Genomic DNA, 57,671 nt, shown 5'->3' with positions numbered 1-57,671 from the left:
GGCGCCCGGCACGACGTGTGGGAGGTCAACGTCGACGCCGAGTACCACGAGGAGCGCTCCGGCCCCGGCTCCTCCCGCGGCGGCGGCCCCGCGGGCACCGGCCGTTCCGCCCCCGTCCTGGTGGAGGCGGCGGCCCCGCGCCCGTGAGCCGCCCCGCCCCGTGAACCACCGGACCCCTGCAAACCCCCTTACATCCGACCGGAGTTCGCATCCATGACACAGCGTTCCACGGTTCCCGACGTCAGCGTGGTCGTCATCACCTACGACGACGCGCCCCGGCTGCCGCGAGCCGTACGATCCGTCCTCAGCCAGACCCTCAAGAACCTCGAAGTGATCATCGTGGACGACTGCTCCGGTGATGACACCCCGGCGGTGGCCGCGGCGCTCGCCCGGGAGGATCCGAGGGTCCGGTATGTCCGGCTGCCGGTCAACAGCGGCGGCTGCGGCGCCCCCCGCAACGCGGGCACGGACGCCGCGGCGGCACCGTACGTGATGTTCCTCGACAGCGACGACGAACTGCCCCGCCACGCCTGCAAGAGCCTGCTGCTGGAGGCCGAGGCGACCGGCGCCGACTTCGTCATGGGCACCGTGGAGCGCGTCGACGAGGCGACCGGGAACACCACCCTCTGGTACCCCCAGCTCTTCGCCGAACGCCGGGTCGTGCACGGCGTCCGCGCCGAGCCGGAGCTGCTGTTCAACTGCCTGGCCACCAACAAGCTGTACCGGCGGGCGTTCCTGGAGGCGACCGGCATCCGCTTCCCCACCGGCATCCACCACGAGGACATCGTCTGGTCCACGGAGCTGTTCTGCCACAGCAAGCTGTTCGCCGTCGTCCCCTGGCCGGTCTACCGGTGGCTGCTCGCCGCCGCCCCCGCGACGACGTCGATCTCCTCCCGGCGGCACGAGCTGGAGAACGTGCGGCAGCGGGTCACGGCGGCCGAGCTCACCGACCGGGTGCTGGCCGTCACCGGCTCCCTCGACCTGAAGGAGGACAAGGACTTCCGTTTCCTCTCCCACGACCTGCGCCTCTACCTGGGCGACCTGCCCCGGCGCGACCCGGAGTGGATCGCCGCGTTCGCCGGTATCGTCGTCCCGTACGTGGACACGCTGGAACCGTCGGCCGTACGGCGGGCGAGCCGGGCCGAGCGGGTGTGCGTGCAGCTGCTGCGCGAGGGCCGCCATGAGGAGGCCGCCGTCGCCGCCGTCGAGCTGGGCGGCAGGCAGATCCCGCCCCGGACCGTCACCGGGCACGGCGGCCGCGTCTTCTGGGGGGAGACGGTCCCCGCGACCGAGCGGGGCCGCGAGGAGCTGGACGTCACCGAGTCGCACCTGGGTGAGCAGCCGCTGGCCTCCGCGCTGCTCAGGCACGAGCTCACCGGCCTGGAGGCGTCCGGCGACCGGGTACGGCTCCGCCTGCGGACCTACGACCCGGGCCGGGTGCTCGACGGCCGCGCGCTGACCGCCCGGCTGCGGATCGGCGGCCGGAAACGGACGATCGCCGCGCTCCCCGCCGAACCCGTGCCGGACGCGTCCGTGTCGGCCGATCCCGTGTCGACCGGGTCTGTGCCGGCCGCGTCTGCGCCGACGGCCGCGCCGTCCGGTGAGCCCGTGTCCGCCGTACCCGCCGCGTCCGCCGGACCCGTACCGGGCCGGGTGCGGGAGTGGGAGGTCGTGATCGACCTGTCCGCGCTGGACTGGCCGGAGGAGGCGGTCAAGGCCCAGTCGGTCGAGCTGTCGCTCGGCGAGGGCGGGCGATCCTGCTCCCGGCCCGTGCTGGCCTTCCCCGACCTGTCGTTCACCTCCACCGGCACCCTGTCCGCCGGCCGGCTGGTGCTGGAGGCGTCGGCCGACGTCCCGTTCCGCCTGACCGCGCGCCGGATCGGCCCGGTCCCCCGGCGGGGACGGCTCGCGCGGGCGGCCGAGCTGTGGCGGGACCTCCCGCGGCGGCTGGCCACCCCACGCGACCTGGGCCGCTTCTACCGGCTCGCCGCCGCGCTGACGCCGGTGGACCGGCGGCTGGCGGTGTTCGAGTCGGCGGAGGGCGGCGCGTACACCGGCAACCCCCGCTACGTCTACGAGGAGCTGCGGCGGCGCGGCACCGGGATCAAGGTCGTCTGGTCGCACACCGGCGACACCGCGGGCTTCCCCCGCGACGCCGTCCTGGTCAGGCGCAACACCTTCCGCTACGCGTGGCTCCTGGCCCGCGCCCGCTACTGGGTGGACAGCCACAACCTCCCGTACTGCTACCGCAAGCGGCGGGCCACCCGGTACCTGCAGACCTGGCACGGCCAGGTGTTCAAGAAGATGGGGCTGGACGACCCCCGCCTGCGCGCCCAGCCGGCCATGGCCAGGAGGTACGCCGAGGCGGTGGCGCGCTGGGACGTCCTGCTCACCCCGAGCCCGGACTTCCGCCGCGACTTCGGCGACGCCAGCGGGTTCACCGGCGAGACGCTGCGCGCCGGGTATCCCCGCACCGACGTGCTCGTCCGGCACGACGAGCCCGAGCAGCGCGAGCGGGCGCGGCGGACACGGGAGTTCTTCGAGGTCCCCGAGGACAGGCGGGTGATCCTCTACGCGCCCACCTACCGCGACGAACGGCGCTTCAGCGGGGAGTCGATCCGGCTGGATCCGCAGGTCCTGGCCGCCGAGCTGGGCCGCGACTGGGTGATCCTGGTGCGCGCCCACCCCTTCGACCGCTTCACCGTGCCGGACCCGCTCGGGCACCTCGTCCGGGACGCCTCGTCCTATCCCGAGGTCAACGACCTGATGCTGGCCTCCGACGTCCTGGTGACCGACTACTCCTCGATCATGTTCGACTACGCCTGCCTGGGGCGGCCGATCCTCTACTACGCCGACGACTACGAGCACTACGCGACGGACCGTCGGGGCGTCTGCTTCGACCTGGAGCGCCTCGCCCCGGGGCCGCTGCTGCGCAACCCCGGCGAACTCGTCGCCGCGCTGAACCGGCTCGACACGGTCACCGAGCGGTACGGCGAGCGCTACGCGGACTTCCGTGCCCGCTGGTGCGCCCTGGACGACGGGCGGGCCGCCCGCGCGGTCGTGGACGCGTTCTTCCCCGAGAGCACCCGATCCCCGGAGGCCGCCCGATGAGCCGCGCCTCCTCCGCAGGCCGCGCGCCTTCCGCGGGCCGCCCGACGAGCACCGCGCACTCCCCGGAGGCAGACCGATGAGCACGACGAGCACCGCACGACCGCGCCGCGTCTTCTTCGTCAGCACCGACGGGGACTCCATGGGCGGCTCCCAGCGGGTCCTGCACACCCTGGCCCAGGGACTCGCCGAGCGCGGGCACGCGGTGACGCTGGTCAGCGTCAACCCCTCCCGGCAGCCGCAGTCCTACGTCGCCGACCCCGCCTACCGGCACGTCACGCTGTACGGCACGCCCGCCCCGGAGGCGCCCGCCCGCCGGCTGCCGTTCCCCCGGCGCGGCGGGGCCAGGCCCCGGCGCTCCCCGGACGAGGTGGCCGCCGCGAAGGCGAAGCTGGCCGGACTGGCCGAGGAGGTCACCGGCGGCTACATGGTCGTCGCCTCGCCGTGGGCCGCCCACTGGATCTCCGACGTGCCCATGCCGCACCTCGCCATGATCGGCCAGTACCACCAGACCTACGAGGACGCGGCCGGCACCCCGCACCTCCGGCTGATCAGGAAGCACTACGCCCACTACGACAAGTCCCTCTTCCTGTGCGAGGAGTACGCCGCGGCGTTCACCCGCCACCGGCTCGCCAACTGCGGGGTCATGCCCAACCCTGTCGGCGTCTTCCCCCGCGAGCCGGCTCCGCTGGACGCTCCGAGGATCGTCTCGGCGGGACGGCTGGTCAGGCCGAAGCGGATCGACCTGCTGATCGACGCCTTCGCCGCCGCGGCCCCGTCCGCCGCCGAGCCGTGGGAGCTGCGGATCGTCGGCGACGGGCCGGTGCGGGCCGCCCTGGAGGAGCAGGCCCGCGCCACCGGCCTCGGCGACCGGATCGTCTTCCGCGGCCAGGTGGCGGACGTCGAGGCCGAGTATCTCGACGCGTCCGTCGTCACGCTGACCAGCGACGCCGAGAGCTGGGGTCTGGTGCTGGCGGAGGGCGCCGCCTGCGGCCTGCCCGCCGTGGCCTGCGACGTCTCGGCCGGGGTGCGCGCGCTCGTGGCCGACGGGGACAACGGTCTCCTGACCGGGCCCGGTGACGTGCGGGGCTTCGCCGCCGCGCTGGAACGCCTGATGTCGGACGGGGAGCTGCGCCGGAAGATGGGCGCCCGGGGCCGGCAGCGGATGCGGGAGTATCTCCTGCCGCGCGTCCTGGACCGGTGGGAGGCGCTGTTCGACGAGATCGACCGCTGACGGAGGAGGCGGACCGGGCGGACGCCGAAGACACGACCCGCCCCGGCGACGGGGGAACCGAGCCTCGCGAATGCCATTCCCCAACCGCGGATCATGCCGATATTACGATGCTGGACGGGTATTCAGCTTGGCATGTGCGGAAGGTATGGTGAGGGCTTGTGACGACGTTCCGGATCAGCGAGGCCGCGGCACTGCTCGGGGTCAGCTCCGACACCGTCCGCCGGTGGGTGGACGCGGGCCGGCTGCGGGCCGAGCGGGACGAGCACGGCCACCGGCAGGTGAACGGCACCGATCTGGCCGCCTTCGCCCGCGATCAGGTCGAGGCGGTCGAGGGCGGCCGTTCGTCGGCGCGCAACCGCTTCCGCGGGATCGTCACCGAGGTGATCCGCGACGCGGTGATGGCGCAGGTGGAGATCGCCGCCGGGCCGTTCCGGGTGGTGTCGCTGATGAGCCGCCAGGCCGCGGACGACCTGGGCCTGGAGGCGGGGGTGGTGGCGGTCGCCGTGATCAAATCCACCAACGTCGTCGTGGAGATCCCCGGTCACGAGCGCGTGGCCGGTCACCTGTGAGGAGCCCCCCTTTGGTGTTCAGGCCGGTGTTCAGGCGTCTTCCCCGATGGGCGATCGCCCTGCCCGTCGCACTCGCGCTGGCGGGTCTGTCCGGTTGCGGCTCCGGCCGGCCGGCCGCGTCCACCGCACCGGCTTCGCCGGCTCCGGCCGCCGGTGACGGGGCCGGGGAGGTGACGGTGTTCGCGGCGGCCTCGCTGACCGGGACGTTCACCGAGCTCGGCAGGACCTTCGAGGCCGCGCACCCGGGTACGACGGTGAGGTTCAACTTCGGCTCCAGCGCCACGCTGGCGCAGCAGATCGTCCAGGGGGCGCCGGCGGACGTGTTCGCCGCGGCGAGCCCGGCCACGATGAAGACGGTCACCGACGCGTCGCTGGCCGGCTCGCCGACCACGTTCGTGCGCAACAGGCTGCAGATCGCCGTGCCGAAGGACAACCCGGCCGAGGTGGACGACCTCGCGGACCTCGCCGACGCGAAGGTGAAGGTCGCGCTCTGCGCCGAGCAGGTGCCCTGCGGCGCCGCGGCGGTCAAGGCGCTGGACGCCGCCGGGCTCAAGGTCACCCCCGTCACCCTGGAACAGGACGTCAAGGCCACCCTCACCAAGGTCGGACTGGGTGAGGTGGACGCGGCGCTGGTCTACCGGACCGACGTGATCGCCTCGGCGGGCAAGGTGACCGGGATCGACTTCCCGGAGGCGGACAAGGCGATCAACGACTATCCGATCGCGACGCTCACCAGAGCGCCGGCCGGTGGTCCGGCCAAGGAGTTCGTTGACCTGGTGCTGTCGCAGCAGGGCAGGGACGTCCTGACCAGGGCCGGTTTCGAGGCGCCCTGATTCGCATGGCCGCCACCGAGCACCTCGGGCCGGTGGAGCCGCACCGCGGCTCCACCGGCCGCCCGGCGACGTCGTCCCGCCGGATCTCCGGCCGCCCGCCGTGGATGCTCCTCCTGCCCGCGCTGCTCGGGCTGGCGTTCCTGGTGCTGCCGCTGGCCGGACTGCTGGTCCGCGCCCCGTGGTCCACGCTGGGCCGGCGCCTGGCCGAGCCGCACGTGCTGGAGGCGCTGCGGCTGTCGCTGGTGTGCGCCACCGTCGCCACCGTCTTCTGCCTGCTGCTCGGGGTGCCACTGGCCTGGTTGCTCGCCCGGGTGGACTTCCCCGGCCGGCGTCTGGTCCGGGCCCTGGTCACCGTGCCGCTGGTGCTGCCCCCGGTGGTGGGCGGCGTGGCGCTGCTGCTGGTGCTGGGCCGCCGTGGGCCGGCCGGGCAGTGGCTGGAGAGCGCCTTCGGGATCACGCTGCCCTTCACCACCGCCGGGGTGATCGTGGCCGAGGCGTTCGTGGCGATGCCGTTCCTGGTCATCAGCGTCGAGGGGGCGCTGCGCGGCGCCGACCGGCGCTTCGAGGAGGCCGCCGCGACGCTGGGGGCCTCACGCTGGACCGTGTTCCGGCGGGTGACGCTGCCGATGGTCATGCCGGGCGTGGTGGCGGGGGCGGTGCTGTGCTGGGCGCGGGCACTCGGGGAGTTCGGCGCGACGATCACGTTCGCGGGCAACTTCCCCGGCACCACCCGCACCATGCCGCTGGCCGTCTATCTCGCCCTGGAGACCGAGCCGGAGGCGGCGATCGTGCTCAGCCTGGTCCTGCTGGCCGTCTCCGTCGTCATCCTGGCCAGTCTGCGCGACCGGTGGGTGAGCGCGTCATGAGCCTGCGAGCCCGCCTGGTCGTCACCCGGCCCGCCTTCACCCTGGACCTGACGCTGGAGGTCGCGCCGGGCGAGGTGGTCGCGCTGCTCGGCCCGAACGGCGCGGGCAAGACCACCGCGTTGCGCGCCCTCGCCGGGCTCACCGGGCTGTCGCGGGGCGAGATCGTCCTCGACGGCCGGGCGCTGCACACCCTGCCCGCCGAGAGCCGCCCGGTGGGCGTGGTCTTCCAGGACTACCTGCTCTTCCCGCACCTGACGGCGCTGGACAACGTCGCCTTCGGGCCCCGCTGCCAGGGCGTGCCCAAAGCCGAGGCCCGCCGCGCCGCCACGGCCCTGCTGGAACGGGTCGGCCTCGCCGATCACGCCGCCGCCAGGCCCCGGCAGCTGTCGGGCGGGCAGGCCCAGCGCGTCGCACTGGCCCGCGCGCTGGCCGTACGGCCGCGCCTGCTGCTGCTGGACGAGCCGCTGGCCGCCCTCGACGCCCACACGCGGCTGGAGATCCGCTCCCGGCTGCGCCGCCACCTGGCCGACTTCGACGGCGCCACCGTCCTGGTCACCCACGACCCCCTCGACGCGATGGTGCTGGCCGACCGCCTGATCGTCATCGAGAACGGCGTGCTCGTCCAGCAGGGCGCCCCGGCCGAGGTCGCCCGCCGCCCGCGCACCGACTACGTCGCCCGCCTGGTCGGGCTCAACCTGTACCGGGGCGTGGCCGAAGCGGGCCGGGTCAGGGTCGGCGAGTTGCCGTTGCACACCTCGGAGCAGCTGGACGGGCCGGCGTTCGTCGCCTTCCCGCCCACCGCCGTCGCCCTGTACCGGAGCCGCCCCGACGGGAGCCCGCGCAACCTGTGGCAGGCCGTGGTCGGCGGCATCGAACGGCACGGCGACAACGTCCGCGTCCACCTCGACGGCCCCGTCACGGCCTTCGCCGACATCACCCCCGCCGCCGTCGCCGACCTCGACCTGACCCCCGGCCGGCGGGTCTGGGCCTCGGTCAAGGCCACCGAGACCCACGCCTACCCGGCATGAGCACCCGATCGGGCGACGGCCCACGACCGCGACGCCGTCCGCTCCGGCGGCGCCGCGGGCTCACCGGGGTGACAGCAGGGCCCGTACCTCCCGCAGGAGCGTGGGGAGCAGCAGCACCCCGGCGATGATCGGCGTCACCATGAACCGGAAGTCCTGGGCGGTGTTGGTGAGGAGCACGCAGAGCTGCTGGGCGCAGATCACCGCCGCCACGGCGGCCACCGTCCGGTTCCCGGTGCGCCGACGGGCCAGCGCGGCCGCCGCGTAGCAGAGGTGGCACCAGAGGGCCCCCCGCCACAGCAGCCATTCCAGCCGGTGGGCCCCGGCCGCGTCCAGGGCGGTCAGCGCGGCGGTCCGCAGCCCCTCGGAGAGCGGCCGGGCGCGCATGACCGCGGCGACCGGCGTGCCCTCCCACGCGGGTGGGAGCACCGGGTCGCGCAGCGAGAACCGGTAGAGCTCCCCGCCGGGGTCGCCGGCGGTCGAGCCGATCCGCCAGGCGAGCGCGGCGCGGCAGAGCCGGGCGTCCAGGATGACGCCCGGCGCGCGGACCAGCAGGTCGCGCCAGAGGTCCATGACCTCCGAGACGTGCCGCTCGGCCTCCCGGCCGTCGAAGTCCGGGTCGAAGTAGACGCGTGTCACGGTGTGGCAGGTCGCCCCGCGCAGCCAGGTCTCGATCGGGGCGATCCTGGTCAGCAGTTCCCGCTGCCCGCGGTCGAACAGCCCCGGACGCTCTGCGTAGGCCACGGCGAGGTCGCCGAAGACCGTCTGGTACGCGAAGACACGCGGCGGCGGGGCGATGCCGAGGGCCGGGTAGCCGGTGACCGTCAGCAGCGGTGGCACCGCCACCGCGACGGCCGCGACCGCCGCGGTCCACCGGCGCGCGACCGGCAGCAGCGGGACCAGCAGGGCGGCGGCGATCAGCGTCACGACGAAGCCGTTGTTGCGGAACAGGCCCGCCCCGAGGAGCTCCGCGCCCAGGGCTGCCAGGCGGGGGTCCCAGGCCCGGCCGCGCGGGCGCCGGCCGTCGGGGGCCGTGCCGCCGTCGGGGGCCGCGCCGCCGTCCGGGACCGTGCCACCGTCCGGGGCCATGCCGCTTTCCGGGACCGTGCCGCCGTTCGGGGCTCCGTCTCCCTTTCGGGACGCCCCGCGCGGGCGGGCCGCGATCCTGGCGGCGGTCCCGGCGGCGAGCAGGACGCAGATCGTGAACGGCACGTCCTTCCACATGGTCACGGTGAAGGCCCCGAGCGGCGGGAGCAGCGCCGCGCAGCCGACCGCCGCGACCAGCCACCGGCGGCGCGGGCCGTACGGCCGGAGGGCGCCGGCGAGGTGGGTCAGCGCGGCGGACATGGCGGTCGTCTGCAGGAGGGTCACCGGAGAAAGATCACCGGCGACCCGCAGGGACAGCCGGAGCAGGGCGTCGTAGGCGACCGAGTGGGTGGCGATCCAGGGCCCGGTGGTGACGTGCCGGACGTAGGAGACGGTGTCGGGGCTCATCAGCCCGGGATGGAGGGCGAGCCACCAGCCGAGCAGCACGAGCTGGCCGGTCGCGTAGCAGGCGAGCGGGAACCACAGGTCCCGGGCCGGCGCGCCGCCCCCGCCGGCCCCGCGGCCGTCCGGCCCGCTCTCCCCGGCCGGACGCGGCCCCGCCGTAGTGATCGTCATCGTCTTCCCAGCGCGTCGGGGCGGGGGGCCGTGCCCATCATCGGGTACGCCGGGGGCGAGTTCGGGCCGTTATACCCGGCCGTGACCGCATGAGTTGTCAAGTTTGCCGTTCGGCGGGGAAGGGCTCGTCCGCCCGTCGCCTCCCGGCATATCCGCCCACCGAATCACCACAAAGCACGTATTCGATGACATAAATCAAGGCTTTTCACAGGACATCGTGACGCATAGACCCCAGAAGCCATCGGGAGCCTCGATAAGATTCCCATTCAACCGACGTCAATTTGACCCGGAGCTCCCCTCATGAAGTCTCCTGCCCGCATGTTGCTGGCCACGTCATGTGCGCTGGCCCTGACCTCCGTTCCGGCCGTCGCCTGGAGCGCGGCACAGAGCGGTTCCACCATCACGATGAGCCCGGCGAGCACGCCGAAGCCCTCGCCGAAGCCGAAGTCGACGGCCAAGCCGAAGCCCGCCCCGGTGGACTGCGCCAAGGTCAAGTGCATCGCGCTGACCTTCGACGACGGCCCCGGAAAGTACGCCGACAAGCTGCTCGACACCCTCAAGAAGTACGACTCCAAGGCGACCTTCATGCTGGAGGGCCAGTACGCGAAGTCCCGTCCGGCGTTCGTCAAGCGGATGGTCGCCGAGGGCCATGACATCGGCAACCACAGCTACACCCACCCGCACCTGCGCGACCTGTCCGAGGACCGGATCCGCGAGGAGCTGAACAAGACCGTCGAGGTCGTCAAGAAGGCCTCCGGCAAGGCGCCGACCATGATCCGCCCGCCGTACGGCGAGCTGGACAACCGGGTGGTCGAGATCGCCAAGGAGATGCAGCTCCCGGTCGTGCTGTGGAACGGCGGCTCCCGCGACTGGGCCACCAAGAACGAGAAGGCCATCTACGACGAGGTGCTCAAGAACGCCAAGCGCGACGGCGTCATCCTGATGCACGACTGGGTCCCGCAGACCGTCACGGTGATGCCCAAGCTGCTCGACGCGCTGAAGAAGCAGGGCTACCACATGGTGGGGGTCTCCTCCATGCGCGGCGTGAAGGACCTGAAGCCCGGTGACATCTACCCGGCCGGCAGCGAGAAGGACGCCGACCTCTCGTCCGACGCGCCGCTCGGCGACAGCGGCGAGTACGCCGAGTCGCCCGCCGACGGCCTCTGAGACCACCTCCGGGCCACCCGCCTGCCCAGCCGCTGCATGGGCACCTCCACGTAGCGGTAGCTGAGCAGGCTCAGCACCACCGCCGCGGCGATCGTCGCCACCGACACCGCCGCCTGCACCGCCGGCTGCATGGCCCGGACGTCCCCGAGGACGGCCGAGACGGCCTTCAGCAGGGGGTGGTGCAGCAGGTAGAGCGAATAGCTGATCAGGCCCAGCTTGACCAGCGAGCGGGGGAGGCGGCGTTCGCGCAGGGCCATCGCGCCCGCGAACGTCGCCCCCGCGAGCGCGATCGTGGTGAACCACACGCCGGGCTGGACCCACCACCAGCCCGCCTGCGGCGACCACACCGGGGCCAGCGCCACCGGTACGGTGGCCGCGGCCACCGGCCAGAGCGGGCCGGTGCCCTGCTCCCAGCGGCGGATCGCGGTCCCGGTGAACATCACGGCCAGGATCGCCGCCCCCAGCCACGGCACGAAGCCGCTGAAGATCGTCAGCAGCACGGCCGTCACACCGAGCACCCAGGCGGCGATCGTCCGGAATCTGCCGCTGATCAGGCAGAACATCCCCACGGCGAACACCGCGCCGGCCGCGTAGGCGGGCCAGGGGCCCTTCAGCAGCGGCCCCGTGAGCACCAGCCCGGCCGCCACCGCCACGACGCCGAACCCTATGGCCAGGGACCCGCTCCGGCGGTGCAGGCCGCCGGTGAACAGCGCGGTGACCAGGAGGTAGAAGACCATCTCGTAGGAGAGCGTCCACATGGTGTCGGCCAGGCCACCCATGTGGAGCACGTCCAGCAGCATCGTGGCGTGCCCGAGCACGCCCGCCAGGTCGCGCGGCACCTCCTCGCGGACCGGCAGCCACACCGCCATGACCAGGACGATGGCCGTGACCAGCAGATAGACCGGGTAGAGCCGGAACCCCCTGCCGATCCAGAACGCCCGGACGTCACCCCGGCCCTCCAGCGACACCGGGATGATGTAGCCGCTGACCAGGAAGAAGACCAGGACGCCGTACATCCCGAGGTTGAACCAGTAAGGTCGCAGGGCGGGCATGAACCACGGCAGCAGGTGCTCCAGCAGAACCGCGACGGCGGCCAGGCCGCGCAGCGCGTCCAGCCATGCGAGCCGGGCGCCCGAGGCGGGTCGCGGGGGCGGGGGAAGGGCGGCGCTCGTAGACACCCATCCCAACTTACCGGCTCACCAGGCGTAGAAGGATAAAACCCGCAATTCCCAGGTATGACCTGCGATGTTCACGAATTCCCGGTGACTTCTTCCCCGCCCGGAGTGGTGACCGTTCCCGGGGTGCCCGGCGGCCGTCCCCGGGCCGGACCTGCCGGGAGCCGGTGATCCGGCGACCGGGCGACGGGCCCGACAGGCAGACGGACACCGACGGACGGGCGGATACCGGCGGCAGACGGATAGCGGGCCCGCCAAGTACCGGTGCGTGACGGATTCCGCGATCCGCCGATCTCCGTAACTTTGTGACCTGCAAGGACAACCGCAGGAAACACGGAGGAGAACGAGATGAACGACATCGCCAAGCTGGTCGAGCGCTACCTGGCCACCTGGAACATGACCGACGCCGCCGAGCGCCGCGCGGAGATCGACACCGTCTGGGCCGAGGAGGCCCGCTACGTCGACCCGCTCGCCGACGTCACCGGCCGCGACGCGATCGACGCCGTCATCACCGCCGTCCAGGGGCAGTTCCCCGGCCTGGTCTTCACCCTCGCCGGCGACGTCGACGCCCACCACGACGTGGCCCGCTTCACCTGGCACCTCGGCCCCGAGGGCGGCGAGGCCATCGTGGTCGGCTTCGACGTCGCGGTCCTGACGGCGGACGGCCGCATCCGGGAGGTCCACGGCTTCCTCGACCGGGTCCCCGCCGTCTGACCCGGCCCGCCGGATCCACCGGTTCGGGGGCACCGCCCAATGGCCGCCGGCACCCCGCCCACGGGCCCGGCACACCCCCGCCGGACCCCCTCACGCCCCCGCCGGACCTCCCCCCCGCGCTCCCGCCGGACCTCCCGGACGCCCCCGCGCTCCCGTCTCCCACGTAGAAAGGCACACCCGCCATGACCACCATCGGCGCCCCCACCACCGCCACCGACACCGCCGGCCTCCTGCGACTGGCGATGCGTCTGGACGCCGTCGTCACCGGCGTCAACGGCCTGGCCTATCTGGCCCTGGCCGGCCCGATCAACGACCTGCTCGGCCTGCCGGTCGGCCTGCAGCGCGGCATCGGGGCCTTCCTCGCCGTCTACGGTGTGGCGGTCTGGCTCGCCGCCGTCCCCGCCCGGATCTCCCGGACCGCCGCCGGAGCCGTCATCGCCGTCAACCTCGTGTGGACCGTCGTGAGCGTCGCGGAACTGGCCATGGGCGGTCTCGGCGTCACCACGCTCGGCGCCGTCTGGGTCCTGATGCAGGCCGCGGTCGTCGGCGGCTTCGCCGCCCTGCAGTTCCTCGGCCTCCGCAGGGCACGGTGAGCGACCGAGTGGACGGCCGGGCTCCCCTCACCCGGCCGCCCACCCCACGGGCACCCCGTGGACGGGTACGGCGCGGCCCCGCGGAGCAACGCTCCTCCGCGGGGCCGCGCCGTGTCCGCCTACTCCCACTCGATGGTGCCCGGCGGCTTGCTCGTCACGTCGAGGACGACGCGGTTGACCTCGCGGACCTCGTTGGTGATCCGCGTGGAGATCCGGGCGAGCACGTCGTAGGGGACGCGGGACCAGTCGGCGGTCATGGCGTCCTCACTGGAGACCGGGCGCAGCACGATCGGGTGACCGTAGGTGCGGCCGTCGCCCTGGACTCCCACCGAGCGGACGTCGGCCAGCAGCACCACCGGGCACTGCCAGATCTCCCGGTCGAGCCCGGCGCGGGAGAGCTCCTCGCGGGCGATGGCGTCCGCCTCGCGGAGGGTCTCCAGGCGCTCGCGGGTGACCGCGCCGACGATCCGGATGCCGAGCCCCGGCCCGGGGAACGGCTGGCGCCAGACCATCGCCGGGGGCAGCCCCAGCTCCTCGCCGGCCCGGCGGACCTCGTCCTTGAACAGGGTGCGCAGCGGCTCCACCAGCGTGAACCGGAGATCCTCGGGGAGGCCGCCGACGTTGTGGTGGGACTTGATGTTGGCGGTGCCGGTGCCGCCGCCGGACTCGACCACGTCGGGGTAGAGGGTGCCCTGCACGAGGAAGTCGACCGGGCCGTCGGCGAGGATGGCGCGCTGCTCGTCCTCGAACACCCGGATGAACTCCCGGCCGATGATCTTCCGCTTCTCCTCGGGGTCGGTGACCCCGTCGAGCGCCTTCAGGAAGCGCTCCTGGGCGTCGACCACGCGCAGCTTGACGCCGGTCGCGTCGACGAAGTCGCGCTCGACCTGCTCGGCCTCGCCCTTGCGCAGCAGGCCATGGTCGACGAAGACGCAGGTCAGGCGGTCGCCGATGGCCCGCTGCACCATGGCGGCGGCCACCGCGGAGTCGACCCCGCCGGACAGGGCGCAGATGGCCCGGCCCTCCGGGCCGATCTGGGCGCGGACCGACTCGACGGCGTCCTCGACGATGTTGAGCATCGTCCAGGAGGGACGGCAGCCGGCCGCGTCGAGGAAGTGCTTCAGCACCGCCTGGCCGTGCTCGGAGTGGAGCACCTCGGGGTGGAACTGCACGCCGTACAGGCCCCGCTCGGGGTGCTCGAAGGCGGCGACCGGCGTCTGCGGGGTGGCGGCGGTGACGACGAACCCCTCGGGGGCGGCGGAGACGCTGTCGCCGTGGGACATCCACACGGCCTGCGCGACCGGCAGCCCGGCGAACAGCACGCCCTCCTGCCGCACCTCCAGCGGGGTGCCGCCGTACTCGGCCAGGCCGGTGCGGGCCACCGTGCCGCCGAGCTGCTGGGCCATGGCCTGGAAGCCGTAGCAGATGCCGAAGGTCGGCACCCCGGTCTCGAACAGGCCGGCGGGGACGGCGGGGGCGTTCTCGGCGTAGACCGACGAGGGACCGCCGGACAGGATGACGGCCTTCGGCTTCTTGGCCATCATCTCCTCGACCGGCATCGTGCTCGGGACGATCTCGGAGTAGACGTGGCATTCACGCACCCGTCGCGCGATCAGCTGCGCGTACTGCGCGCCGAAGTCGACGACCAGGACCGTGTCGAAATCAGACACCAAGACCCCCAAAGAAACCACAGCGGTGGGTTCAGTCTATCGGCGCTCGCCGGCACGCCCGCGCCGAGCCGGAAAAGGGGGTCCGGGGGTCCGCGGAAGCCGTACGGGGTCCGCCGGCGGTACGGAGCACGGGGCCCGCGCCGAGCCGGAGAAGGGGCTTCCGGGGGTCCGGGGACGTCCCCGGACGTCCGGGCGGGCGGTCAGAGGATATTGGGAAGCAGGCCCAGCGGCGGGGAGCCGAGGTCGAGCATCGCGGTGTGGAAGCGCTTGAGCGAGAACTCCGCGCCCCAGGCCGCCCGCGCCCGCTCGCGCAGGTCGAGGATCTCCAGCTTGCCCCAGGTGTAGCGGCCGTAGGTCGGGTCGAAGGTGGCCCGCGCCGCCTCCGACATCGCCGCCGGTCCGCCGATGTGGGTGTCGGCCTCGAAGCGGCGGGCGCCCTCCTCGACCGTCATCGAGCCGGTGTGCACGCCGATCGCGCAGGCCAGCCGGGTCACCCGGATCAGCGCCTCCAGCCACACGCCGATCTCGAAGCGCGGGTCGTCGGGCGCGAAGCCCTCCTCGACGCACAGTTCCTCGGCGTAGTGCGCCCAGCCCTCGGCGAACGCCATCGACATCAGCGTCCGGCGCACGTCGGAGGGCGCGTGGCGCAGCGCCCGGCCGTGGGAGAAGTGGCCGGGCGCGACCTCGTGCACGTTGATCGCGGGCAGCGTGGTCGCGCTGAAGACCTCCAGCCACTCCTCGATGTCGCGCTCCGGCCAGGTGGGGTCCGGCGGGGTGATGTGGTACCACGAGGGGCCGTCGGGCTCGCCCGGCGCGGCCCAGCTCATCATCGCCATGGCCCAGCGCCGTGACTCGGGCGCCAGGCCGACCAGGCACTCGCCGTCGTGGTAGGGCACCAGGTCCCTCTCGCGGGTGAAGGCGACCGCCCGCTCGGCGCCGGTCCGCGCGGCGTCCATCACCCCGTCGATGCCGGGGTGGTCGCGGACCAGCTCGCGCGCCGCCTCCAGCGGGGAGCGGCCCGCCGTACCGAGCTTCGCGCACGACTCGGCGAGGCGCTCCATGAGCCGGTCGCGCTCGGCGTCGGCCCGCGCGGCCAGGACGCCGAGGTCCACCGGCAGGCCGTCACCCGCGCCCATCAGCAGGGTCAGCCCCTCGGCGCCGAGCGAGGCGTCGGGGTCGCCGCAGCGGGACGTCTCCTCCACGTGCTCCACCAGCCGGGCGTGGGCCTTGAGCGCCGCCTCCCGCACGGAGGCGTCCGCGTCCTCGGGCACCCCGGCGGCCAGGCCCCGCACCGCCCCCAGCAGCGCGGAGGCGACCGGCGCGCTGAGCCGGTCGAGCGAGGCGATCGCGCCCTCGACCGCCTCGGGCCAGCGGGCGAGGTGGGCGAGTCTGGCCGCGGTCCGCTCCGCCTCGGGGGCGTACTCCCGGTCGTAGCAGGCCAGGTCGAGGTTGTTCAGGTGGGCGAGCGGGCTGCGCCGGTGCAGCTCCAGCTCGCCGAACGCCGCCCGGGTGGCCGCCTCGAAGACCTCCAGGTGGGCGGCGTCGTGGGGATCGTCCGGCGGCGCGCCCTCCCCCAGCGCGGCCAGCCCCGCGCGCACCCCCTCGGGGGAGAGGTCCTGCACCACCCCGTCGTACTCGTGCCGCCCGGCCGCCTCCCGGGCCTCGGCCACGGCCATGTCACACACCGCACGCAGGCGGGAGTCGAGTTCACTCATGCAGGCGAAGCTATCCCAGACGGCCTCCCGCGCCGAGCCCCGAATCGAAGGCCCCGCGGACCACGCCGTCTCCCGGCGACCGCCACGAGGCGCGACGCCCTGCCGTCGGCCCCGTTCCCTCCCCGGCCCCGCGCGGACGCCCGTCGGGCACCTCCGGCCTGCCGAGCAGCGCGCGGGCGACCCCGGCCCCCGCGCGGAAGCCCGTCGGCGACCCGCCGGGAAACGGGCGTACGGCGCGGCCCGTGGAAAACCGGTCGAGCGGCGTGGGACGGCGGTGGGAGGATGCCGGAATGCCCCTCCGCATCACCACATTGGCCGAACGTCCCCATTTCCGCGACGAGCTGTGGGACATGCCCACCTCCTGGCCGGAGTTCATGCTCTGCGATCCGACGGGGGCGCTGTTCTACGAGGTCTGCGTCGAGAAGTACCCGGAGTTCGTGCTGGTCGCCGACGATGACGACGAGCCGGGGCGGCTCGTGGCCAAGGCGATGAGCGCGCCGTTCACCTGGCCCCGTGACGAACTGCCGGACGGCGGGTGGGACGCCGTGATGCTGTGGGCCTGGCACACCCGGATGACCGGCACGGAGCCCCGTACGGTGTCCGCCCTGGAGATCACCGTCCGCCCCGACCGCCTGGGGACGGGCCTGTCGCCGCTGATGCTGGCCGCCCTGCGCGACAACGCCGCCCGCCTCGGGTTCGGCGAGCTGCTGGCCCCGGTACGGCCCAACGCCAAGCACCTGGAGCCGCGCACCCCGATGGCGGAGTACGCCGCCCGCACCCGTCCCGACGGCCTGCCGGCCGACCCGTGGCTCCGCGTCCACGTGCGTGCGGGCGGCACGATCGTCAAGGTCGCGCCGCGCTCGATGACGGTGCCCGGCACGCTCGCCGAGTGGCGCGAGTGGACCGGCCTGCCCTTCGACGTCAGCGGCCCGGTCGAGGTGCCCGGCGCCCTCGTCCCGGTCCACTGCGACGTCGAGCAGGACCACGCCGTCTACGTCGAACCCAACGTCTGGATCCGCCACCGCCTCACCGCCCCGGCCTGAGCGCTCGCCCGCTCCACGGCCTCGGTGGTCTCCGCATCGGACGGCAGAGGTCCCACCTGCGCGGATGACCTCCCGGACCACCTATCGGTGGCGTACGCTGTCGTCATGGGCGAAGCCGCGTACGAAATTCCCTTGGAGGATCTTCACGCGCATCCGGAGCGCTGGGACGATGCGATCGAGTCCGCCGTGCAGGGACGGGTGATCGCCCTCACCGGCAGGGGAGAACGACTGGCCGCCGTCGTTCCCGCCGACCAGATCGACCTCGTGGATCGTCTGCGAGAGACCATCGAGGTCCTCTCCGACACCGAGGCGGTCCAGGCGATCGTGGAGTCACAGGCGTCGATCGCCGCCGGAGAAGGCGTCCGGGGTGCTGACGCGATCCGCGCGCTTCTCGATCACCGGTGAACGACCAGCCAGAGCCGGCGTCCTTCGAACCGGTGCTGGGCACCGCGGCCCGCCGAGCCATCTCCGACAAGCTTCCACCCGATGTCGCGGCGGGCGCGGTGGAGTTCATCACCGGCGCATTGATGAGAAACCCCTATCGCGTCGGCAAAGAACTCCACGAACCGCTCACCGGCGTGTACAGCGCCAGGATCATGCGAGACTGGCGCGTCCTGTACAAGATCCGTGATGACCTGAACCCACGGGAAGTCCATGTCCTGGACATTCGCCACCGTGGGGACGCCTACCGGCGTCGCTGAGCACTCAACTCACCCAGACCTGCGACGAGTCGCCGAACAGCGGATGGGACGGCGTGATCCTGTGGGCAGGTTCGAGCGGGACGCCGCGGTCGTCGACTTCACCTCCCATCTGCTCGCCGGACTGGCACGCACCGAGGACATCGCGGTGTTGCATCAGGTCCTGACCGAGGCCCTGCCCTGGAGCACGTTCCTGCCTCCGGAAGACATGGACTCGATGCTCACCGAACTGGTGGACACGGCGCGTGGAACGGCGGTTCCGGAGAATTCCACCCCGATCGCGCTCCTGCTCACCCAGTGGCGGCACAGCGCCGAGATATACGCGGATCCGGCCCTGCTCTCCGTCCTCACCCGCGAACCCGGCGGCGACCTCGGCCCACCTGCCAAGGTCACAGACTGATCCTCAAGGCAACGGTCGTTCGCGGTTTCCGGCGCGTCAGGCCGCCCCGTCCCCCGTTCCGGTGATCCGGTCGAGAAGCGCCTCAAGGGTCTTCTCGTCCGTGGACGGGGACATGACCGTGACGCGCAGGTGGCGGACGCCGCCGATCTCGGCCGAGGTCAGGTGGAAGGAGCCGTCCGCCATCAGGCGCTCGCGGATCGCCGCCTGGTCGCCCGTGCCGTACCGGAAGCAGACGATGTTGCTCTGCGGCTCGTACGGGAAGACGAACCCGGGCCGCTCCCGGCCCAGCTCCCACAGACGGCGGGCGACGGCGTACCGTCCCGCGACGTACTCGCCGAGACCCCGCTCACCCCGCCAGGCGAGGTTCAGGAAGATCTTCAGGCCCAGCGCGGCCTTGGCGCACTCCACCGTACGGCCGGCCGAGTCGAAGTCCTGGTCGCCGTAGAACAGGTAGCTCGCCCGCTGCCGGAACGCCGCGTCCAGGTCGTCCTTGCGCCGGGTCAGCACGGCCGCGGCCACCCCTGAGGTGCGCAGCATCTTGTGCGCGTCCCAGATCAGCGAGTCGGCCAGCCCGATCCCGTCGAGCAGGTGCCGGTGCCCGTCCGACAGCAGGGCCGACGCGCCGTGGGCACCGTCCACGTGGAACCAGATCCCGTTGTCCGCGCAGAACCCGCCGACGCCGCGCAGGTCGTCGTAGAGGCCGGTGCCCGTCGCGCAGGCGTTCGCCACCAGGGCCATCGGCCGCCGGCCCGCCCGCCGTACCCGGTCCAGGGCAGCGGGCAGGCGGGCGACGTCGATCCGGCCGAGCGGGTCGGCGTCCAGCGGGACGACGGCCCGCTCCCCCAGGCCGAGGATCGCGGCGGCGCGGGTCAGCGAGTAGTGGGACGCCTCGGGGACGAGCAGCGCGAGGTCGCCGGGAACCCCGCCGGCCCAGGCGTCCGGCGCGGCGGCGGCGCGGGCGGCCAGCAGCGCGGTGAGGTTGGCCAGCGACCCGCCGTGGGTGAGCACCCCGCCTCCGGACTCCCCGAAACCGGCCCTGCCGAGCATCCAGCGCACGACCTCGAACTCGACGGTCGCCGCCGCCGCGCCCATCTCATAGAACGCCATCGTGTTGTTGGTCACGCCGTGCACGAGGTCGGCGAGCGCGGCGGGGAAGTCGGGGGCGGCGACCTGGTGGCCGAGGGAGGCGGGGTGGTGCGGCCGGCTCCCCTCCGCGAGATAGGCCGCCAGGAACTCCGCGTGGCTGTCCGGAGTCATCCCGCCCTCGCGGATCCACCGCGCCAGACCGAGCCGTTCGGCCAGCTCACGCGGCGGGCGGCGGCCCAGGGCCGGTGTCAGGCCCCGCCGGCTCTCGTCCACGTGCACGGCCAGTTCCTCTACGGTCGCCGCGGCGGCCCGCACGAACTCCTCCACATCCCACGTCACACCGGAATACTGGGCCACCCGGTCCGGGATGACCAACCGCGGCCGGATACGCGGACGGTCAGAGGCCGGGCATTACCTGCCTTGAGCAAGGAAGTCTCACCCTGTTGCGGCACGACATCGCACGTTGCGCAAATGTTACTTGTTTAAAGTAATTAAATCACCGTATGTTGTGCGGCATGCCACGCCAGAGAAAGGGGCCCATCGAGGGGACCCCTGCCGAGGCGGCCGTTCTCACGACCGTCCTGACGAGCGGCCCCGTCGCCCGAGCCGAGATCGCCCGCCTCACCGGACTGTCCTCACCTGCGATCACCCGTGCCGTGAAGCCGCTGCTGGACGCGGGATACCTCGAATACGACGAGGCGGCCGAACCACTGAGCCCCGACGAGGCACGCCTCGGGCGCCCCAGCCGCCCGCTGCGCATCCGGGCCCTGCACACGGGCAGCGTGGGCATCAAGATCACCGGCGACGAACTCATCGGCGTGGTCTGCGACCTGGCCGGCACCCCTCGCGTCACCAAGCGGCGCGCGCTCGCCCGGCACGTGCCGTACGAGGTCATCGCTCAGGTGGCGTCCCTCCACGGGCAGCTGCTCACGGCCGCGGAGCGGGTGGGTTTCGCGCTCCCACCGCGCCATCTGGGCATCACTCTGTCGGGAGAGGTCGACCACGAGACCGGCTACGTCCGGTACTCGCCCTTCCTGCGCTGGCATCACGTCGACCTGGGCAGGACGCTCTCGGCCGAGCTGGGCCTTCCCGTCGTGGTGGAGAACGACGTCAAGGCGCTGACCATCGCCGAGAAGTGGTTCGGCCTCGGCCGCGGTGTGGCCAACTTCGCCGTGGTGACCGTCGGCGCCGGAATCGGTTGCGCCCTGGTCGTCGACGACGCGCTGGTGCGCGGCGCGCACAGCGTGGCCGGCGAGATCGGTCACCTGCCCCTGGGCGATCGGTCGGTGCTCTGCCATTGCGGCGCCCACGGCTGTGTCGAGGCGCAGGCGTCGACCACCGCCCTGGAGATCGCCTCGCGCAGGGCGACCGGCCGGGACGATCTGACCTTCGGCGACGCGGTCGAGTTGGCCCGCGCCGGCGATCCGGCCGTCATGGCCGTGTTCGCCGACGCCGGCGCCCTCATCGGGCGGGCGCTGGCGTCGGTGGCCAATCTCCTGGGGCCTGAGCAGATCATCGTCGCTGGAGAGGGCGTGGCCACCTACGACCTGTTCGAGACGGCCATCCGCGAGGCGTTCACCGAGCACGCCTTCGGCGCCGCCCTTCGTGTCGCGGTGCACGTCAGAGACCTGCCGTTCGAGGAGTGGGCCCGCGGAGCCGCGGCGACGGCCATCGAGGCGGCGGCGTTCCCGTCATGGGCTCCGGCCACAGGTTCCCGACGCGTCAATGGAGATTCCGTTGCTTGATCATCACTGGGAGACGGCCTTCGGCGACCTGAACATCGGCCTCCGTCTCGACGACGGCACGCTGACGTGGTCGGCGAGCCGCGAGGGCGTCGTGCTGACCTCGCCGGCGCCGATCCGGCTCACCGGCGCCGACGGTGAAGACCTGCTCGCCGGCCTGTCGTTCGTCTCGACGGGCGAGCGTGCCGTACACGAGGACTACGAGCTCATCGTCGGCAAGCGGGTCGGCGGTCACCGGGTCGAGCACCGCGAGCGCACCGTCCGTTTCCGCATCGCCGCGGGCGAGCTGTCGGTCGTGCTGCGCGCCGCCGCCGACGGCGTCGCGCTCCGCCTCGTCCTGCACGGCCTGCGCGGCAGGAACATCCGCGGCGGCGACGTCCACCTCCGCCTTCCGGCCGCGGCTCGCACCTGGCCTCTGACCTACACCCCCTGGTACGAGACCATCCGGTTCTCCTCCAGCCTTGACGTGCTCGAACCCGGCGACTACGGATTTCCCTTCCTGGCCCAGATCGATTCCGGCCTCCACGTCCTGGCGACGGAGGCAGACCTGGACGGGCGGTACGGCGGCGCGCTGGCCCGCTACACCGGCGCCGGGGAGCTCGCCTTCACCCTCGCCGAGGACGTGACCCTCCTCGCCGACGAGGTGGCGAGCCCCTGGCGAGTCCTGATCGCCGGTGACCTCGCCACCATCGTCTCCTCACACCTGGTGGAGGACCTCGCCCCCGCCGCCGCCGAGCCGGCCCCCGCGTGGGCGCGCCCGGGACGGGCCGCCTGGTCGTGGTGGTCGGACTTCTTCAGCGGCGCCCACCTGGACAAGCAGATGCGCATGCTGGACTACGCGGCCGCGCGCGGCTGGGAGTACGTGCTGGTCGACTGCGGCTGGGATCCGGCATGGATGCCGGATCTGGTCTCGGCCGCGAGCACCCGCGGCATCGGGGTGTTCGTCTGGGTCGCCTGGGACCGGCTGGGCACCGACGAGCAGAGACGCCAGCTGGCCGAGTGGGCCTCCTGGGGGGTGGCCGGAATCAAGGTCGACTTCATGGAGTCCGAGGCCCAGTCGCGCTACCGGTGGTACGACTCGGTGATCGCCGAGTGCCGCCGGGTCGGCCTCATGATCAATTTTCACGGCTCGGTCATTCCCCGGGGATGGGCCCGCACCCACCCCCACGTCATGAGCTACGAGGCGGTCCGGGGCGCGGAATACTACGTCTTCTACGGCGAGCCGCTGACCGCCGAGCACAACACCATCCTTCCCTACACCCGCAACGTCGTCGGCTCGGCCGACTACACACCGGTGACCTTCTCCGCCAAGGGCCGCCAGACGACCGAGGCGCACGAACTGGCGCTGGCCGTCGTCCTGGAATCGGGCCTGCTGCACTTCGCCGACGAGATCGACGAGTACCAGGCGCGGCCCATCGCCCAGGCCGCGATCGAGCGCATCCCCGCCCACTGGGACGAGACCCGGCTGCTCGGCGGGCGGCCGGGCGAGTACGCGGTGCTGGCACGACGCTCCGGCGACGACTGGTTCATCGGCGCCGTCGCCGCGGGCCGGAGCGTGGACACCGACATCGACCTGGCCGGCCTCGGCGTCGGCCCCGGCCACCGGATCACGCTCATCGAGGACGACGCCGACGGCGGGCTGACCGAGTCACGACACCCCGACGGCGTCGGCCGGCTCCCGCTGCGCCTGCGGCCCAATGGAGGCGCGCTCTGCGTCGCGGCCCGCGGTGAGCCCACGGCCCGGCGGCGGGATCGGCCCGCCGTCCGCGTGGACTCACCACTGCTGTTCGCCCGTCCCGGCACGGACGCTCGCATCCGTGCCGAGGTCACCGGCGGAGGCGAGGTCCACCTGGAAGTGCCGCCGGACTGGCCGAGCCCCCGGCTCCTCCGACGAGAGCCCGGAGCGGACGGGACCGAGGTCTCCTGGTCGGTCCCCGTACCGGAGTCCTTCTCTCCGTCACGGCTCGCCGTACTCGCCGTGCACGCGGGACGGCCGCGCGCCGCCGAGCGCTCGGTGATCGCGCACGTGCGGGTGGCGCACCCGTTCGGGCCGGGGGAGACCGCGCTGGAACGGGTTCGCCCGACGCGTTCGAGCAACGGGTTCGGACCGGTCGAGGTCGACCGGTCCAACGGCGGCGGCGACCCCGGCGACGGCCGCCCGATGCATGTCGCGGGCCACCACTTCGAACACGGGCTGGGCGTGTGCGCGCCCGCGTCGATCACCTACGCCGTCGGCGGGACCGCGCACACCTTCGTCGCCGGCATCGGCATCGACGACGAGACACCGGGATCGGCCCCCGCGACCTGCCGGGTGCTCGCCGACGGCCGGGTGGTCGCCGAGGTGACGGTGGCCCCCGGAGAACCCGTCCGCCCGCTGGAGGCCGACATCACCGGCGCGCGACTGCTCGAACTCGTGGTCGAGCAGGCCGGCGCCGGTGAGGTCACCCCGCACATCGACTGGATCGCACCGCGCGTCCAGGCCTGAAGGTCAGATCAAGGAAGGTTCTCATGAGCACGAAGTGGACTGCGGTCTCACTCCTCGCGGCGGCCGCGCTCACGCTCTCGGCCTGCGGCGGCTCGGACACCGAGGCCGCCGACGCCGGTGGCATCCGGTTGACCTACGCCATCTTCTCCACCGACCAGCAGCCCGCCATGCAGAAGGTGGTGGACGCGTTCGAGAAGGACCACCCCGGCATCGACGTCGCCGTCCAGGTCATCCCCTGGACCGACTACTGGACCACCCTGCAGAACTCGGCCGCCGGCGGCACCGGGCCCGACGTGGCATGGATGCTGGGCTCCAAGATCGCGCCGTACGCCGACGGCGGCGTCCTGCAGCCTCTCGACGAGACGATCAGCGCCGCCGGCACGAACCTGTCGGCCTACCCCCAGCAGCTCCTGCCGCTCTTCAAGCGCGACGGCAAGACCTACGCGCTCCCCAAGGACTTCGACACCATCGGGCTCTGGTACAACAAGGCCATCTTCGACGCGGCCAAGCTGCCTCACCCGAACGCGGACTGGACCTGGGACGACGTCGTCAAGAACGCCAAGGCTCTGACGGACAAGGGCAAGGGCGTGTACGGCATCGCCGCTCCGGTGGAGGCGCAGGCCGGTTATTACAACACCATCTACCAGGCCGGCGGCCATGTCATCAGCCCGGACGGCAAGACCTCCGGTTATCAGGAGCCGGCCAGCCTCAACGGGCTGCGGTTCTGGACCGACATGATCAAGAACGGCTACTCCCCCGACCTGAAGTCGCTCAGCGACACCGAGGCCGTGGCCCAGTTCATGGGCGGCAAGATCGCCATGTACTACAGCGGATCCTTCTACGCCTACCGCTTCGCCCACGACGACTACACCTCCAAGAACGTCGACGTCACCGAGCTGCCCGCGGGCGTCAAGGAGGCGACCGTCATCAACGGCCTCGGCAACGTGGCCCTCGCCTCCTCCAAGCACCCCCGGGAGGCGGCCGAACTCGCGGTCTTCCTCTCGGGCGAGCAGGCGTCGCGGATCCAGAGCGAAACCGGCACCGTACTCGGCTCCCACTCCGGCACCCAGCAGGCGTGGGTCGACGCGGCGCCCCAGTTCAACCTGCGGGCGTTCCTCGATCAGCTGCCCAACGCCGTGGTGTACCCGGTGTCCGAGAACACCGACGCCTGGTCCAGCCGGGAGAGCGAACTGCTGACTCCGGCCTGGAACGGCGAGACCTCGGTCGAGGAGGCCGCGAAGTCCCTGGCCACAGCCATGAACGAAGCCCTGGCGCAGGAACGGCAGTAGAGACGGTTCCCCATGACGCACCTCGACACCCGGAAGCCCGGGACGGGCCGGCGGTCTCCGGACGGCAACGCGGCCCGTGAACCGGAGGTCTCCCGCCACCCCGACAACCGCTGGGCCGCTCTTCTGCTGGCCGGACCGCTGCTGGGGCTGGCGGTCTTCTACCTGTGGCCGCTGGCCCGCACCCTGGTCCTCTCCTTCTCGGAAGGCAACCCGTTCCAGGGTTACCGGATCGAGGGCCTGGGCAACTGGGCGCAGGCGCTGAAGGACCCCCACCTCCCGCGCGCCCTGGGGAACACCCTTCTCTACGCCGGGATCGTGCTCCTGGGCGTGCCGCTCGCGATGGTGACCGCCGCCCTGATGCACCAGAGCGGCCTGCGCGGCCGCGGCCTGTACCGCACGCTGTACTTCCTTCCCGTGGTGACCATGCCCGCCGCCGTCGCCATGGTGTGGCGCTACATCTACAACGGCGATTTCGGCCTCCTCAACCAGGTCCTCGGCTTCTTCGGCGGCCCGCACGAGGCATGGGTCGCCGATCCGGACACCGCCCTGTTCGCCGTGGCGGTCGTCGGCGTCTGGACCACCTTCGGCACGAACCTCGTCATCCTGGCGGCGGGGCTGGACGCCGTCCCCGCCTCGGTGGTGGAAGCGGCCGGAATCGACGGCGCGGGGCCCGTGCGGGTCTTCCGCCACATCACCGCACCGCTGCTGTCGCCGTCGGTGTTCCTGGTGTCGACCCTGTCGGTCATCGGCTCACTGCAGATGTTCGACCTGCTCTTCATCATGATGGGGCGCAACAATCCCGCGCTGCGCGATTCGAAGACCATCGTGTACCTCTTCTACGAAGAGGCGTTCGTCCGCAACGACCGGCCGCTGGGAGCGGTCATCGCCATCATCGCCCTGGCGATCACCCTCGTGGTCACCGCGGTCCAGTTCCGGCTCCAGCGGCGGTGGGTGCACTATGGCTGACCGCCGTAGGGCCGGCGCCGGGCGCCTGCTCACCCATCTGATCCTGCTCGCGGGCGCCGCCGTGATGGTGTTCCCGTTCGTATGGCAGTTCCTCACCTCGCTCAAGACGCTGAGCGAGTCGACGAGCGCGCCGCCGACGTTGCTGCCCCGGCACTGGCGCTGGGACAACTACGCGACGTTCTTCGATCTGATGCCCGTCATGTCGATGACGGTCAACAGCGTCATGACCCTGGTACTGCGGGTCGCGGGCCAGCTGCTCTTCGCATCACTGGCCGCCTTCGTCTTCGCCAGGCTGCGCTTCCGCTTCAGAAAGCCTCTGCTGTCGGCCTTCCTCATCGTCCTCATGGTCCCGCCGCAGCTGTTCGTCATCCCGCAGTACGAGGTGATCCGCCAGGCGGGGCTGCTCAACACCGTGCCCGCACTGGCACTGCCGGGGATCTTCAGCGCCTTCGGCGTGTTCCTGCTGTACCAGTTCATGCGGACGATCCCGGCCGAGGTCGATGAGGCGGCAAGACTCGACGGGGCCAACCCGTTCCAGATCTACCTGCGGATCGTCCTGCCGATGTGCAGGCCCGCGCTGGCGGCGCTGACGATCATGACGGCGCTGTTCTCCTGGAACGACCTGCTCTGGCCGCTGATCGTCAACACCAGGCCGGACATGATGACCCTGCCCGTCGGCCTGGCGACCCTGCACGGGGTCACCATGACCGACTATCCCGTGCTGATGGCGGGCTCCCTGCTGGCCATCCTTCCCATGGTGCTGTGCTTCGTGCTGCTCCAGCGGCAGTTCATCCAGGGGATCGCCATGTCGGGCAGCAAAGGCTGACGCCGCGCACCGTCGACCGCCATACGGAATCGCCACGCAGAAAGGACGCCCATGCCCCTTGTGACCTACCTGGCCGACCGGCGAATGTGGCTGTTGCGGACCCCCGGGTCCTGCTACGCCTTCGCACTGGACGCCGATGACCGACCGTGTCACGTTCACTGGGGCCCCCCGCTGACCGCCGAGCAGGCGCTCACCGTACCGCCCGCACCGCGCCGCGACACCAGTAGTTTCACCCAGCCGGGGTACGGCGAGCTGGAAGGCCCGGGTTTCGGCGCCCCCTCCCTCCGGCTGATCTACGCCGATCACGGCGAGGGCGTGGAGTGGCGCCATCTCGACCACGAGATCGACGGGGGCCGCCTGTCCGTCCGCTTCGCCGACCGCCACCACCCCCTGGAGATCACCCTCCACTACCGCGTGCACGACGACGGCGACGTGATCGAACGCTGGACGACGCTGCGCCACACCGGCGCGGACGACGCCGAGCCCATCACACTGGAGCGCTGCGACTCGGCGGCGTGGACGCTGCCACCGCGCGACGGTGTCCGGCTCAGCCACATGGTCGGCGGCTGGTCGGCGGAGAACCAGGTGCGGCGCGAGGAGCCACCGGTCGGCGAGACCGTGCTGACCAGCCGCCGCGGCACCACCGGGCACCACGCCAACCCGTGGATCATGCTCGATGACGGAACCGCCACCGAGGAGCGGGGCGAGGTGTGGAGCGCGGCCCTGGCCTGGAGCGGAAGCTGGCGAATCACCGTGCAGCGGCCTCCCTTCGACGCCGTCGGCTTCACCGGCGGCTTCGGCCACGAGGGACTGCGCCTACGGCTGGCCCCCGGGCGGTCCTGGCACACCCCGATCTTCGCCGGCGTATACGGCTCGGCGGGCTTCGGCGCCGTCAGCCGGGCCTGGCACGCCTACACCCGGCGGCACGTCCTGCCCCACCCGGACGAACTGCGGCCCGTCGTCTACAACTCCTGGGAGGCCACCGGCTTCGACGTCGACCTCGACGGCCAGGTCCGGCTCGCCGACCGCGCGGCCGCCCTCGGCGCGGAGCTGTTCGTGCTCGACGACGGCTGGTTCGGCGACCGCAGCAGCGACCGCGCCGGGCTCGGCGACTGGCAGGTCAACCCCGAACGCTTCCCCGGCGGGCTGAACAAGCTGATCGGGGCGGTACGGCAACGCGGAATGCGCTTCGGCCTGTGGGTCGAGCCCGAGATGGTCAACCCCGACAGCCGCCTCTACCGTGAGCACCCCGACTGGGTCCTGCACATGCCGCACCGGCGTCGCACCACGCTCCGCAACCAGCTCGTGCTCAACTTCGCCAGGCCCGACGTGGCCGCGTGGGCGTACGACTGGCTGGACCGGCTGTTGTCGGAGCACGGGATCGACTTCCTGAAATGGGACTTCAACCGGGCTTTCACCGAGGCCGGCTGGCCCGGCCAGGACGACCCCGACCGGCTCTGGATCGACCATGTGCGCAACGTCTACGCCATCATGGACCGGCTGCGCGCGGCTCACCCGGGTGTGCGGATCGAAGCGTGCGCCGGGGGCGGCGGCCGGACCGACCTCGGCGTCCTGAGCCGTACCGACCAGATCTGGACCTCCGACAACACCGACGCCGTGGACCGGCTGGTCATCCAGTACGGATTCAGTCAGGTCTATCCCGCCGGCACCATGGTCGCCTGGGTCACCGACAGTCCCAACCCGCTCACCGGCAGGCTGGTGCCGCTGCGCTTCCGCTTCCACGTCGCCATGGCCGGCGTCCTCGGCCTGGGCGGCGACCTGTCCGCCTGGGACGAAGCCGAACTGGCGGAGGCGGCCGAGCTGGTGGCCGAGTACAAGCGCATCCGGCCGGTGGTCCAGCACGGCGCGCTGCACCGGCTCGGCACGCCCGGCGAGTCGCTCAGCGGCGTGCAGTACGTCCACGGTGACGACATCGTGATCCTCGCCTATCGGGTCAGGACCCGTTTCGGCCACCACGCCGCCAGGCTGCGCCCCGCCGGGATGGACCCGGACGCCCGCTACCGCGACGTGGTGACGGGCCGGATCCACCACGGCGCGGTCCTCGCCTCCCACGGGTTGGAGCTGGACCTGCCGCAAGGTGATCACGCCAGCGCGCAGGTTCATCTCGTCAGACAGGATCCGTGATCGGACGGACGGGGAACAGAGCGCGCGGCCCGACCCGGCGGAGGAGCCGGAGGTCAGGTCACGCCGGCGATCGGCAGGCGGAGGGCGCCGGGGGCGGCCTCGGGGACGACCGGGCTGCGCGGCGCGACCGGCGTGATCCGGGCGTACGGCGAGCCCGGCGCGGGCCGTGGGTCGGTCTCCCCCCGGTTGGGCCACAGGGCCATGGCCCGCTCGGCCTGCGCGGTGATGGTCAGCGAGGGGTTGACGCCCGGGTTGGCCGAGACGGCGGAGCCGTCCACGACGTGCAGGCCGTCGTATCCGTGGACGCGGTGGTAGGCGTCGATCACGCCGTTCTCCGCGTCGGCGCCGATGACGCAGCCGCCCAGGAAGTGCGCGGTGGCGGGGATGTCGAACAGGTCCAGCCAGGAGCCGCCGGGCATGCCGCCGATCTCCTCGGCGGCCCGGCGGGCGAACTCGTGCCCGGCGGGCAGCCAGGTCGGGTTGGGCTCACCGTGGCCGCGCCCGGAGCGCAACCGGCCGCCGAACACGCCCCGGCGGGCGGACAGCGTGATCGAGTTGTCCTTGGCCTGCATGACGAGGGCGATGATCGTGCGTTCCGACCAGCGGCGGTGGTCGAACAGCCTCGGCAGCAGGTGGGGCCTGCGCAGCGCCTCGCCGAGGAACTTCCGCCAGCGCGGCGTCCCCCCGCCGCCGGTGCCACCGCCGGTGTCGCCGTCGATCAGCAGGGAGCGCAGCAGGCCCATCGCGTTGGAGCCGTCGCCGTAGCGGACCGGCTCGATGTGCGTGTGCTCGTCGGGGTGGATGGAGGAGGTGATCGCCACCCCGCGGTTGAGCTTCTCCCCCGGGCTGCCCGCCGGCCGCTCGAAGCCGAGCAGCGCCTCGGAGTTCGTCCTGGTCAGCGTGCCCAGCCGGTCCGACAGGCGGGGCAGCGCGCCGGACGCCTTGAGGCGGTGCAGCAGCCGCTGCGTGCCGTACGTCCCGGCCGCGAAGACCACCTGCCGGGCCGTGAGGGTACGGCGCCGCCACGGCGTCCCGGTCCTGGCGACCTCGACCCGGTAGCCGCCGCCGGCCAGCGGGCGGACCGAGGTGACCGTGGTCTCCGGGTGGATCCTCGCGCCGGCCTTCTCGGCCAGGTGGAGGTAGTTCTCGGTCAGCATGTTCTTGGCGCCGTGCCGGCAGCCGGTCATGCACTCGCCGCACTCGGTGCAGCCCCGGCGGCGCGGCCCGGCCCCGCCGAAGTAGGGGTCGTCCACCTCCACGCCGGGCCGGCCGAAGAAGACCCCGACCGGCGCCGGGTGGAAGGTGTGGCCCACGCCCATCCGGTCGGCGACCTTCCTGACGATCTCGTCGGCGCGGGTGACGGTCGGGTTGACCGTCACCCCGAGCATGCGCCGGGCCTGGTCGTAGTAGGGGGCGAGCTCGGTCTTCCAGTCGGTGATCGACGCCCACTGGGGGTCGCGGAAGAACGGGTCGAGGGGCTCGTAGAGGGTGTTGGCGTAGACGAGCGAGCCGCCGCCGACCCCGGCGCCCGCCAGGACCATCACGCCGGTGCCCTTCTCGCCGCGCAGCACGTGGATGCGCTGGATGCCCTTCATGCCGAGCGCCGGCGCCCACAGGAAGTCGCGGACCCGCCAGGAGGTCTTCGGCAGCGTGTTCCCGTCGAACCGCCGCCCGGCCTCCAGCACCCCGACCCGGTAGCCCTTCTCGGTCAGCCGGAGCGCCGTGACGCTGCCGCCGAACCCGGAGCCGACGACGAGCACGTCGTAGTTGAACATTCCGCGATTTCCCTTCGGGCCGTGACGGGGGACGCCCGGCGCATCGGGCGGTGACGGGGCGGGATCCCGGCGCGCGCCCGTGTGTCCGGGGCACGGGCGCGCCGGCGCGCCCGGCCGGGGCGCCCCGTTTCCGCACGCGGCCCGCCCCCCTACTTCAGGTGCAGCCGCTTCATGGCCTTGAGGAGCCCGGCCAGGGTGTCGGCGTACCTGTCGTACGTCATGCCGAGGATCGGCTCGAAGCCCATCCAGGTCGCCTGGCTGGAGATCGTCTGCGCCTCGGTGTACTTCAGCAGGCCCTCGGCGCCGTGGCGGCGGCCGAGACCGGAGGACTTCATACCGCCCATGGGTGCGTCGTAGGAGGCGTAGGCCGCGCCGTACCCCTCGTTGATGTTGACCGTCCCGGCCTTGATCCGGGCGGCCAGCGCGCGGCCGCGGGCGACGTCGCGCGTCCAGACGGAGGCGTTGAGACCGTAGGAGGTGTCGTTGGCCCGCTCGACCGCCTCGTCCTCGCCGGTGAAGCGGTAGAGCGACACGACCGGGCCGAACGTCTCCTCGCGGCACAGGGTCATGCTGTCGTCCACGTCCGCCAGGATCGTCGGCTCGTAGAACAGCGGGCCGAGGTCCGGCCGGGCCCTGCCGCCGGCCAGGACGACCGCGCCCTTGGCGACGGCGTCGTCCACGTGGGCGGTGACCGCGTCGAGCTGGCGGCGGGAGGTGAGGGAGCCCATCTGGACGCTCCAGTCGAGCCCCGCGCCCAGGCGCATGTTCTTCGCCTGGCGGACGAACCGCTCGGCGAAGGCGTCGTACACGGCGTCGTGGACGTAGAGCCGCTCGACGGAGATGCACAGCTGCCCGGCGTTGGTGAAGCAGGCGCGGACCGCGCCCTGGGCGGCGACGTCGAGGTCGGCGTCGTCGAGCACGAGCATCGGGTTCTTGCCGCCGAGCTCCAGCGAACAGCCGATCAGCCGCCGGGCCGCCGCCTCGGCGATCTTCCGGCCGCCCCGGGTGGAACCGGTGAAGGCGACGTAGTCGGCGCCGTCGAGCAGCGGGTCGCCGATCTCGGCGGGCTCGCCGAGGACGACCTGCCAGATCTCCCGGGGCATGCCGAGGGAGACCAGCAGGTCGATCGTCCACAGCGTGGACAGCGCGGTCTGGGTGTCGGGCTTGTGCACCACGGTGTTGCCCGCGAGCAGCGCCGGGACCACGTCGGTGACGCCGAGCGAGAGGGGGTAGTTCCACGGCGAGATCAGCGCCACGGTCCCCTTGGGCCGGCGCGCCTCGGCGGTCCGCGTCGCGACGGGGAAGATGCCCGCGCGGCGGCGGGTCTCCAGCAGGCCGGGGGCCCGGCGCGCGTAGTACAGCGTGCAGCCGGCGACGTCGAGGACCTCCTCGAAGGCGTGCCTGCGCGCCTTGCCGGTCTCCCACTGCACGACGTCGAGGATCTCCTCGCGCCGGTCGAGGATGGCGTCGTGCAGCCGCATGAACGGCCGGACCCGCTCGGCGGCGGGCAGCGCGGCCCAGGCGGCGCGGGCCTCGCGCGCCCGGGCGTGGGCGGCGCGGACGTCGTCGGCGGTGGAGACGGGCAGCTCGGCGAGGACCTCGCCGGTGAACGGCGCGACGATCTCCTGGGTCTTTCCGGACGAGACCACCTGCCGGGCGACGCGTTCGACCATGGTCGGGTCGAGGGTCCTGGTAGCGCCAAGGGTGACAGCCATGCTCGAAGAATATTCGGGAGCGGCCGCTCTGGCTACCGGTCGGTAAGCCTTCGAACCGGACACGGCCCGGATCCGTCGTAGGGGCATGAGGACATCCACAGGTACGGCCGGCGCCGTATCCCGCGCGGCCTCCCGCCCGGCGTTCCGCGCCGCCCTCACCCCCGCCCGCACCACCCTCACCTCCACCTTCGCCGCGGCCCTCGCCGTGGCCCTGCTCGCCTCGGGGTGCGAACAGGCGGGGCAGGACGCGGGCCGTACGGCGCCGGCCGACCTGGGCAGGATCAGGCTGGTCTCCTACGACGGCTGCGACGACATGCTGGCGGGGCTGCGGTCGGCCGCGGCGCGGAACGTCGGGCCGTGGGGCCTGGGCCCGCCGCAGATCATGTACATGGACGCGCGCTCGGACACCTCCGCGGCCCGCGCCAAGACCGCCGTCCCCGAGCACTCGACCACCAATGTCCACGAGGCCGGAGCCGACGAGCCCGACCTGGTCAAGACCGACGGCAGGCGGGTGGTCGTCGTCAACCGGGGCGTGCTGCGGGTGGTGGACGCCGCCACCAGGAAGGTCACCGGCACGCTGAAGCTGGTGGACGGCGACCAGGGCTGGGCCCCGGCCGACCTGCTGGTCAGCGGCGACCGGGCGCTGGTGCTGTTCTCCGGCGGCGGGATGATCCCCTTCGGCGCGATGGCCAAGCGGGCGCCGATCCCCGGGCCGCGGTACGTGCTCGTGGACCTCTCGGGCAAGCCCTCGGTGACCGGCACGCTCACCGCGTCCGGGTCGCCCCTGGACGCCAGGATGACCGGCTCGACGGTGCGGATCGTGGTCCGCAGCCAGCCGGAGATCGCCTTCCCCGACCCCGGCCCCGACCTGACGGACGCCGAGCGGATCAGGCGCAACCGCGACGTCGTGGCCAAGGCCCCGGTCGGCGCGTGGCTGCCGGCGTTCGAGACGACGGACGCCGAGGGGCACGTCACCAAGGGCACGGTCGGCTGCGAGCGGGTCAGCCACCCCGACGAGTACACCGGCACGTCGATGCTGACCGTCTACAGCGTCGATCTGGCCGCGGGCGCGAAGGGCATCGCCGCACCGGACCCGATCAGCGTGGCGGCCGACGGCGACACGGTGTACGGCACCGCCTCCAGCCTGTACGTGACCAGCAACCCGCGCATGCTGTGGCCCCGGCCGGTCGAGCCGCCCGTCGAGGACGCGCCGAAGGCCACACCCGCCGCGACGGAGCCGGCGACACCGGTGGTCCCGGTGAAGTCCCCGGCTCCCGGTCCGGGAACGGCGACGCCCGCGAACACCGCGCAGGCGCCCCGCGACGAGCCGACCCCCTCCGAGCCGGTCCCCGTGCCGCCCACGGTCACGGTCACGGCCACGGCCGAGACCGCGTCCGGGACGGCCGCCCCTGAGACGACGGCTCCCGAGCCGACGCCGTCCCTGCCGCCGGAGGAGACCGAGATCCACCGGTTCGACATCGGCGCTCCCGGGGCGCCGCGCTACGTCGCCTCCGGGAAGGTCCCCGGACGGCTGCTCAACCAGTACTCCCTGTCGGAGTACGAGGGGCATCTGCGGGTCGCCACCACCTCGGCCGACCCTTCGGACCCGGCGGCCGGGGAGCGTGACTCCTCCAGCGCCGTGTACGTGCTGGACGCCCGGACCCTGGGGAAGGTCGGCGAGGTCGGCGGGCTGGGCCGGGGCGAGCGGATCTACTCGGTCCGCTTCGCCGGGCCGATCGGCTACGTGGTGACGTTCCGGCAGGTGGACCCGCTCTACACGCTGGACCTGCGCGACCCGAAGGCCCCCCGGGCGACCGGTGAGCTGAAGATCAGCGGCTACTCCGCCTACCTGCATCCGGCGGGCGACGGACGGCTGATCGGCATCGGGCAGGAGGCGAGCGAGAAGGGCCGCACGCTCGGCACCCAGGTGTCGCTGTTCGACGTCTCCGACCCGGCCGCCCCGCGCCTGCTGTCGCGGATGTTCGCCAAGGACTCCGGCTCCGAGGCCGAGTGGGACCCGCACGCCTTCCTCTACTGGCCCGCCACCGGCACCGCCGTCGTCCCGCTGAACTCCTGGAGCGGTGAGCGGCCCATGGGCGGCGCCCTGGTCCTGCGGATCGACGACTCCTCGGTCACCCGGACCGGCACGATCACGCACCCCCGCCCGGGGAACGATGGCAACGGCCGCTTCGCCTACGACCCGGGCATCCGCCGTTCGGTCGTGATCGGCGACGACCTGTGGACGGTCTCGGACCTGGGACTGAAGGTCAGCGCCCTGGACGGCCTCGCCGACCGGGCCTGGATCCCGTTCGGCTGACCCGGCGGCCCGCCCGGACGCCGGTCCACCGGTCCACTCGGATGCCGGGACGGACCGGCGGGCCACCGGAACCGGCCCGGTCTCCGCGTCCGGTGACCCGGCGGCCCGGTGGCATGAGGTCCCGCCGGACTTCGCCGTACCCGTTCCTACGGCGGTCCCTCGTAGCCCGCGGGTGGTCCGGCGCCCTCGTACGGCGGGACCGGTGACGGCCGGCCGTCGAGGAAGGCGAGGACGGCGGCCAGGACCGTGTCCGGACGGTCCCGGTGGAGGTTGTGCCCGGTGCCCGGCAGGTAGATCAGCCGGGATCGGGGCAGCAGGCGACGGTACTCGGCGGCCGACCGCCAGGACAGGTAGTCGCACGACCCCTTGAGGATCAGGGTGGGCGTGGTCAGCCCGGCCAGCGCCGGCCGGGGGTCGCTCCGCGCCGGGGCGCCCGCGGACTGGGGGTACTGCATCGCGTAGAAGCCGCTGCCGCGCGCCGGCCGGTCGATCCGGGCGCCTCGGCAGTGCAGCGCGGGCTCGGCGAGTTCGAGGACCCTGTCGTTGCGGGCGTCGGCCTCGGCGTCGGGCAGGAAGGCGTGGGCCGCGCCGGGACTGACCTGCAGCAGGCCGTACCCGAGGAGGGCGCGCGGGGCGAGCAGTTCGGCGTACGTCCTGATCTTCCGCCCGGTGTCCAGGCGGGCACTCGCCAGGTTCCCGCTGGTGTCTGCGGGGTCGGACGCGCCCGGCGAGATGAGCACCAGCCCGGCGACCCGGTCCGGGTGGGCGGCGAGATAGCGTGCGGCGAGCCCGCCGCCGTAGGAGTGGCCGACGAGCACGACCCGGTCGAGGCCGAGGCCGAGGCGCAGCGCCTCCAGGTCGGCGACGTCGCGGGCGGCGGAGTAGCCGCGCGGGTCGGCCAGCCGGGTCGAGGTCCCGGTGCCGAGCTGGGCGTAGAGGTAGACGTCGTATCCGTGCCCGGTGAGCGGGGCGAACACCCGGGCGTTGGCCGCCAGGTCGGGCACGCCGGGCCCGCCGTGCAGCACGATGACCGGCGGGCGACGCGAGGAGGCGGTACGCGCGGGCAGCCGCAGGACCTCCAGGCGGGACCCGGTGGACACCTCGACCCGGCGGGCACCGGGCACCGTGACGGTGGCCGGGGCCGGGACGGGCGGCGGGACCAGAGCCGCCCAGGCGAACACCGCGGCCGGCAGGAGCGAGGCGGCGGCGAACATCGTCCGGCGGGCCGCGCGGCGGCGCGGCGGCGGCATCCGCCAGGCCGCGACGAGGGCCGCGGCGGCGTAGCCGGTCGCCAGGAACACCGCGAGACCGGCGGCCGTGAAGACCGCCGGGACCGGCGTGAGGGCCGCCGCGGCGAACAGCGCGGCGAGGCCGCACACCGCGGCGAGTGCCGTCGCCCCGGCGAGCGCCGCGCAGGTCACCGTACGCGACGGGCGGCGGCTGGAGCCGTCCGGACCACCGGAACCCGCGGAACCGGCGGGGTCCCCGGGGTCGTCCGGACCGCCGGAGCCCGCGGAACCGGCGGCGCCGCCGGAGTCGCCGGAGTCGTCGGGTCCACCGGGGTCGCCGGCCCCGGCGGGACCGCTGGATCTTCGTAGGGCCACGGCGTCCAGTGGACCACCCCGGGACCGGTCTCCGGCTCCGGGATCTCCCTGAGATCCGGCCGGAACGACCCGGAATCGAGATCCGGCCAGGGCGATGTGGAAACGGGATCCGGCCGGGACGACCCGGGATCGGGATCCGCCCGGGACGATCCGGGGTCGGGATCCGCCCGGGATGACCCGGGGTCGGGATCCGCCCGGGGGCGGTCCGGAATCCCGTATGGACGTGGCCTTTCCGGCTCTCCGCGCCGGTCCCTTATATCGACATATGGTCTTTTACAAGATCTTGTCAGGAGATAAGAACCGGTGTTGTGTGTGCGCATCACGCGTGCGCCACGTGTGACCGGCCGGCGACGGCCGTCCCCGCGCAGGAGGATCTTTGCCCCCCAGACCCTGGCTACGCGTCACCGCCCTCGCGGCCGCCGCCGTGATCGCCCTTCCCCTGCCCGCCGACGCCCAGCGGGCGCCCTCGGGGCAGACCCCCGAGATCCACGACTTCCAGGCCGAACAGCACGGCAAGCCCGACGTGGACAACCGCCGCGGCCACGTCGCGCCCCCGGCCTCGATGGCCAGATCCGCCCGGACCGCGACGATCAGGTGGAACGCCCTCGGCACCCCGGCCGTCGTCACCGCCTCCGCACCGCTCGCCGAAGGGCTGGACGCCGACCCCGAACGGGCCGCGCGGGACTACCTCAAGGCCAACGAGCCCCTCTTCGGACTGTCCGGCGAGGCCGTGGACGCCCTGGAGAAGGTCGCGGTCAACCCGATCGGGGACGGCCACGCCGTACTGCTGCGGCAGAGGTTCGGCGGCCTGCCCGCGGGCGTGGACGGGCAGGTGGCGATCGGCGTGACGGGCGGGAAGGTGGTCCACGTCACCTCCACCCTGTCACGTTCCACCGCGCCTCCCCCTGCCGCCGCCATCACCGCGCAGCGGGCACTGGAGATCGCCGCCCGGGACGGCGGGATCGACCTGGCCACGGCGACGACCAGGACGGCGACCCCGGTGGCGGTGCCCGCGCCCGACGGGACGCACAGCGCCTTCCAGGTCGTCGTCATCGGCGGCGCCGAGGGCGAGCCCGCCGGGTACACCACGCACGTGGACGCGGTCAGCGGGGAGATCCTGACCCGCGAGAACCTCGTGGACCACGCCTCCGACGACCCCGACCCGCGCTGGGCCGCCTTCACCGCGAACCCGCCGGCCGACTACTCCTCGTCCGACACCCGGGCGACCTGGTGCCACGTCGCCGGTCCCGGCTGCGACCAGGTCACCGGCGACGCCGCGACCGGCCGGGCATGGGACGTCGACCACGCGACCGGCGAGCCGACCCGCACCAGCGTCGGCAACTCGGCCAGGACCGTCGAGAACCGCGCCAGCGACAACCCGTACAGCGTCGGCACCCGGAGCAACGTGACCACGCCGGACCGCAAATATGTCTACCCGTGGACGAACCGGTGGTACACCGCGAAGTGCGACCCCGCCGCCTTCGACCAGCCGGGCGAGGCCGACCTGGAGGCCGCGATCGCGAACCTGCACGTCATGCACAACCGGATGCACGACTGGTCCTACCGTCTCGGCTTCACCGAGACCGCGTGGAACATGCAGAAGGACAACGGCTCCCGCGGTGGCCTCGGCGGCGACCCCGAGCAGGGCAACGCCCAGGCCGGCGCCCGGGTGTTCAGCGTGCGCGACAACGCCAACCAGATCACCGGCCCCGACGGGGTCGCCCCGATCACCAACATGTACCTGTGGCAGTCGATCGCCGGCGCGTTCTACTCCCCCTGCGTGGACGGCGACTACGACATGTCGGTCATCGGCCACGAGTACACCCACGCGATCTCCGGCCGCATGATCGCCGGGCCGACCGCCGGGTGGAGCGGCGCCCAACCCGGCGCCATGAACGAGAGCACCTCCGACCTGTTCGCCATGGAGTACCTCTACGAGAACGGCTTCCGCCCCGCGGGCGAGACGCCGTACGTCACCGGCGGCTACGTCACCGGCGACCAGAAGGCGGGCATCCGCAACTACGACATGTCCCGCTCGCCGCTGAACTACAGCGACATCGCCTACGACATCGTCGGCCAGCAGGTGCACGCCGACGGCGAGATCTGGTCGGCCACCCAGTTCGACGTGCGCGAGGCGTTCCTGCGCCGGTACGGCAAGGGCACCCCCGCGCAGCAGAGGGCGTGCGCCGAGGGCAGGACACCCGTGGAGAAGTGCCCGGGCAACCGCCGCTGGGCGCAGGTCTCCTTCGACGCGCTGCTGCTGATGGCCTCCGGCGCGGTCAGCTACGTCGACCACCGCGACGCACTGCTCGCCGCCGACGCCCTCCGCTTCGGTGGCAGGAACCAGGACATCATGTGGCGGGCGTTCGCCGGGCACGGTCTGGGCGAGGGCGCGGCCAGCAACGGCCAGAACGACCCCGACCCCACCCCGAGCTTCACCGACCCGGCAGGAAAGAACGGGAAGCTCCAGCTCAAGCCGCTGCTCGACGCCAAGGACGCGAAACTGCGGCTCTACGTCGGCGACTACGAGGGCCGCGCCGTACCGGTGGCCGACACCGACCCGGCGACCGAGCTGGGCGACACCGTGGAGATGACGCCGGGCGTGTACGACTTCGTGGTGACCGGCGCCGGGTACGGGCACACCCGGGTGAAGTTCGCGGTGCTGCCCGGTGTGAAGCTGCCGCTGCCGCTTCCCCTGCCGAAGAACCTCGCCTCGGCCGCGCTGGGCGCGACGACGTCCGGCGACGGGGTCAACCAGGACAAGCTGATCGACGAGACCGAGGCGACGAACTGGGCCTCGCTCACCGGCCCGGTCAAGGGCAGGGGCGTCACGGTGGACCTGACCGGGACCGCCCCCGCCACCGTCCGCCGGGTCCAGGTCAGCGCCATGCTGCGGCCCAACGTGAACGACCCGGCCGACCCCGGCGGCCAGAACCGCTTCAGCGCTCTGCGCGCCTTCGAGGTCCTGGCCTGCGACGCCACCGCCGGGGACTGCGCGTCACCGGAGTCCTACAAGGTCGTCTACACCAGCCCGCAGGACGCCTTCGCCACCCGGCTGCCGCGTCCGCGCGGCGCCGACCTGCTGATCAAGTCGTTCCGGATCCCCACGACCAAGGCGACCCACCTGATGCTGCGGGCGGTGTCCACCCAGTGCACCGGCAACCCGCTCTACGCCGGCGAGCAGGACGCCGACCCCAACTCCGCCACCGACTGCGCGACCGCGAGCCCCGCCAGGGACCAGCTCCGCGCCGCCGAGTTCCAGGCGTTCTCCCACTGACCCATCGGCTCACCGCGGCCCCTTGACCAGGCGCCTGGTCAAGGGGCCGTCGCCATCCGCGGCCCACCTCGGTGATCCGGTCCCGGCCCCGGGCCCGGACCCGGTCACGCGCTTCTCGGCACCACCGCGGGCACCACGTCGGGGGCGCCCAGGCGGACCGCGTCGGCCTCCTGGTCGGTGTCCTGCTCCTGGGACAGGCGCTCGGCCTCGACCCGCTTGGTGTAGTACTCCACCTCGCGCCGGATCTGCTCCTCGCCCCAGCCCAGCGGGCCGGCGATCAGCTCGGCGGCCTCCTGCGCGACGGCCAGGCCGCGGTGGAAGGTCTCGATCGAGATGTGCGTCCGCCGGGCCAGCACGTCGTCCAGGTGGCGGGCGCCCTCGTGGGTGGCGGCGTAGACGATCTCCGCCCGGAGGTAGTCGTCGGCGCCGGCCAGCGGCCGCGCCAGCGACGGGTCCTCCTCGATCAGCGTGAGAACCTCACCGATCATGGAACCGTACCGCTGGAGCAGGTGCTCGATCCGCGCGACGTGCAGCCCGGAGGAGGCCGCCAGCCGCTGCCGCGCGTTCCACAGCGCCTGGTAGCCCTCGGCCCCGGCCAGCGGGATCCTGTCCGTGCACGAGCGCGGGACCCGCTGGTCGAGCCCGTGGGCCACGGCGTCCACCGCGTCCTTGGCCATGACCCGGTAGGTCGTGTACTTGCCTCCGGCCACCATGACCAGCCCCGGCACCGGGTGGGCCACCACGTGCTCGCGGGAGAGCTTGGAGGTCTCCTCCGACTCCCCCGACAGCAGCGGCCGCAGCCCGGCGTAGACGCCCTCGACGTCGTCGCGGGTCAGCGGCACGGACAGCACCGCGTTGACGTGTTCCAGCACGTAGTCGATGTCCGCCCGGGAGGCCGCCGGGTGCGCCCGGTCGAGCTCCCAGCGGGTGTCGGTGGTCCCGATGATCCAGTGCCGTCCCCAGGGGATGACGAAGAGCACCGACTTCTCGGTGCGCAGGATGATCCCGGTGAGGGAGTGGATCCGGTCGCGCGGCACGAGCAGGTGGACGCCCTTGGAGGCGCGGACGTGGATCTGCCCCCGTCCGCCCACCAGCTCCTGGATGTCGTCGGTCCACACGCCGGTGGCGTTGACGACCTGCCGGGCCCGCACGTCCAGTTCGGTCCCGGCCTCCAGGTCGCGCACCCGGACCCCGGTTACCCGCTCGCCCTCGCGCAGGAAGCCGATCACCTGCGTGCGGGAGGAGACGTGCGCGCCGTAGGTGGCGGCGGTCCGCAGCGTGGTCATCACGTAGCGGGCGTCGTCCACCTGCGCGTCCCAGTACTGCACGGCGCCGGTGAACGCCGACTTGCGCAGCGCGGGCGAGAGCCGCAGCGCCCTCCTGCGCGACAGGTGGCGGTGGCCGGGCACACCCCGGGTGTACCCGAAGGAGAAGCCCAGCGAGTCGTACATCACCAGGCCGGCCCCGACGTACGGGCGCTCCCAGCCGGTGTGCGTGAGGGGGAAGAGGAACGGCACCGGGCGGACCAGGTGCGGGGCGATCCGCTGCAGCAGCAGGGCCCGCTCCTGCAGCGCCTCCCTGACGAGGTCGAAGTTGAGTTGTTCCAGGTAACGCAGGCCGCCGTGGATGAGTTTGGAGGATCTGGAGGAGGTTCCGGAGGCGAAGTCGCGGGCCTCCAGCAGGCCGACGCTCAGCCCGCGGGTGACCGCGTCGAGAGCGACGCCGGCGCCGACGACCCCGCCGCCGATCACCACCACGTCGAGTTCCCGGGCGGCCATCTGCGCCAGCGCGGTGCTCCGCTCCTCGGGACCTAGGCGTGCCGTGCTCGTTCGCACCGTCATGCTGCATCCCCCTGGGGGTTGGAATGTCACCTTGCGCGGGGTATCTACCCCACAAGACCGGAAAGCACTACCGGTGGGTAGCGTCCGGCGGGTGAGATCAGCGCCACATCCCCCTGCCACGCCCGCCGTACGGCGGGGCCGTACCGGCGGACCGGGCACGAGCCGGGACCGGGCGCGGACCGAGGTCAGGCGCGAGCCGGGACCGGGCGCGGACGCGGGCCGGGCGCGGGGTCAGGCTAGGGGCCAGGCGCAAGCCGGGCATGGGGTCAGGCGCGGATCACCTCCACGCCCGCCTCGGCGAACCGCGCCGCGGCCTCGCCGGGCAGGCTCCCGTCGGTGACGAGGACGTCGACGGCGTCGATCGGGCAGATCCGGGCGAAGGCCCGGTGGCCGACCTTGGAGGCGTCGGCCACCACGACGACCCGGGCCGCCCGGCCGATCAGGAGATCGTTGACCTCGGCCTCGCCCTCGTGGCGGGCCGACGCGCCCGCCTCGGGGTCGATCGCGTCCACGCCGAGGAACGCGATGTCGAGGGAGACCCGTTCCAGCACCCCGGACGCCAGCGGGCCGATCAGCTCGTACGACTGCGGCCTCGCCACCCCGCCGGTCAGGACGATCTTCACGTGCCGCCGCACGGTCAGCTCCGCGGCGATGTTCAGGGCGTTCGTGACGAGGGTGAAGCCGATCTCCGGGTCGGCGCGCAGGGCCAGCTCCCGGGCGACCTCGGAGGTGGTCGTGCCGCCGTTCACACCGACGACCGCGCCGGGTTCCACCAGCTCGGCCGCGGCCCGTGCGATCCGCTGCTTCTCCCCGGCGCGGCGGGCCGTCTTGTAGCGCAACGGCAGGTCGTAGCTGACGCTCTGCGCGACCGCGCCGCCACGCGTGCGGGTGAGCATCTGCTGCTGGGCGAGCTGGTCGAAGTCGCGGCGGACGGTGGCCGTGGAGACGTCGAGAGCCTCGGCGGCCCGTTCCACCGACAGGCTCCCCTCCTGCGAGAGCAGTTCGAGGATCGCGTTCCAGCGCTCATAGCGGCTCACGGTGACCAGCCTGGCACAGCCCGGCGGGAAACTCACCCCTGCGCAAACTTGCTCATTTCTGCTATAAATCAATCACAAACGAACCATGGGAGGCACGCCGTGACGGACGGGACCGCCGGGACCACGCGCACCGAGGCCGAGATCGCATCGCAGCCGGACTGCTGGCGCCGCGTCGCCGAGGTGCCCACGGGCGCGCTCCCGCGCCGGGGCGAGCGGGTGGCCGTCGTCGGCTGCGGCACCTCCTGGTTCATCGCCCAGGCGTACGCGGCCCTGCGCGAGCGGGCCGGGCACGGCGAGACCGACGCCTTCGCCGCCTCCGAGGCCCCGGCGGGGCGCTCCTACGACCGGGTGCTCGCGCTGACCCGCTCGGGCACCACCACCGAGGTGCTGGAGCTGCTGGAACTGCTGAAGGCCGCCGGCACGCCCACGACGGCGATCACCGCCGACCCCTCGACCCCGGTCATGACGCTGGCCGGCGAGGTCGTGGTGCTGGACTTCGCCGACGAGGAGTCGGTCGTGCAGACCCGCTTCGCCACCACCCAGCTCGCCCTGCTCCGCGCCCACCTCGGCGAGGACCTCTCCGCCGCGGTCGCCGACGCCGAACGGGCGCTCGCCGAGCCGCTGCCAGAGGAGCCGGTCTCCGCCGAGCAGTTCACGTTCCTGGGCCGCGGCTGGACGTACGGCCTGGCCCTGGAGGCCGCGCTGAAGATGCGCGAGGCGTGCCGGGCGTGGACCGAGTCCTACCCGGCGATGGAGTACCGGCACGGCCCGATCAGCATCGCCGGGCCCGGCCGGATCACCTGGATGCTCGGCGAGGCCCCCGGCGGCCTGCGCGGCGAGGTGGAGGCCACCGGCGGATCGTTCGTGGAGAGCGCCCTCGACCCCATGGCCGAACTCGTCAGGGTGCAGCGGGTGGCGGTGGCGCGCGCCCGCGCCGCCGGGCTCGACCCCGACCGGCCGATGCACCTGACCCGTTCCGTCGTCCTCCCCGGCTGACTCCCCGGCCGGCGCGAGAAGGGAAGGAGCCCCCGTGGCCGTGCGCCTCATGACGGCCATCGCCGTACCGCCGCGAACCGGGCAGGCCGGGAACCGGAGAGGATAGGACCATGAGCATCACTCTCGCCGACGCCCGTGTCGTGACCCCCGGAGGCGTGCACGAAGGCTGGCTCACCGTGGAGGACGGCCGCATCACCCACGTGGGCCGGGGCCCCGCCCCCGGGCCGGGGCACAGCCTCGCGGGCCGGTACGTCGTTCCGGGCTTCGTCGACATCCACTGCCACGGCGGGGCGGGCGGCTCCTTCCCGAACGGCGACCAGGACGAGGCGCGCCGGATCGCCGATCTGCACGCCCGGCACGGCACCACCACGCTGATGGCGAGCCTGGTCACCGCGAGCCTGGACGACCTGACCCGCGCCACCTCCGCCCTGGCCGACCTGTGCGAGGACGGCCTGCTCGCAGGCGTCCACTTCGAGGGCCCCTACATCTCCCGGGCGCGCTGCGGCGCGCACGACCCGGCCCTGCTGCGCGACCCCTCACCCGGGGAGCTCGCCGGGCTGCTCGCGGCGGGCAGGGGGCACGTCCGGATGCTCACCATCGCCGCGGAGCTGCCCGGCGCGCTGGACACCGTCCGGGAGGCGGCGGGCAGCGGCGTGATCGCCGCCCTCGGTCACAGCGACGCCACCTACGAGCAGACCCTCGCCGGCATCGACGCCGGCGCGAGTGTCGCGACGCACCTGTACAACGCGATGCCGCCGCTGCACCACCGGGAGCCGGGGCCGATCGCCGCACTGCTGGGGGACGAGCGCGTCACGGTCGAGCTGATCAACGACGGGGTGCACCTGCATCCGGCGATGACCCGCCTGGCCTACGACGTCGCGGGGCCCGCCCGGACCGCCCTGGTCACCGACGCGATGGCGGCGGCCGGCATGGGCGACGGCTCCTACCGGCTCGGCCCGATGAAGGTCGAGGTCACCGGCGGTGTCGCCCGGCTCGCCGAGGGCGGCTCCATCGCTGGCAGCACGCTCACCATGGACGTCGCCTTCCGCCGCGCCGTCCAGGAGGCCGGGCTGTCCATGACCGAGGCCGCCGAGGTCACCGCGCTCACCCCGGCGCGGGTGCTCGGCCTCGACGACCGCCTCGGGTCCGTCTCCGTGGGCAGGCAGGCCGACCTGGTGGTCCTCACCGGCGACCTGGAGGTCGCGGGCGTCATGAGGCGCGGAAACTGGATCACCGAACCCCGTTGACGCCCGATCCCACCGGTCCGGGCGTCCCGCCGGAAGGTCCCCGAGCCGGCGCCCGCCCCGGCCGGGGCCGGACGCGCCGCCGAAAGTCCCCGAGCCGACGTCCCCCGCCACCGGGTACGGGCGTCCCGCCGAAAGGTCCCCGATGAGCTCCCCCGCCGCCGGTTCCGGAACGATCCTCACCGTCACGCTCAACCTGGCGCTGGACGTCACCTACGTGACCGGCGGCGTCGACTGGGACGGCGTCAACCGGGTGCGGTCCGTCCACCGCAGGGCCGGCGGCAAGGGGATCAACGTGGCCAGGGTGCTGGCCGCCCTCGGATGCGACGTCCTCGTCACCGGCCTGGCCGGCGGGCCGAACGGCGGGGCCGCCGAAGCCGACCTGTCCGCGGCGGGCCTGCCCGCCGCCCTCACCCCCATCGCCGCCGAATCGCGCGCCACCCTCGCGGTCTGCGACCCGGCTCCACTCCCGTACGGCACGGCCCCGCCCGGCGCCTCCCCGGATGATCCGGCACCTGCGGGTACGGTCCCGAATGATCCGGCACGGACGGGTACGCCCCCGGACGCCCCCGGTGTTCCGCGCGGTTCCGGCTCCGTACGGGAGGACGCGGCCCCGGCCCGGACGGCCGATCCGCGCACGGCCCTGTTCAACGAGCCCGGCCCGGTGGTCACCGATGCGGAGCTGGACGACTTCCTGCGCGGTTACGACCGGCGGCTCCGAGGGGCCGCGGCCGTCGTGATCTCCGGCAGCCTGCCTCCCGGGGTCCCGGCCGCCTTCTACGCCGAACTCGCCGCACGGGCCCGCGAGCGGGGCGTCCCGGCGATCGTGGACGCCGACGGCGAGCCGCTCCGCGCCGCCCCGGCGGGCCGTCCCGCCGTCCTCAAGCCCAATGCCGAGGAGCTCGCCCGCGCCCTGTCCGCCGTGGACCCCCGGACGCGGGACGGCGTTCCAGGGGGCGGCGGGGCGCGGTACAGCGGTTCGGAGGCTCGTGGCCCGGAAGCCGGTGTTCCGGGGATCGGTCTTCCGGAGATCGGGCAGGCGCCGGTCGCCGGCGCGCTGGCCGGGGCCGAGGTGCTGCGGCGCGACGGAGCGGAGTCGGTCGTGGTCTCCCTCGGCGCGGACGGGCTCCTGGCGGTGACCCCCGAGGGGGCCTGGCGGGCGGTCATGCCGTACCGGGTGGCGGGGAACCCGACCGGGGCCGGTGACGCGCTCGTCGCGGGGCTGGCGCTGGGCTTGGTGGAGGGCACGCCCTGGCCGGACCGGCTGCGCCGCGCGGCGGCCCTGGGCGCGGCCGCGGTGGCGGCGCCGGTCGCGGGCGACTTCGACGAGGAGACGTTCCGGCGGGTCCACCCCGGCATCCGGGTGGACCCGATCCGCCCATGACCCGTCCCCCGGATCCCGGGTCCTGAAGAATCCCGACCCCCCGAAGAACCGGGTCCCCGAAGAACCGGGTCCCGGCCCCCTGACGAAGGAGTGACCATGCCTGTCGCCGGCATCGGAGACATCATCGACGCCGCCCCGGCGGGCGTCGGCGCGTTCAACGTCATCCAGCTGGAGCACGCCGAGGCGATCGTCGCCGGCGCGGAGGCCGCGGGCATGCCGGTCGTGCTGCAGATCAGCGAGAACTGCGTCCGCTTCCACGGAGCACTGGCCCCGATCGCGGCCGCGTCGCTCGCGGTGGCCCGCGCGGCGGCGGTCCCCGTCGCGGTGCATCTCGACCACGCCACCGACCGCGCGCTGGTGGAGGAGGCCCTGGAGCTGGGCCTGGGTTCGGTGATGTTCGACGCCTCGGCGCTGCCCGACGAGGAGAACGTGGCGGCCACCGCCGAGGTGGTCGCGCTGTGCCACGGACGCGGCGTCTGGGTGGAGGCGGAGCTCGGCGAGGTCGGTGGCAAGGACGGGGTGCACGCGCCGGGCGTCAGGACCAGGCCGCACGAGGCGGTGGACTACGTCGCCAGGACCGGCGTCGACGCGCTGGCCGTGGCGGTGGGCAGCTCCCACGCCATGACCGTCAAGGACGCCGTCCTCGACCTGGAGCTGATCGGGAGGCTGCGCGCCGCCGTACCGGTGCCGCTGGTGCTCCACGGCTCCTCGGGCGTGCCCGACGAGACCCTGCGCGCCGCCGTACGGCAGGGCATGAAGAAGATCAACATCGCCACGCACCTCAACGCGGCCTTCACCCGCGCGGTCCGCGAGCACCTGGCGGCCGACGAGAAGGTCGTGGACACCCGCAGGTACCTGGGGTCGGGCCGTACGGCCGTCGCCGCCGAGGTCACCAGGCTCCTGGGCGTCCTGGCGGGCTGAGCCCGGTGTCCCCGGCCGGCTTTCCGGAAGGCCGGGGGCCACCGGGCTCTCCGAACGGCCGCCTCGGGGCCCGGGCGCCGGGCGGACCGATCAGGGCCAGTCCCAGCGGACGCCGACCGCGCCCGGTCCGAACGGCCCGGTCACCAGGTGGGCCGCGTGGTGCGCGTTGAGGGTCAGCTCCGTCTCCACCCGCTCGTACCCGTCCGATGCGGAAACGTGGGCGTCCAGCCCGCGTTCTCCCGGCCCGTGCTCTCCCGGCCCGTGGTCGTCCGGCCCGCGCTCTCCTGACCGGTGGGTCCCCGGTTCGCGTTCGCCCCGGCCGGGGGTGTGGCAGGTGAAGCGGCGGACGCGGCCCGGGAGCGCGACCGGGGAGAAGGCGACCCGCAGGACGTACTGGTCGGCGGGGAGCCGGAAGATCCGCTCGTACTCGGTGGTCTCCACGCCGCTCGGGTCGGCGAGCTCGTAACGGATCACCTGGGTCTCGCCCGCCTCCAGCGCCCGGCCGAACAGCAGCTCGGCCACCACCAGCGCGGTCGCCCCGTCGCGCCGGATCCGGCCGACCCGGCAGTCCTCCAGCGCCCTGATCCGCACGCGCTCCACGTCGCATCCCAGGTCGCCCCGGTAGACCATGATGAACCGGTCGGGATCGTCCCGGCGGGCCCGCACCACCTGGAGCGTCTCGCGCCGCGTGGCGCTGCGGTCGGCCCCGATCTGCAGGGTCTCGTACATCGCGGTGACGTGCAGGCGGCGGTCGTCGGCCACCCCGTCCAGGTCATGGAGCAGCGCCGACAGGGTGTGCGCCGACCCGGCGGGCGGGGCGGCGGGCCCCCCGTCGTCCTCCGGGGACCGCGTGCCCTGCCCGCGGCCCCGGGGGCGCGGCGGGCCGAGAAGCCCCATCAGGGATCGCGGCGGCAGGGCGAGGATCTCCTCCAGCCCGCGTACGGCGCGCAGCGACTCGGGCCGTTCCGGACGACGCAGGCCCTGCTGCCAGTAGCTCAGACTCGTCATCCCGACCCGCAGCCCGCGCTCCTCCAGTCCCCGGCGGAGCCGCTCCAGGGTCAGGCCCCGCGCCTCCACCGCGGCACGCAGCGCTGCGTGGAACGGCCCCTCGCTGAGGGCGACACGGAGCCGTGGGTCATCGGGCACAGGGGAATGTTCACAGATTTTCCGTCATACGTCATTTTCGCGCCCGTCACTCACGTTTGTCCGACGTCGCGCGTTCCACGGCCGCCACGCGGCCGTACCCCGGCGCCGCGGCCTCAGGGCGCCGGGGGCGGGACGTCAGCTGCCCTGCGGGGCGACGACGACCTCGACGCGCTGGAACTCCTTCAGGTCGGAGTACCCGGCGGTGGCCATCGTGCGCTTGAGCGCGCCCATGAGGTTCATCGAGCCGTCGGCGACCGAGGAGGGGCCGTGCAGGATCTGCTCCAGCGTCCCGACCGTGTCGAACTTCACCCGCTTGCCCCGGGGCAGCTCGGGGTGCTGGGCCTCGGAGCCCCAGTGGAAGCCGCGTCCGGGGGCCTCGGCGGCCCGGGCCAGCGGCGAGCCGACCATGACCGCGTCCGCGCCGCAGGCGATGGCCTTGGCGATGTCACCGGAGGTGCCCATGCCGCCGTCGGCGATCACGTGGACGTAGCGGCCGCCCGACTCGTCCATGTAGTCGCGGCGGGCCGCGGCCACGTCGGAGATCGCGGTGGCCATCGGGACCGCCACGCCCAGCACGGTGCGGGTGGTGTGCGAGGCGCCGCCACCGAAGCCGACCAGCACGCCGGCCGCGCCGGTCCGCATCAGGTGCAGCGCGGCGGTGTAGGTGGCGCAGCCGCCCACGATCACCGGGACGTCGAGCTCGTAGATGAACTGCTTGAGGTTCAGCGGCTCGGCGCGTCCGGAGACGTGCTCGGCGGAGACCGTGGTGCCGCGGATCACGAAGATGTCCACGCCCGCGTCGATGACGGCCTTGTGGTACTGGACCGTTCGCTGCGGGGACAGCCGGACGGCCGTGGTCACCCCGGCCTCGCGGATCTCCGCGATGCGGCGGCCGATCAGCTCCTCCTTGATCGGCGCGTTGTAGATCTCCTGGAGCCGCCGGGTGCCGGCCTCACCCGGGAGTTCGGCGACCTCGGACAGCAGGGACGCCGGGTCGTCGTAGCGGGTCCACAGCCCTTCGAGGTCGAGTACGGCGAGGCCGCCGAGCCGGCCGACCTCGATCGCGGTCGCGGGCGAGACGACGCTGTCCATCGGGCTCACCACGACGGGCAGCTCGAACCGGTAGGCGTCGATCTGCCAGGCGATCGAGACCTCCTCCGGGTCGCGGGTACGCCGGGACGGGACGATGCCGATCTCGTCCAGCGCGTAGGCACGACGGCCGTTCTTGCCGCGCCCGATCTCCACCTGAGTCATATGCCTGTCTTTCCCATTTCGTGCGGGTGCGGCGCACCCGATCGGCGTGAGCCGTACCCGCCGTCCCGGCCCGCCCGCTCGGCGCGCCTGGTACGAGTCGGTCGTTTCGTCGTCCGCCCCGGGCCTCCGCGGCCGTACCCTCTACCGGCGGTGGTAGTTGGGGGCCTCGACCGTCATCTGGATGTCGTGGGGGTGGCTCTCCTTGAGGCCCGCCGCGGTGATCGGCATGAGCTCGCACCGGACGTGCATCTCCGCGATCGTGCGGCACCCGGAGTACCACATGCCCTGGCGAAGGCCGCCGACGAGCTGGTGGGCGACCGCGGCGACCGGGCCGCGGTAGGGGACCTGGCCCTCGATGCCCTCGGGGATGAACTTGTCCTCGCCGCCGACGTCGGCCTGGGCGTAGCGGTCCTTGCTGAAGGAGGCGCCGCCGCGCTCGCGGTTGCGGACCGCGCCGAGCGAGCCCATGCCGCGGTAGGACTTGAACTGCTTGCCGTTGATGAAGATCAGCTCGCCCGGCGACTCCTCGCAGCCCGCCAGCAGCGAGCCGAGCATGACCGTGTCGGCGCCGGCCGCGATGGCCTTGACGATGTCGCCGGAATACTGCAGACCGCCGTCGCCGATCACCGGCACCCCGGCCGGTCCGGCCGCCAGGGACGCCTCGTGGATGGCCGTCACCTGCGGGGCGCCGACGCCGGCGACCACGCGGGTGGTGCAGATGGAGCCCGGCCCGACGCCGACCTTGACCGCGTCGGCACCGGCGTCGACCAGCATCTGGGCGCCGGCGCGGGTGGCGATGTTGCCGCCGATCACCTCGACGCCGCTGTTGGCCTTGATCTTGGCGATCATGTCGGCGAGGCCCTTGGAGTGGCCGTGCGCGACGTCGACGATGATCACGTCCACCCCGGCCTCGATGAGGGCGGAGGCCCGCTTCTCGGCGTCGCCGCCGACGCCGACGGCCGCCCCCACGACGAGCCGCCCGTCGGCGTCCTTGGTGGCGAGGGGGTACTGCTCGCTCTTGGTGAAGTCCTTGACGGTGATGAGCCCGCGGAGCCGCCCGGCGGGGTCGACCAGCGGCAGCTTCTCGATCTTGTTCTTCCTGAGCAGGTCGAACGCGTCGTCCCTGGAGACGCCGACCGGCGCGGTGACCAGCGGCATGGGGGTCATGACCTCGCGCACCGGGCGGCCGTGGTCGGTCTCGAAGCGCATGTCGCGGTTGGTGACGATGCCGACGAGCACGCCGTCGGCGTCGGTCACCGGGACGCCGGAGATGCGGTAGGTGCCGCACAGACGCTCGACGTCGGCGAGGGAGTCGTCCGGCGAGCAGGTGACGGGGTTGGTCACCATCCCGGCCTCGGAGCGCTTGACGAGGTCCGCCTGCTGGGCCTGGTCCTCGATGGAGAGGTTGCGGTGCAGGATGCCGATGCCGCCCTGGCGGGCCATCGCCACCGCCATCCGGGCCTCGGTGACCGTGTCCATCGCCGCGGAGATCAGCGGGATGCTCAGCGTGATCCCGCGTGACAGGCGGGTACGGGTGTCGGCCTCACCCGGCTGGAGGTCCGAGAAGGCGGGCACGAGGAGCACGTCGTCGAACGTGAGTCCCGGTTCGGTGAACTTGGCCATCTGCAACCCTTCTGCATCGGCGCTCTCATGGCTGGGGAAAGGCGCCGGCCCCCGTACGCAAGTTTAGGGTCTGGCTTCCGAGCAGGGGACGCGGGGCGCGAAACCCGGACGCGGACGCGGGGACCCGGGACGCCGCCATGCGCGGGCGAGGTCTCCGGGTTCACGGGTTTCCGGGCGCGGGGCGCGGGCCCCGGCGGGTCCGGCGCGGACGCCGCACGATCCACCGCGGATGTCACGTCCCGGACGGCTCGGACGGTTCGGGACCTGCCCGTTGCATCGAGGTCATATGGTGGGATAGTGCTCGACGATGTCCCACGCGACCCGTTCGCGGACGACCCCGACGATCCGGCGGCGACCCTGGGGGAGCCGGGCGACGCCGAACCGCTGACCTCCGCCGAACGCGACGAGGCCATGACCGACCTGGCCGACGTGGAGGTCTTCCGTTCCCTGCTCGAACCGCACGGTGTGCTCGGGCTGGTCCTCGACTGCCCGGAGTGCGGCGAGCAGCACTACTTCGGCTGGGAGCTTCTGCGCGGCAACCTGCGCCAGATGATCGAGAAAGGCTGGCCGCAGGTGCACGAGCCCGCCTATCAGCCCGACCCGAGCGACTACGTCACCTGGGAGTACGCCAGGGGCTACGTCGACGGTGTGATCGACACCGAGGAACGCCGCTGATCGACGTCGTCGACCAGCGCCGCGAGCAGGGCGATCGCCGGATCCGCGGTGGGGACGGCCTCCCTGCGGGAGAGCGCCTCCAGCAGGGCTTCGGTCCCGGCCACGGCCGCGCCGTCGTACGAGCGGCCGTCGTCCGGCCCGCGCTCGCGCGCCGGACGGAACGGGTGGACGGTGGTCATGCCCGCGCTCGATCGAGGTGCTCACCGGCCCGGCCGGATCCGCGCCGGGGACGGCGCGGCCCTCGCCGGGCACCACTCGACGGGTTCGGGGTCAAGCCGTCGACTCCAGCTCCGCCATCGCCCGGAGGCGAGCCAGCGCCCGATGCTGGGCGACGCGAACCGCTCCTGGTGACATGCCCAGTACATTACCCGTCTCCTCGGCGGACAGGCCCGACACCACCCGCAGGATGAGCAGCTCCCGCTGGTTGTCGGGGAGCCTGGACAGCAGCCTGCGCGCGTGCTCGGCCTCGATGTAGCGCACCACGGTCTCCTCCGGGCCGGGCCCGTCGTCGGGCCCGTCCGGCAGGTCCTGCGTGGGCACGGCCGAGCGCACGGAGCTGCGCAGGGCATCGGCCACCTTGTGGGAGGCGATGCCGAAGACGAAGGACGCGAAAGGGCGTCCCATGTCGCGGTAGCGGGGCAGCGCGGAGAGCACCGCGATGCACACCTCCTGGGCCACGTCGTCCGCGATGTGATACTGACCGGAAACCCGGCCCAGACGAGCGCGGCAATAACGGACGACCATTGGCCGTAACTGTGCGATCAGACTTTCGATCGCCGTTCGGTCACCTTGAACTGCGAGGCTTGTCAGATCCTTGAGGTCATCCCTGTGGGCGCTCCCTTCAGACCTCGTCGCAAGCCTTACCCCTCTTTTGGCGTCGGCGACGCATCCCTCGGTCACGTTACGCATGATGCCCGTATCGCTCGGGCCTGTCCCCATGACCAACGGCTACGGATTGGTCACATTGACGCGCCGATAACCCGGTGTAATCAAACGACGACAGTAAGGGTCACGCGATGAAAATATATTTCATAGAGCGGCCTAATATGTCAGTGATTTCCCATAAGGGTGTTTCTCTTACCCGCTCACCGCGGTGACGCTTTGGGGCCCCTTTCGGTTTACCCGGAAACGCGTACGGCCCGCGTCCCGAACGGGACACGGGCCGTACCGGCCGATCATGAGGATCAGTGGCCGTGACCGTGGCCGTGGCCGTGACCACCGGCGGCGGCCGGGGCCTCCTCCTCGGGCTTGTCCACCACGAGGGCCTCGGTCGTCAGCAGCATGCCGGCGATGGAGGCGGCGTTCTGGACGGCCGAACGGGTGACCTTGACCGGGTCGATGACGCCCTGGGCGATCAGGTCGCCGTACTCGCCGCTCGCGGCGTTCAGGCCGTGGCCGACCGGGAGCTCGGAGACCTTGGAGGTCACGACGTAGCCCTCCATGCCGGCATTCTCGGCGATCCAGCGGGCCGGCTCGACGAGCGCCCGGCGGACCACGTTGACGCCGGTCGCCTCGTCGCCGCTCAGGCCCAGGTCGTCAAGGGCCTTGGAGACGTGGACGAGCGCGGAGCCGCCGCCCGAGACGATGCCCTCCTCGATCGCGGCGCGCGTCGCGGAGATGGCGTCCTCCAGGCGGTGCTTCTTCTCCTTGAGCTCCACCTCGGTGGCCGCGCCGACCCGGAGCACGCACACGCCGCCGGCGAGCTTGGCCAGGCGCTCCTGCAGCTTCTCGCGGTCCCAGTCGGAGTCCGCCTGCTCGATGGCGACCTTGATCTCGCGGACGCGGTCCTCGATCGCCTGCGCCTCGCCGGCGCCGTCCACGACGGTGGTGGCGTCCTTGGTGATCACGACGCGGCGGGCCGTGCCGAGCACCTCGAGGCCGACGTGCTCCAGCTTGAGGCCGATCTCCTCGCTGACGACCTGACCGCCGGTGAGGATGGCGATGTCCTGGAGCATGGCCTTGCGGCGGTCACCGAAGCCCGGAGCCTTGACGGCGACGGAGGTGAAGGTGCCGCGGATCTTGTTGGTCACCAGGACCGCCAGGGCCTCGCCCTCGACGTCCTCGGCGATGACCAGCAGCGCCTTCTTGGTCTGCGCGACCTTCTCCAGAAGCGGCAGGAAGTCCGCGACGGAGGAGATCTTGCCCTGGGTGATCAGGATGTAGGGGTCCTCCAGGACCGCCTCCATGCGCTCCTGGTCGGTCACCATGTAGGGCGACAGGTAGCCCTTGTCGAACTGGAGGCCCTCGGTGAACTCCAGCTCCAGGCCCATGGTGTTGGACTCTTCGACGGTGATGACACCGTCCTTGCCCACCTTGTCGAACGCCTCGGCGATCAGGTCGCCGATCTTGGCGTCCTGGGCGGAGATCGTCGCCACGTGGGCGATCTCCTTCTTGTCCGCGACCGGACGGGCGGACTCGACCAGCCTGTCGCTGACGGCCTTGGCCGCGAGGTCGATGCCCCGCTTGAGGCTCAGCGGCTGGGCGCCGGCGGCGACGTTGCGCAGACCCTCGCGGACCATCGCCTGGGCCAGGACGGTCGCGGTGGTCGTGCCGTCACCGGCGATGTCGTTGGTCTTCGTCGCGACTTCCTTGGCGAGCTGCGCGCCGAGGTTCTCGTACGGCTTCTCCAGCTCCACCTCGCGGGCGATGGTGACGCCGTCGTTGGTGATGGTGGGAGCGCCGAACTTCTTGTCGATGACGACGTTGCGGCCGCGCGGGCCGAGGGTCACCTTGACGGCGTCGGCGAGGGCGTTGACACCGCGCTCCAGCGAGCGGCGGGCGTCCTCCTCGAACGACAGGATCTTGGGCATGACAGTCCTCTCTGGGGGCACACGGGAGCATCGAAGCCCCGGGCGCTCTCGCGACCCGGGGCTCGATGCGTCATCTCGGAAGCGTCGGAAGCGATGGACTACTTCTCGACGATGGCGAGCACGTCACGGGCGGAGAGCACCAGGTACTCCTCGCCGTTGTACTTCACCTCGGTGCCGCCGTACTTGCTGTAGAGGACGACGTCGCCCTCCTTGACGTCGAGCGGGATGCGCTTGTCGCCGTCCTCGTCCCAGTTGCCCGGGCCCACCGCGAGGACCCTGCCCTCCTGGGGCTTCTCCTTCGCGGTGTCGGGAATGACCAGGCCGGAGGCGGTGGTCTGCTCGGCCTCAAGCGGCTGGACCACGATGCGGTCGCCGAGCGGCTTAACGGGAACCTTGGTGGCGGTCGTCACGTCGGACCTCCCCTTCAGATTTGAATGATCTAGAAGAGGCGACCAGCGGTCTGCCGTCGCGGGTGTCAGACCAGCCTCGTCGCACTTGCGTTGGCACTCTCACCGGGAGAGTGCCAATACGGAACAGTATGCAAGGAGGCCTTGACAGTCAACACGAACCGCCCGCCGAGGCTCCCGGCGATCCCGATGAGGGGACAGGAGCCCCCGCCGGGGGCACCATGAGGGGAAGAGGAACGACGGATGTTGACGGAAAGTAATGCGATGGCCACGAAAAGCAATGGGGATGACGCTACGGTGGACGACGTGACCAGCACTCTCTGCGAGGAAACGAGCACCCGGCGCGAAGAGCGCGACCTGCTCGCCGACTGGCCCCGCCCCCCGGCCGGCGGGTGGACCGCGGACGACCTCGATCGCCTGCCCGACGAGGGCCCGAACGGCGAGCCGGAGTTCTTCAAGTACGTCGAACTCGTCGATGGAGTCCTCATCTTCATGTCCCCCCAGAAGCGTTTCCACGATCTCGTGATCCGCAGGCTCGCGGCCGCCTTCGAGGCCCAGGCTCCGGACCGGCTGGCGGTGGCCACCCAGATGGACGTCAAGCTCGGCGTGCGGCAGCGCCCGTGCCCGGACGTGCTTCTCATCGACGCTGCCCTCTCCCACGACCACGACCGCACCGCCTACCTCCCCGGCGAGGTCCACCTGCTGGTCGAGGTGGTCTCCCCCGAGTCGAAGTTCCGCGACCGCGAGGTGAAGCCGCGTACCTACGCCCAGGCCGGGGTGGCGCACTTCTGGCGGGTGGAGGAGTCGGACGGCGTACCCGTCGTCTACGTCTACGAACTCGACCCCGCCACCCGCGTCTACGTCCCCACCGGCATCCACCGCGGTGTGCTCTCGGTCCCGGTCCCCTTCCCCATCGAGATCGATCTGGCCGGCCTGCTGAAGTGAGGCGGTAGCGTCGGGCGGTGTGGACCTCGACGCATTCCGGGAACTGCTGACACCGCGCGGCCAGGAGGCCCTCGCCGCGGCCGCCGAGGCCGCGGGTGACGGCCCGGTGGCCGCGGTGACGCGGCTGCGCCGGACCTACGACGCGGCCCTGACCTCCGCGGCGCTCACCCAGGCGGCGCTCAGGGAGCGCGCGCGGGAGAAGTTCGGCTCCGACGCCGCCGTCATGTACTTCACCCCGCACGGCCTGGAGCAGGCCACCCGCCGCGAGGTGGCCGACCACCGCGCCCTGCGCGTCCCGGCCGGCTCCCGGGTGGCCGACGCCTGCTGCGGGATCGGCGGCGACCTGCTGGCGCTGGCCAGGGCGGGCTGCGTCGTGGAGGCCGTGGACGCCGACCCGCTCACCGCCGCCGTCGCCCGGGCCAACGCCGACGCCCTGGGCCTCGGCGACCGCGTCACGGTCCGCGCCGCCGAGGCCGCCACGCTCGACCCGGCGGCCTTCGACGTGCTGTTCGCCGACCCCGCCCGCCGTACGGCGCGGGGCCGGACGTTCGACCCGATGGCCTACTCGCCGCCCTGGCCGGAGGTCCTCGGCATGGTGGCGAAGGCCCCGGCGGCCTGCCTGAAGGTCGCCCCCGGCATCCCGTACGAGTTCATCCCGGCCGGAGCCGAGGCCGAGTGGGTCTCCTGGCGCGGCGACGTCAAGGAGGCCGCGATCTGGTGCGGCGGCCTCACCCGGGACGCGGGGCGCAGGGCCACGATGCTGCCGTCCGGCACGACGCTGACGCCCGAGCCGGGCGCGGATCCCGCGCCGGTGGGCGCGGTGGGCCGCTACCTCTACGAGCCGGACGGCGCGGCCGTACGGGCTCACCTGGTGGCGGAGGTGGCCAGGCGGGTCGACGGCCGGCTGCTCGACGAGCGCATCGCCTACATCACCGGCGACGCCGAGGTGACCACGCCGTGGGCGGCGCGGTACGAGGTGCACGAGATGATGCCGTTCTCGCTCAAGCGGCTGCGGGCGGCGCTGCGCGAGCGCGGGGCGGGCGTCGTGACGGTCAAGAAGCGCGGCTCGGCGGTCGACGTGGAGCGCCTGCGCAGGGATCTGCGGCTCTCCGGCGGCGGCTCCGCGACGGTGGTCCTCACCCGGATCGGGGAGCGGCCGTTCGCCCTCATCTGCAGCCCCGCCTGACCCGCGGCCTCCGGGGCGCGGCTCCGGCCCGGAACGGCCCGGGAACGGCCCGCCACCCGCGCTCCGGATCCTCCCGGGCGCGGGCGGGGCCGTACGGTCAGACGTGGACGGTGGTGATCGGGAGGGAGGAGTCGGCCGGGATCTCCAGGGACGACGGGGTGACGCCCGCCGCCACCAGGTCGGAGCCCAGGGTGGCCACCATGGCGCCGTTGTCGGTGCACAGCCCCGGCCGGGGGACGCGCAGCCGCACCCCCGCCGCGTCGCAGCGTTCCTGCGCCAGGGCCCGCAGCCGGGAGTTGGCCGCCACACCGCCGCCGATCAGCAGGTCCCGGACGTCGTGCTCGCGGCACGCCTGAAGGGCCTTGCGGGTCAGCACGTCGACCACGGCCTCCTGGAACGACGCCGCCACGTCGGGCACGTGGATCGGCTCGCCGGACCTCTCCCTGGCCTCCACCCAGCGGGCCACGGCGGTCTTCAGGCCGGAGAACGAGAAGTCGAGGGTG

47 protein-coding genes (2 of these 47 cut by a window edge) are annotated in these 57,671 nt (G+C 72.8%); 29 read left to right on the top strand and 18 right to left on the bottom strand.

Annotation, left to right across the window (positions count from 1 at the left end):
- The 7 genes from ACZ6W9_RS00555 to ACZ6W9_RS00525 form a co-directional block, all read left to right on the top strand.
- Positions 1-147: the end of an NAD(P)/FAD-dependent oxidoreductase gene (locus tag ACZ6W9_RS00555; RefSeq protein WP_389958174.1), read on the top strand. Its footprint begins 1,344 nt before the window's first position; only the last 147 of its 1,491 coding nucleotides appear in the window; its start codon lies beyond the left edge, outside the window; its stop codon occupies positions 145-147.
- Positions 148-213: 66 nt separating this feature from the next.
- Positions 214-3,111: a CDP-glycerol glycerophosphotransferase family protein gene (locus ACZ6W9_RS00550; protein ID WP_470116473.1), complete on the top strand. Its 2,898-nt coding sequence runs from the start codon at positions 214-216 to the stop codon at positions 3,109-3,111.
- Positions 3,112-3,187: 76 nt separating this feature from the next.
- Complete coding sequence (locus ACZ6W9_RS00545; protein ID WP_389958169.1) at positions 3,188-4,342, top strand: glycosyltransferase; 1,155 nt, start codon at positions 3,188-3,190, stop codon at positions 4,340-4,342.
- A gap of 158 nt (positions 4,343-4,500) precedes the next feature.
- Entirely contained in the window at positions 4,501-4,911 is a 411-nt protein-coding gene (locus ACZ6W9_RS00540; protein ID WP_362942463.1) for a TOBE domain-containing protein, read from the top strand.
- An 11-nt stretch (positions 4,912-4,922) separates the two neighbouring features.
- Positions 4,923-5,744 carry a molybdate ABC transporter substrate-binding protein gene (modA, locus tag ACZ6W9_RS00535; RefSeq protein ID WP_389958166.1) on the top strand — a complete coding sequence of 274 codons (822 nt, stop codon included), beginning with the start codon at positions 4,923-4,925 and terminating at the stop codon, positions 5,742-5,744.
- Between the two features lie 5 nt (positions 5,745-5,749).
- A complete protein-coding gene (locus ACZ6W9_RS00530; protein ID WP_389958164.1) occupies positions 5,750-6,610 on the top strand; it encodes an ABC transporter permease in 861 nt (286 codons plus the stop codon).
- Positions 6,607-7,638 (top strand): ABC transporter ATP-binding protein, encoded by a 1,032-nt coding sequence (locus ACZ6W9_RS00525; protein ID WP_389958161.1) that lies wholly within the window; start codon positions 6,607-6,609, stop codon positions 7,636-7,638. Before ACZ6W9_RS00530 ends, ACZ6W9_RS00525 begins: the two co-directional genes overlap by 4 nt.
- Positions 7,639-7,698: 60 nt before the next feature.
- Here ACZ6W9_RS00525 and ACZ6W9_RS00520 read toward each other — a convergent pair whose 3' ends face one another.
- Positions 7,699-9,297, bottom strand: a complete 1,599-nt coding sequence (locus ACZ6W9_RS00520) for a hypothetical protein (RefSeq protein ID WP_470116472.1) — start codon at positions 9,295-9,297, stop codon at positions 7,699-7,701.
- A gap of 300 nt (positions 9,298-9,597) precedes the next feature.
- Between ACZ6W9_RS00520 and ACZ6W9_RS00515 the strand changes: the two genes are divergently transcribed.
- On the top strand, positions 9,598-10,464 hold the full coding sequence (locus tag ACZ6W9_RS00515) for a polysaccharide deacetylase family protein (protein WP_470116471.1): 867 nt from the start codon (positions 9,598-9,600) through the stop codon (positions 10,462-10,464).
- Here the strand turns inward: ACZ6W9_RS00515 and ACZ6W9_RS00510 are convergent.
- Positions 10,368-11,642 carry an acyltransferase family protein gene (locus ACZ6W9_RS00510; protein ID WP_389958153.1) on the bottom strand — a complete coding sequence of 425 codons (1,275 nt, stop codon included), beginning with the start codon at positions 11,640-11,642 and terminating at the stop codon, positions 10,368-10,370. The two genes, ACZ6W9_RS00515 and ACZ6W9_RS00510, sit on opposite strands and share 97 nt — an antisense overlap.
- Positions 11,643-11,987: 345 nt before the next feature.
- Between ACZ6W9_RS00510 and ACZ6W9_RS00505 the strand changes: the two genes are divergently transcribed.
- Positions 11,988-12,353 carry a nuclear transport factor 2 family protein gene (locus ACZ6W9_RS00505; protein WP_389958150.1) on the top strand — a complete coding sequence of 122 codons (366 nt, stop codon included), beginning with the start codon at positions 11,988-11,990 and terminating at the stop codon, positions 12,351-12,353.
- A 182-nt stretch (positions 12,354-12,535) separates the two neighbouring features.
- Entirely contained in the window at positions 12,536-12,946 is a 411-nt protein-coding gene (locus tag ACZ6W9_RS00500; protein WP_389958147.1) for a hypothetical protein, read from the top strand.
- Between the two features lie 119 nt (positions 12,947-13,065).
- Here ACZ6W9_RS00500 and guaA read toward each other — a convergent pair whose 3' ends face one another.
- Positions 13,066-14,637 (bottom strand): glutamine-hydrolyzing GMP synthase, encoded by a 1,572-nt coding sequence (guaA, locus tag ACZ6W9_RS00495; protein ID WP_389958144.1) that lies wholly within the window; start codon positions 14,635-14,637, stop codon positions 13,066-13,068.
- Positions 14,638-14,816: 179 nt separating this feature from the next.
- A complete protein-coding gene (locus ACZ6W9_RS00490) occupies positions 14,817-16,331 on the bottom strand; it encodes a DUF885 family protein (RefSeq protein ID WP_470116470.1) in 1,515 nt (504 codons plus the stop codon).
- 290 nt (positions 16,332-16,621) lie between these two features.
- Here ACZ6W9_RS00490 and ACZ6W9_RS00485 point away from each other — a divergent pair, with 290 nt between their 5' ends.
- The 4 genes from ACZ6W9_RS00485 to ACZ6W9_RS00470 all read left to right on the top strand — a co-directional run bounded on the left by ACZ6W9_RS00485 (position 16,622) and on the right by ACZ6W9_RS00470 (position 18,472).
- On the top strand, positions 16,622-17,374 hold the full coding sequence (locus ACZ6W9_RS00485) for an N-acetyltransferase (RefSeq protein ID WP_470116469.1): 753 nt from the start codon (positions 16,622-16,624) through the stop codon (positions 17,372-17,374).
- Between the two features lie 105 nt (positions 17,375-17,479).
- Positions 17,480-17,779 carry a hypothetical protein gene (locus ACZ6W9_RS00480; RefSeq protein ID WP_389958137.1) on the top strand — a complete coding sequence of 100 codons (300 nt, stop codon included), beginning with the start codon at positions 17,480-17,482 and terminating at the stop codon, positions 17,777-17,779.
- Positions 17,776-18,075 (top strand): type II toxin-antitoxin system RelE family toxin, encoded by a 300-nt coding sequence (locus ACZ6W9_RS00475; RefSeq protein WP_389958135.1) that lies wholly within the window; start codon positions 17,776-17,778, stop codon positions 18,073-18,075. The genes ACZ6W9_RS00480 and ACZ6W9_RS00475 overlap by 4 nt, the downstream gene beginning before the upstream one ends.
- 61 nt (positions 18,076-18,136) lie before the next feature.
- Entirely contained in the window at positions 18,137-18,472 is a 336-nt protein-coding gene (locus ACZ6W9_RS00470; protein WP_389958133.1) for a hypothetical protein, read from the top strand.
- Positions 18,473-18,508: 36 nt separating this feature from the next.
- On the opposite strand, the gene ACZ6W9_RS00465 is transcribed toward ACZ6W9_RS00470, so the two are convergent.
- Positions 18,509-19,897 (bottom strand): pyridoxal phosphate-dependent decarboxylase family protein, encoded by a 1,389-nt coding sequence (locus ACZ6W9_RS00465; protein ID WP_470116468.1) that lies wholly within the window; start codon positions 19,895-19,897, stop codon positions 18,509-18,511.
- A gap of 176 nt (positions 19,898-20,073) precedes the next feature.
- Between ACZ6W9_RS00465 and ACZ6W9_RS00460 the strand changes: the two genes are divergently transcribed.
- From ACZ6W9_RS00460 to ACZ6W9_RS00435, 6 genes are read left to right on the top strand one after another with little or no spacing between them, the layout of a single operon-like run.
- Positions 20,074-21,303 (top strand): ROK family transcriptional regulator, encoded by a 1,230-nt coding sequence (locus ACZ6W9_RS00460; protein WP_389958127.1) that lies wholly within the window; start codon positions 20,074-20,076, stop codon positions 21,301-21,303.
- Entirely contained in the window at positions 21,296-23,785 is a 2,490-nt protein-coding gene (locus ACZ6W9_RS00455) for an NPCBM/NEW2 domain-containing protein (RefSeq protein WP_389958125.1), read from the top strand. The genes ACZ6W9_RS00460 and ACZ6W9_RS00455 overlap by 8 nt, the downstream gene beginning before the upstream one ends.
- 23 nt (positions 23,786-23,808) lie before the next feature.
- Positions 23,809-25,074, top strand: a complete 1,266-nt coding sequence (locus ACZ6W9_RS00450; RefSeq protein ID WP_389958122.1) for an ABC transporter substrate-binding protein — start codon at positions 23,809-23,811, stop codon at positions 25,072-25,074.
- A 12-nt stretch (positions 25,075-25,086) separates the two neighbouring features.
- Positions 25,087-26,040, top strand: a complete 954-nt coding sequence (locus tag ACZ6W9_RS00445; RefSeq protein ID WP_389958119.1) for a carbohydrate ABC transporter permease — start codon at positions 25,087-25,089, stop codon at positions 26,038-26,040.
- Entirely contained in the window at positions 26,033-26,866 is an 834-nt protein-coding gene (locus ACZ6W9_RS00440) for a carbohydrate ABC transporter permease (protein WP_362942403.1), read from the top strand. Before ACZ6W9_RS00445 ends, ACZ6W9_RS00440 begins: the two co-directional genes overlap by 8 nt.
- 51 nt (positions 26,867-26,917) lie before the next feature.
- Entirely contained in the window at positions 26,918-29,011 is a 2,094-nt protein-coding gene (locus tag ACZ6W9_RS00435) for an alpha-galactosidase (RefSeq protein WP_389958114.1), read from the top strand.
- Between the two features lie 53 nt (positions 29,012-29,064).
- Here ACZ6W9_RS00435 and ACZ6W9_RS00430 read toward each other — a convergent pair whose 3' ends face one another.
- Both ACZ6W9_RS00430 and ACZ6W9_RS00425 read right to left on the bottom strand, forming a co-directional pair.
- A complete protein-coding gene (locus ACZ6W9_RS00430) occupies positions 29,065-30,786 on the bottom strand; it encodes a GMC oxidoreductase (RefSeq protein ID WP_389958112.1) in 1,722 nt (573 codons plus the stop codon).
- Between the two features lie 149 nt (positions 30,787-30,935).
- Positions 30,936-32,501 carry a succinic semialdehyde dehydrogenase gene (locus ACZ6W9_RS00425; protein ID WP_470116467.1) on the bottom strand — a complete coding sequence of 522 codons (1,566 nt, stop codon included), beginning with the start codon at positions 32,499-32,501 and terminating at the stop codon, positions 30,936-30,938.
- 85 nt (positions 32,502-32,586) lie between these two features.
- Between ACZ6W9_RS00425 and ACZ6W9_RS00420 the strand changes: the two genes are divergently transcribed.
- Positions 32,587-34,818, top strand: coding sequence for a beta-propeller domain-containing protein (locus ACZ6W9_RS00420; protein ID WP_470116466.1), 2,232 nt, complete (start codon positions 32,587-32,589; stop codon positions 34,816-34,818).
- Positions 34,819-34,964: 146 nt separating this feature from the next.
- On the opposite strand, the gene ACZ6W9_RS00415 is transcribed toward ACZ6W9_RS00420, so the two are convergent.
- Positions 34,965-36,422: an alpha/beta fold hydrolase gene (locus tag ACZ6W9_RS00415; RefSeq protein ID WP_470116465.1), complete on the bottom strand. Its 1,458-nt coding sequence runs from the start codon at positions 36,420-36,422 to the stop codon at positions 34,965-34,967.
- A 376-nt stretch (positions 36,423-36,798) separates the two neighbouring features.
- Between ACZ6W9_RS00415 and ACZ6W9_RS00410 the strand changes: the two genes are divergently transcribed.
- Positions 36,799-39,699 carry a M36 family metallopeptidase gene (locus ACZ6W9_RS00410; RefSeq protein WP_389958102.1) on the top strand — a complete coding sequence of 967 codons (2,901 nt, stop codon included), beginning with the start codon at positions 36,799-36,801 and terminating at the stop codon, positions 39,697-39,699.
- 104 nt (positions 39,700-39,803) lie between these two features.
- Here the strand turns inward: ACZ6W9_RS00410 and ACZ6W9_RS00405 are convergent, their stop codons facing one another.
- Together ACZ6W9_RS00405 and ACZ6W9_RS00400 are read right to left on the bottom strand one after the other, a co-directional pair.
- Complete coding sequence (locus tag ACZ6W9_RS00405; protein ID WP_389958099.1) at positions 39,804-41,540, bottom strand: glycerol-3-phosphate dehydrogenase/oxidase; 1,737 nt, start codon at positions 41,538-41,540, stop codon at positions 39,804-39,806.
- A 266-nt stretch (positions 41,541-41,806) separates the two neighbouring features.
- Positions 41,807-42,577 carry a DeoR/GlpR family DNA-binding transcription regulator gene (locus tag ACZ6W9_RS00400; protein ID WP_470116464.1) on the bottom strand — a complete coding sequence of 257 codons (771 nt, stop codon included), beginning with the start codon at positions 42,575-42,577 and terminating at the stop codon, positions 41,807-41,809.
- Positions 42,578-42,676: 99 nt separating this feature from the next.
- Between ACZ6W9_RS00400 and ACZ6W9_RS00395 the strand changes: the two genes are divergently transcribed.
- The 4 genes from ACZ6W9_RS00395 (at position 42,677) to ACZ6W9_RS00380 (ending at position 47,122) form a co-directional block, all read left to right on the top strand.
- On the top strand, positions 42,677-43,573 hold the full coding sequence (locus ACZ6W9_RS00395) for an SIS domain-containing protein (protein WP_470116463.1): 897 nt from the start codon (positions 42,677-42,679) through the stop codon (positions 43,571-43,573).
- A gap of 110 nt (positions 43,574-43,683) precedes the next feature.
- Positions 43,684-44,820, top strand: coding sequence for an N-acetylglucosamine-6-phosphate deacetylase (gene nagA, locus ACZ6W9_RS00390; protein ID WP_470116462.1), 1,137 nt, complete (start codon positions 43,684-43,686; stop codon positions 44,818-44,820).
- Positions 44,821-44,962: 142 nt separating this feature from the next.
- On the top strand, positions 44,963-46,201 hold the full coding sequence (locus ACZ6W9_RS00385) for a 1-phosphofructokinase family hexose kinase (RefSeq protein ID WP_470116461.1): 1,239 nt from the start codon (positions 44,963-44,965) through the stop codon (positions 46,199-46,201).
- A 96-nt stretch (positions 46,202-46,297) separates the two neighbouring features.
- Positions 46,298-47,122, top strand: coding sequence for a class II fructose-bisphosphate aldolase (locus ACZ6W9_RS00380; RefSeq protein WP_470116460.1), 825 nt, complete (start codon positions 46,298-46,300; stop codon positions 47,120-47,122).
- Between the two features lie 90 nt (positions 47,123-47,212).
- Here ACZ6W9_RS00380 and ACZ6W9_RS00375 read toward each other — a convergent pair whose 3' ends face one another.
- The 3 genes from ACZ6W9_RS00375 to guaB all read right to left on the bottom strand — a co-directional run bounded on the left by ACZ6W9_RS00375 (position 47,213) and on the right by guaB (position 51,145).
- Complete coding sequence (locus ACZ6W9_RS00375; protein ID WP_470116459.1) at positions 47,213-48,268, bottom strand: hypothetical protein; 1,056 nt, start codon at positions 48,266-48,268, stop codon at positions 47,213-47,215.
- Positions 48,269-48,403: 135 nt separating this feature from the next.
- On the bottom strand, positions 48,404-49,522 hold the full coding sequence (locus tag ACZ6W9_RS00370) for a GuaB3 family IMP dehydrogenase-related protein (RefSeq protein WP_389958081.1): 1,119 nt from the start codon (positions 49,520-49,522) through the stop codon (positions 48,404-48,406).
- Between the two features lie 141 nt (positions 49,523-49,663).
- On the bottom strand, positions 49,664-51,145 hold the full coding sequence (gene guaB, locus ACZ6W9_RS00365; RefSeq protein WP_389958078.1) for an IMP dehydrogenase: 1,482 nt from the start codon (positions 51,143-51,145) through the stop codon (positions 49,664-49,666).
- A 297-nt stretch (positions 51,146-51,442) separates the two neighbouring features.
- On the opposite strand from guaB, the gene ACZ6W9_RS00360 reads away from it, so the two are divergent.
- Positions 51,443-51,820, top strand: coding sequence for a DUF5319 family protein (locus tag ACZ6W9_RS00360; RefSeq protein ID WP_179819626.1), 378 nt, complete (start codon positions 51,443-51,445; stop codon positions 51,818-51,820).
- Here ACZ6W9_RS00360 and ACZ6W9_RS00355 read toward each other — a convergent pair.
- The 4 genes from ACZ6W9_RS00355 to groES form a co-directional block, all read right to left on the bottom strand.
- On the bottom strand, positions 51,781-51,999 hold the full coding sequence (locus ACZ6W9_RS00355) for a hypothetical protein (RefSeq protein ID WP_389958074.1): 219 nt from the start codon (positions 51,997-51,999) through the stop codon (positions 51,781-51,783). The genes ACZ6W9_RS00360 and ACZ6W9_RS00355 overlap by 40 nt on opposite strands.
- Positions 52,000-52,090: 91 nt before the next feature.
- Positions 52,091-52,729, bottom strand: a complete 639-nt coding sequence (locus ACZ6W9_RS00350; protein ID WP_189246777.1) for a sigma-70 family RNA polymerase sigma factor — start codon at positions 52,727-52,729, stop codon at positions 52,091-52,093.
- Positions 52,730-53,004: 275 nt separating this feature from the next.
- Positions 53,005-54,630, bottom strand: a complete 1,626-nt coding sequence (gene groL / locus ACZ6W9_RS00345; RefSeq protein ID WP_362942339.1) for a chaperonin GroEL — start codon at positions 54,628-54,630, stop codon at positions 53,005-53,007.
- Positions 54,631-54,728: 98 nt separating this feature from the next.
- On the bottom strand, positions 54,729-55,040 hold the full coding sequence (gene groES / locus ACZ6W9_RS00340; protein WP_362942336.1) for a co-chaperone GroES: 312 nt from the start codon (positions 55,038-55,040) through the stop codon (positions 54,729-54,731).
- A 303-nt stretch (positions 55,041-55,343) separates the two neighbouring features.
- Here groES and ACZ6W9_RS00335 point away from each other — a divergent pair, with 303 nt between their 5' ends.
- Positions 55,344-55,982, top strand: a complete 639-nt coding sequence (locus ACZ6W9_RS00335) for a Uma2 family endonuclease (RefSeq protein WP_470116458.1) — start codon at positions 55,344-55,346, stop codon at positions 55,980-55,982.
- A 19-nt stretch (positions 55,983-56,001) separates the two neighbouring features.
- Complete coding sequence (locus ACZ6W9_RS00330) at positions 56,002-57,168, top strand: class I SAM-dependent methyltransferase (protein ID WP_470116457.1); 1,167 nt, start codon at positions 56,002-56,004, stop codon at positions 57,166-57,168.
- Between the two features lie 97 nt (positions 57,169-57,265).
- On the opposite strand, the gene tsaD is transcribed toward ACZ6W9_RS00330, so the two are convergent.
- A protein-coding gene (tsaD, locus tag ACZ6W9_RS00325; protein WP_389958064.1) for a tRNA (adenosine(37)-N6)-threonylcarbamoyltransferase complex transferase subunit TsaD crosses the window boundary here: on the bottom strand, positions 57,266-57,671 show its 3' portion. Its footprint extends 626 nt past the window's final position; the window shows 406 of its 1,032 coding nt (coding positions 627-1,032); the start codon falls outside the window, past its right edge; the stop codon is at positions 57,266-57,268.

Source organism: Streptosporangium sp. NPDC053982, from assembly GCF_055585205.1.
This window is presented reverse-complemented; position numbering and strand designations above follow the sequence as displayed.

What these genes read in the sequence shown, in the direction of transcription:
- ACZ6W9_RS00550 (WP_470116473.1), top strand. Translation starts at nt 214, where the DNA reads ATGACACAGCGTTCCACGGTTCCCGACGTCAGCGTGGTCGTCATCACC.
- ACZ6W9_RS00545 (WP_389958169.1), top strand. Translation starts at nt 3,188, where the DNA reads ATGAGCACGACGAGCACCGCACGACCGCGCCGCGTCTTCTTCGTCAGC.
- ACZ6W9_RS00530 (WP_389958164.1), top strand. Translation starts at nt 5,750, where the DNA reads ATGGCCGCCACCGAGCACCTCGGGCCGGTGGAGCCGCACCGCGGCTCC.
- ACZ6W9_RS00525 (WP_389958161.1), top strand. Translation starts at nt 6,607, where the DNA reads ATGAGCCTGCGAGCCCGCCTGGTCGTCACCCGGCCCGCCTTCACCCTG.
- ACZ6W9_RS00520 (WP_470116472.1), bottom strand. Translation starts at nt 9,297, where the DNA reads ATGACGATCACTACGGCGGGGCCGCGTCCGGCCGGGGAGAGCGGGCCG.
- ACZ6W9_RS00515 (WP_470116471.1), top strand. Translation starts at nt 9,598, where the DNA reads ATGAAGTCTCCTGCCCGCATGTTGCTGGCCACGTCATGTGCGCTGGCC.
- ACZ6W9_RS00505 (WP_389958150.1), top strand. Translation starts at nt 11,988, where the DNA reads ATGAACGACATCGCCAAGCTGGTCGAGCGCTACCTGGCCACCTGGAAC.
- ACZ6W9_RS00500 (WP_389958147.1), top strand. Translation starts at nt 12,536, where the DNA reads ATGACCACCATCGGCGCCCCCACCACCGCCACCGACACCGCCGGCCTC.
- ACZ6W9_RS00490 (WP_470116470.1), bottom strand. Translation starts at nt 16,331, where the DNA reads ATGAGTGAACTCGACTCCCGCCTGCGTGCGGTGTGTGACATGGCCGTG.
- ACZ6W9_RS00485 (WP_470116469.1), top strand. Translation starts at nt 16,622, where the DNA reads ATGCCCCTCCGCATCACCACATTGGCCGAACGTCCCCATTTCCGCGAC.
- ACZ6W9_RS00480 (WP_389958137.1), top strand. Translation starts at nt 17,480, where the DNA reads ATGGGCGAAGCCGCGTACGAAATTCCCTTGGAGGATCTTCACGCGCAT.
- ACZ6W9_RS00460 (WP_389958127.1), top strand. Translation starts at nt 20,074, where the DNA reads ATGCCACGCCAGAGAAAGGGGCCCATCGAGGGGACCCCTGCCGAGGCG.
- ACZ6W9_RS00450 (WP_389958122.1), top strand. Translation starts at nt 23,809, where the DNA reads ATGAGCACGAAGTGGACTGCGGTCTCACTCCTCGCGGCGGCCGCGCTC.
- ACZ6W9_RS00445 (WP_389958119.1), top strand. Translation starts at nt 25,087, where the DNA reads ATGACGCACCTCGACACCCGGAAGCCCGGGACGGGCCGGCGGTCTCCG.
- ACZ6W9_RS00440 (WP_362942403.1), top strand. Translation starts at nt 26,033, where the DNA reads ATGGCTGACCGCCGTAGGGCCGGCGCCGGGCGCCTGCTCACCCATCTG.
- ACZ6W9_RS00435 (WP_389958114.1), top strand. Translation starts at nt 26,918, where the DNA reads ATGCCCCTTGTGACCTACCTGGCCGACCGGCGAATGTGGCTGTTGCGG.
- ACZ6W9_RS00430 (WP_389958112.1), bottom strand. Translation starts at nt 30,786, where the DNA reads ATGTTCAACTACGACGTGCTCGTCGTCGGCTCCGGGTTCGGCGGCAGC.
- ACZ6W9_RS00425 (WP_470116467.1), bottom strand. Translation starts at nt 32,501, where the DNA reads ATGGCTGTCACCCTTGGCGCTACCAGGACCCTCGACCCGACCATGGTC.
- ACZ6W9_RS00420 (WP_470116466.1), top strand. Translation starts at nt 32,587, where the DNA reads ATGAGGACATCCACAGGTACGGCCGGCGCCGTATCCCGCGCGGCCTCC.
- ACZ6W9_RS00405 (WP_389958099.1), bottom strand. Translation starts at nt 41,540, where the DNA reads ATGACGGTGCGAACGAGCACGGCACGCCTAGGTCCCGAGGAGCGGAGC.
- nagA (WP_470116462.1), top strand. Translation starts at nt 43,684, where the DNA reads ATGAGCATCACTCTCGCCGACGCCCGTGTCGTGACCCCCGGAGGCGTG.
- ACZ6W9_RS00385 (WP_470116461.1), top strand. Translation starts at nt 44,963, where the DNA reads ATGAGCTCCCCCGCCGCCGGTTCCGGAACGATCCTCACCGTCACGCTC.
- ACZ6W9_RS00380 (WP_470116460.1), top strand. Translation starts at nt 46,298, where the DNA reads ATGCCTGTCGCCGGCATCGGAGACATCATCGACGCCGCCCCGGCGGGC.
- ACZ6W9_RS00370 (WP_389958081.1), bottom strand. Translation starts at nt 49,522, where the DNA reads ATGACTCAGGTGGAGATCGGGCGCGGCAAGAACGGCCGTCGTGCCTAC.
- guaB (WP_389958078.1), bottom strand. Translation starts at nt 51,145, where the DNA reads ATGGCCAAGTTCACCGAACCGGGACTCACGTTCGACGACGTGCTCCTC.
- ACZ6W9_RS00355 (WP_389958074.1), bottom strand. Translation starts at nt 51,999, where the DNA reads ATGACCACCGTCCACCCGTTCCGTCCGGCGCGCGAGCGCGGGCCGGAC.
- ACZ6W9_RS00350 (WP_189246777.1), bottom strand. Translation starts at nt 52,729, where the DNA reads ATGCGTAACGTGACCGAGGGATGCGTCGCCGACGCCAAAAGAGGGGTA.
- groL (WP_362942339.1), bottom strand. Translation starts at nt 54,630, where the DNA reads ATGCCCAAGATCCTGTCGTTCGAGGAGGACGCCCGCCGCTCGCTGGAG.